The sequence below is a fragment of the Suilimivivens aceti genome (genome assembly GCF_025567405.1).
Classification (GTDB): Bacteria; Bacillota; Clostridia; order Lachnospirales; family Lachnospiraceae; genus Suilimivivens; species Suilimivivens aceti.
In genome coordinates, this window is sequence record NZ_JAOQKJ010000005.1 from 115,343 (window position 1) to 173,013 (window position 57,671).

A 57,671-nucleotide genomic window follows, 5' to 3' on the forward strand; every position below is an offset into this window, starting at 1 on the left:
GACAGCAGCACTAACCTGAGACAGCCTCCCCACTTTGGGACGATGGTCTGTCGGCCGCCTTTACAGTCCCTCCTGCTCTCTGCGTTTCAGCTCCGGCAGTACCGTGCAAAGCATGGTGATAAAGCAGGCGCACCCTCCGATCAGATTGGAGATCGGCTCGGCCCAGAATACACCATCCACTGACAGCCCGGCAACTTTAGGAAGAAGCAGTGTCAGCGGCACAACAATAAAGGCTTTCCGGAGCAGAGAAAAGAATACTGCCTTGCCCGATTTGCCAAGCGCCACGAACACATTCTGTCCGGTAAACTGCAATGCCATAAAGCAGAATCCAAAGAAATAAATATGAAGTGCCGGAACACCCTTTTCCACCAGCTCCGGGGAATCATTGAAAATACGGATAAAAAATTCCGGAAACAGTTTGAGGACTCCCCAGATCAGAAGCGTATAGCTTACACAGAGTCCCGTGACAAACCAGATCGCCTGCTTTACCTTATGATAGGCCTTTGCCCCGTAATTAAAGCTCATGACCGGGGATGCCCCGCTGGTAATGCCGTTCACCGGCAGTGTACAGATATCCCTGACAGAATTTAATACTGTCATAACACCGACATAAATATCGCCGCCATATGTCTGCAGCGTCGCATTGCAGGCCACCTGCACCAGACCATTGGTAAAGCTCATGATAAAGCCGGACACGCCAAGTGCCATGATCTGCAGCACCCGCTTCCCGGATAGCTTCAGCCGGTCAGCCTTCAGCCGGAGTACCGCTTTTTTACCTGTCAGAAACCGCAACACCCAGATGACCGAAGCAAGCTGTGACAGGATCGTTGCAATGGCGGCTCCCTGTACGCCCATTTTCAGTACAAAAATAAACAATGGATCCAGGACGATATTCAGCACTGCGCCGATCAGAACCGAAAACATACCGATATTGCCAAAGCCCTGACTGTTGATAAAGGGATTCATTCCTACAGAGATCATGACAAACAGGGTGCCGAGCAGATAGATCCTGATATAGCTGCCTGCGTAAACAAAGGTCGCATCACTTGCTCCGAACAGATACAGCACCGGCTTATAAAACAACAACCCTGCCACCATCAGCACAGCGCCTGTCAGTACAAGCATCAGGAAGGAATTTCCCATAAGGTATTCCGCTTCCTCTTCATTTCCCCGTCCCCGCTCCATGGCACAAAGAGGACCTCCGCCATTACCAAAAAGCAGCGTAAACGCAGAAACCAGCGTAATGATCGGGAAGCACAGTCCGACGCCTGTCAGCGCCAGTGTTCCCACCTCCGGGATCCTTCCAATATACATTCGGTCTACGATATTATAAAGGAGGTTAAGCAGCTGTGCCACGGTCATGGGTACTGCAACCTCCATTATGTTTCTATATATACTTCCCTGTGAAAAGTCTGTCTGGTGGGTCTTCATGTCAGTTACTCCTTTTTCACCCACATTATAAGTTCCCTTTTCCTGATTCGTCAATCTGCAAAAAGCGGAATTTTCTGTTACTCTTTGACCTGTTTCAAAGTCTCATCCCTGCGCCTTAAGCTCCCTATCCACAGATCGATCTGGCATTCTTTAACAGAGACATCTGCTGTCTGATTTTCCTAAATTTTTTTTTTAATTTAAGTTTCACTGAGTAGACTGAACTTTTCTTGCCATCCCATTTTCACAGTGCTACTATAAATACGTAAAGTTATACTTGAACAGGAGGTATTTACGATGAATACAGATTTACTAACACTCATGGAAACAAGAAGAAGTGTGCGCAGCTTCAAGCCTGACATGATTCCCTCTGATGTCATTGATCAGATCATTAAGGCCGGCACCTATGCAGCCACAGGTATGAACAGACAGTCACCCATTATCATAGCTGTTACAAATAAGGAAATGCGGGACAGACTTTCCAGAATGAATGCAAAGATCATGGGAAGTGACAAAGATCTCTTCTACGGTGCTCCCGTTGTCCTCATTGTTCTCGCTAAAAAGGAAGCACCGACCCACGTTTACGATGGCAGCCTTGTCATGGGCAATCTGATGCTGGCAGCACATGCACTTGATATCGGAAGCTGCTGGATCCACAGAGCCAAAGAAGAATTTGAATCTGCAGAAGGCCAGGAAATCCTGAAGGATCTCGGCATCGAAGGTGAATACGAAGGAATCGGCCACTGTGTCCTCGGTTATGTTGACGGAGAGTACCCCGCTACGCATCCTCGCAAGGACAACTGGGTCTATTACGTGAAATAATGATACTTTTCGACTCGATATAACTTGAAAAAAACAGTACTTACTCAAACAAATACGCATATTTCTTCATCTGGGAGAGAAGAATATCCCTTACCCGGTTCTTCTCTTCCGGAGAATATATGCTGATCTTATCAAGCAGATCATTCACATCTTTCGCACGAAAATTGAACTTCAAATGATTCCCATACAGTTTTTCTGCCAGATCAAGCTGCTCATCAAAATCTGAACTGATCGTCTTTGCCCGGACTTCCTTCATCTGCAGATCTACATCTTTTCCCAGTGGATAATCTAATGATGTATCTGCCAGCAGGCCTGCTCCATTGTCAAAAATTGGACTGTAGGCAAACTCCCCATCCCCGTTCATCATGATAGCAATATTATGAGTGTGACGATCCTCATTCAGGAAAAAAGCATCTATGGTAAACAGCTTATTCATATATGCACCAAAATCAGGAAGCTTTGTGACCCGTTCTACCTGTTCCACCAAAAAAGTCAGTCTTTTCTCTGGCTCCGGGATTTTGAAAACAGACTGATAAAGACTCTGTCCAAAAAAAGTTTTAAACAGCCTTTCCAGCGTAATCAACTGCCATCCTTCCCTCAGAAAATTATTACTCATCACCCCGGAATAAACTGATGCTTTATACTTGACCTGTTCAGGCTCATACAGGACAAACTCATCCTGACGCAGAGAAGATTTCATCAGGAGATGCGAGATCATATATTCTGCAAGCCCCTCATATCCGGTATAATCTGCTTTATACCATATTCCGTTGTTTTCCCATTTTAACTGATTTCCCTTGGAAGACTGTCTGTTATTCTGTCTTTCATCCTGCTCAAAAAGTTCTACCATCCCATTCCCCCATCTAACGTTCTATCTGGATCCAGAAATCATCCTCTGCCATTCTGCCCGCCGTCTTTTCTATGATCATAAGGGGGTCATAAAACGGCAGATCCAAATCCTGTAACACCAGTTTCATTTTGTCCCTGCTGGCAGGAAAACATCTGGATTCCAGAAATTCTTCATACATCCTGTAGTCCGGATCCTCTACTTTACCAAATGCCCTGAACATAAGCTTATCCGTGTAATTGACAATGCGCACCCTCTGTTCCATTTCATTGACATCGATCAGTGTACAGGGCTTCTGCCGGTACATATACCAAAGTCTGAGAGGATACTCTCTTTTCGGAACCTGAAGCTGTTTTGGATAATCCGTATAACGATCCAGCATCTGAAGCAGCAAAACTACAGGCCCTGTAATATTCTCCTTACTGGTTTCCCAGCGCTCTACTGTTGATTTTGCGCAACAGACCAGTTCCGCAAACTCCCTTTGTGTCAGCTTCAGGCGTTTACGCAAAGCCCTGATCTCTTCTGCAGTTGTGTACGCCGGTACTGCAAAAAGCCTTTCTTTCATATGTCCCTCCAAAGAGAAAAACCATTAAAATGAGTGTTCTTTCTTTTATTTTACCCTTATTTTAATGGTTTTAATCATTTCCGTCAATATTTATTCTTCCATCCACAAGCTCCAGTGCGCCGCATCGGCCCTATCCATGACCTGTGGCATATTCATATGTAATACCTTTTCGATAATGTACTGACACAGGAAGATCTTGCTGATCCAGGAATTGTCACTTGTCTCCGAAAGCTTGAAGCCGCCGTCCTCAAACAGGCAGATGCCGGGTACCAGTACCGTCTGTATATGCTCCTTCAGCGCCCTGATCAGCCTGCCATGCTTTCCATCCTCTGATACTGCCTCTGGTTTTCCGAAAAAGACAGGATAAATGATCCCTTCAATGACCGGTACGATCGCCATGGTTCCTTCTCCATCGAAAAGAGCTGGAAACCGTTTCTTTTTCCTGTCAAAATAAGCAAGCATATGCTCCTCACAGTTATCGGCTGCACTGTCAGCCTGCTCCTGATACTCCTCCATGGGAAGCTGTTCAAACATGCTGCCAAGTGCCAGATAGGAAGCAAAACACTTCATGGCAATATAACTGTTTCTCCTTGCCTGTCCAAGGCTCACATCCAGTGAATCATAAGTCGTGATCTCACTGCCGCCCTCGCACCTGGAAGAATCCACATCCATGATACCGTCCGAGATCAGCCCGTCACGCTTCTGCATGGACTGGAAGCACTCCACCAGTGTCTCTTTCCTGGACAGAAGCCATACCGTGTTACCGGTTCTATACGCATACACCGCTGCTGCCAAGATCCAGTTGCAGAGCTGCTCCTGTGTCATATAGGAAAGGCAGTCCGTCAGATAGGGAATCTCATAGCTGGATTGTCCCTTTGGTGTAAATACATAGTGAGAACCCATGTCATGGGTAAAAGAGATACTGCACTGATCCTTATAGGAATAGGATTCCGCAAAGAAATCCAGTGCATTCCTCACTGTCCAGGGATGATACCGGCACTCAAAGAAAAGATGATCAATCAGCAGATCAAAGGTATTCATCATCAGGAAAGTTCCTTCGTTGACGATCCAGCGGCTCCTTTCTCCTTCCTTCATCAGCATGGAACTGATATAAAAGGACTTTACCGACTGACAGAACAGCTTCAAAACCATAGCCGTCTTTGGAGATCACACCACAGCGCTCTTCCCCGCACATCTGGCTTAAAAACTGCTTGCCCTTCATATTGCCAATGCCAAAGAAGCCTTGGATCTCCTGCTCCCCATCCCTGTTGTCCACACAGAATCTTGCCACGATGGCGGGAAGCGCTTTTGACTTTACCTCCGGTTCCTCTCCTCTTTCCACATCAGAAAGCTCTGTCACCCGGTTCATCAAGGAAAATGAAAGTCTCCCTGTCTGGAACGTGTCAGTCGCAAGCCCGAAGCCTCTGCTGACCTCCTCTTCAGTAAAGGCATGCTCCTGAAGCTCTGATCCATTCTCATCTTTGGCGAAGCTGTCCTTTTCCGAAGAAATGCTTTTCTCATAAAAAGGCAGCATAGATAACGTATTTCCTTCTTTGTATCCGATAAAAATATCCTGATCCGGGATTCTGTCACTCTGGAGGCAAAATCCGCCGCCAAGTCCAGCAAGTCCCATGGCAAATCCCGCATTTGCCCCGATCGGGCTGTGGATCGCCTGAAATAAATCTGTACTCATTTCCTTTCCTTCTGTGCCGGATCAGATATTTTAAATCCTGCCGGCATTTTTAACTTCCTGCTTTCATTTCACCTACCATTCTATCATATTCTTCCTCACTGATCCTGTATTTTTTACGGATCAGCAAATAGGCCGCCAGCAGCATCAGTACCGGTATCAGTACCAGTGCAGAGATTCCCTGATTCAGTGCTCTCACCAGTTTTTTTCTGTGGTGTCCACAGCTGTCTGGCATCTCCAGATCCATCCCGGCCCGAAGTGATCCCGGCAGATCTGCGTAGGCACCCCAGTCGGAAATGACAACACCGTCAAAGCCCCATTCCTCTCTCAGAATCTCTATCAGAAATCTCCTGTTTTCACAAGCGTACGTTCTATTCAGGCAGGAGATGAGGACAGCCTCATGCAGACCATCTCCGACTATTTTAACCATGGATTTATTATTGGACGAATGTCCCTGAATGAAGCAAGACAGTGGAAATACTGGGCGGTTTCCGTCGTTGCCATTGCGATCCACTATGCAATCCTTGGCGGGCAGGAGGCGCTTTCCTATCTACAGGAAAAAGCGCTGGAGCTAGTACGTGCCGTCCATGCTGCCAGAAGCAAAAACGCACTTCCTCCCAAGTACACAGAGTGCGGTTGGTTCCTTCATATTTACCTTGAAAAAAATATACTCTCGTGTTATATTGAACATAGAAAAAGGGAAAGCCAGAGAAGCGGCTTACTCCGAATATTATAGCATCAACCTTTTATAAAAGGTCGGCCGTCATTATTCGCAGTAATGGCGGCTATTTTCGTTTTCCCTTGAAAATCATGTAACACAATCCCACAAGGGTGCAAATGAATATTCCAATCTGAATTAAATCAGAGTATGTAACATACATCGGCAACGCCCTCCTTTCTTTCGTCTGGAAGGTTAGCCCCTCCGAAAAAAGAGGGTAAGCCGCCCGGCTCTCTGGTTTCCCATATATCTATATTATCATCTAACAGCATATCTTTCAATTAAATTCTGATCAGATCATCTTTTCTTGAAAGATTTTCGGGAAAGACTGTATTTTCGGACAGACGGATATTTATATGATGAAACCAGAAATTTGCTGACACAGGAGTTTGCTGATATATCGATCGTAAATAATATTGTAGAACAGATCGCATCCGGCGAAAATACCCTTAACACAATCGCAGCTAAAATCGGTGAAAAAGAACCAACCGTATTGTATTCATTAGATAAGCTGATCAATGTCGGGCTTGTTGAAAAGAAAAAATGTATCACAGACGAAAAGAATAAGAAAAAAACGCAGTATGTTTTGAAAGACTATATGTTCAAGTTCTGGTATGAGTTTATCCCCAAAGCTACCAGTGTTATCGAAATGGGACAGGGTGCACTTTACTATCAGAAGGCTGTTAAACCGGTTTTACATTCTTTTATGGACACTGTATTCGAGGAAATGTGCAGATATTATACTTTAAAGCAGGGAATCACAGGTGAATATGGCTGCTTTCTCACTTCAGTGGGTTCCTGGTGGGGCACAGAAAATATCACAGACGAAAATGATAACATAAGAACACAATCCGCAGATATTGATGTTGTTTCCATATCAGAGTTAGATAAAAAGGCTGTTATTGGGGAGTGCAAATTTAAAAGTGAAAAGATAGATAAGGGGATTTATGAAACTCTGATCCGAAGAGGAAAGCTGATAGCAGCAAAATACAAAGTTTCAAAATATATTTTCTTTTCCTTATCCGGATACACTGACTGGTTTAAGGATTTGAAAGATGAAGATGTTTTACTGCTTACACTGGAATCTCTTTATGAATGAGATCTATAAAACTTCCTGGGTATCAACCATTGCTTCATTGAGACTGTTTCTTGTCTACAGGATTCCATCCTCATTCTCCTCCCCATATTCCATTTCCCACTTCTCTTCATTCTTATCTGCCGTCTGCTTAAGTGCCCTGCCAAGTCCTGTCAGGGCTGAGAAAGGGGCAAACTGGGCCGCTCTGTTCATTCTCGACATCCTCTCATGCTTCTTACTCGCAGGATGCGGCAGATCTATGATATCCTCATACGAATCTTTCATGGTTTTCTGATTTCTCCTTCTTCTGCTCCGGTTCACTGTCCGCTGTCCCGGCACGGTGTCCCCCGATCTGCCCGTTCCGCTCTCTGGCAGTCGCACCATCCAGGAAGTTCATGCCTTTCAATACAGCATTTTTCCCATACTTCTTTTTAATTGAAAGAAGTGCCTCCTGTACCTTACGCTCCTTCTCCAGCTCTTCCTTCTCATGCTCTCTCTCCTGATCCTTTTCCCGATAATCAGTAAAAAGATCAAGCTGTTCATAGCTTTCTTCTTCCCGGATCTCTTCCTCACTGACCACATGATTGGTCGTCACGCTCATCCTTCTGACCAGAAGCTCCGGGTTCACGATCCGGTCATACAGCGTAAGCGTAGCTTCTATGATCATCCTGGCTGACGCGGTCTGCCGTTTCAGGTTAATGGAACCGTGAGCCGGCTTCGGAACCTGTCGTCCATAGCGGTCTGTCGTCACAGGTCCCTTATATTTCCGGCGGATCTCCGGATTACTTAAGGATTCTATGTCATACCCTATATCCAGTACAATCTGGTCTGTCACCAATTTCTTATCTACCAGGTCAAGAGCCGCTCCGTCTGCCATCTCATGAATGACCAGTCTCGCCTTTTCAAAGGAATACGGGCACTGCAATACCTGTCCGGAGCAGAAGCTGTTATTCTCCGGTTTATAGGCCTTCACGTCTGCTATGGTACAGGGTTCGTATCCCCAGGCATGGTCGATCAGAAGCTCTGCGTTCACACCGAAAAGCTCATACAGAAGATCTTCATTATGAAAATCCTCCGGCTTCCCGACAGAGCATCTGGCCACATCACCCATGGTGTACATTCCATTCTCTGCCAGCTTCCTGGCATAGCCCCTTCCTACACGCCAGAAATCGGTGATCGGCTTATGTCCCCAAAGCTGCTGCCGGTAGCTCCTCTCTGTCAGCTCTGCGATCCGCACACCATCTGCGTCCGGTGCCACATGCTTGGCCACAATATCCATGGCGATCTTGCACAGATACATATTGGAGCCGATCCCTGCTGTAGCCGTGATACCGGTGTTTCCAAGTACATCCCGGATCATGGTCATGGCAAGCTCATGGGCTGTCATACCGTATGTTGGCAGATATCCGGTCACATCAATAAATACCTCATCAATGGAATACACATGGATATCCTCCGGTGCCACATATTTCAGATAAATATTATAGATAGCCGTGCTGTGCTTCATATACCGTGCCATCTGCGGCGGTGCCACGATATAATCTATGGCAAGCTCCGGATGTGCTTTCAGCTCATCTGCAAAGTGTGATTTGCCGGTAAAACGGCCTCCCGGTGCTTCCATGCGCCGCTTTCTGTTAGCCTCCTTCACCTTCTGGACCACTTCAAACAGTCTCGCCCGCCCCGGGATCCCATAGGCCTTCAAGGAAGGAGACACGGCAAGACAGATGGTTTTCTCTGTACGGCCTGCATCCGCTACGACCAGATTGGTATTCAGAGGATCCAGTTCCCGTTCCACACATTCTACTGATGCGAAAAAGGACTTCAGATCGATCGCAATATAGCTTTTCTCTTCCATACGATCCCATGCCGCTCCCTTCTTCAGCTTTTCCGCAATTATCGAACTTATGTTCTTATTATATCACATCATTTCCTTTTTATCCATACCCAAAAAAGATAACTCTGATCCATTTAAACATAAATATGATAATTCCTGTCAGCCTACAGGGTTTCGATCTCTGATGTAACTGCTGCAATTCCCTGGATCCCCGATCTCCAGATCCTTCAGCAGAACCGTATTCCCCTTTTTCACAAAGATCAGCGGAAGCGCTGCAAAAATAGCACAGGTTACCGCATACAGGTACAGATAACGATATCCGTTAAATTCCATGACTGCACCGGAAAGAACCGGCGTAATGATCTGTGCTGACATACTGGCAGTATAATAATATCCGGTGTAACGCCCCGTGGTTTTCTCACTTGCCACCTCCATGATCATAGGATAAATGGTCGTAGCAACGGTTCCCATTCCAATACCGGCTATAGAAACCCATACATAGATCATGGGGCTGTAGCCCTGTGTCAGAAAAACACAGAATCCACCAAGACACATAAGACCGATACCGATATAGGTTGTTACCTTTCTTCATGCCATAGGATGACCCCCTTTTTTTCAGTGTAAGATCCGGTAAAAATGCATGAAATCACATCATGGTAAAAGATACGTCATTTTTATGTAAATTGCATAAAACTAATAATTATTACTATTATTAAATTCTACATTTCTGTATATATCTTTATTGGATGAGAAAGTATATAATATAACTATCAAAAATGAAATCAAAGTAAAGAAATGGAGGATATGCTATATGTCAGGATTATATACGATTACATTAAATGGTGTCAGTGAAGAGGTTTACAATAAGGCTGCCGATTATATTCAGGCTCATGCACTCCGTCTGAATTACAGACCGGAGGTTTCCACGATCGACTGCGAATTCCCGGATGATCTGGATCCCGCTAAGGCTCCTGAATTAAGCGAAGCTGTTATCCGGAAGGTACACCAGCAGCTTTAAGCAAAGCAGCCGTTGATTTGAAGAAATCATGACTTTCCCCGATCCCGATGACTCCCGGAAATAAATCTGGAAGTCATCGGGATTTGATTTTTCAGGAAATTCACAGCGAGTCTTTATGAAAACTTTATAGATTTGCCAGTGTAGCTATATATTTATAAATTGAATATAATAAAACGATAAACTGACCATAACATATTGCTGTCCAATTGCTTTTGTGATATGATATATACACAATTCAAGTTAAGCATATTTTATCTGTTGTTGTCAGGCCAGCTCAGGCTGGCATCTAAATCCAAAATCTATGCTTATTTTCAAAAGAAAACATATAAGCGGGAGATTTCAGGAGATTTTAAATAGAAAGATTATCTGTCATCATCTGGATTTCCTGGCAGAAGGAAAGGACTACCGGTCAGAGCAGAAGGAATACCTGCCTGCAATTGCCATAGTAAATACCTCCGTTACAGACTCATTTCGATCTTATCTATGATATCCATATCCAGCCATCCTTTATCTGCCATATTCTTCAGGATCTCACAGGCTCTTTCGTGGGACATGCCCTTTTTATAAGGACGGCTCTCTGTCAGTGCCTGGTAAATATCAATACACGCCATCATCCGTTCCTGTACATTCAATTCAGAAGCATCCTTGCCAAAGGGATAACCCGTTCCGTCCAGCCGCTCGTGGTGAAATGCTGCAAAGTCCCGTATTTCCTCAAAATCATCAATTTCTGACAGAATATTGTATGTATAAGCAGCATGATGCTTCATCACAGCGAACTCGGCATCGGTCAGCCGATCCGGCTTCTCCAGAATCTCATTACCTACTGCAACCTTTCCTATATCATGCAGTGCTCCGGCAAGATACATCTTCTGCACCGTTTCTTCATCAAAGCCCATATAGCGGCTCAGCTTCTCTGCCCTCTCTGCCACACCGATCGAATGTGTACTGGTAAAGGGAGATTTATAATCTACGATCTTTGCAAAAAACTCTGCCAGCTTCTTGATCTGGGAAAAGTCAAGCTCCTGCTTCTGCCTTGGTACCTTATTCCACAGGGAGGCTTCAAAATTTCCTCCAAGGGACAGAAAATACTCTTCTGAAAATATCTTTTCAAGTGCCTCTGCACATTCTTCATCTACCATAGTACCTCTTATCCTTTTGAGAACGTCCTTCGCCCATTCCCATGTCTCTGTGGTAAACGCCTTGCGGCAGCATGCCTGATCCAACAGATCACACAGATGTATGATCCGCGAAAAAAGCGGTACCTCCTCAGATTTCTTTCCAAACGGTCCGCTCCCATCTGCATTTTCATGGTGATATAATATTACATTTTTCACATCTGTATGAAAAGGAAATCCCTGTATATTTTCCTCTCCAATCGAACAGTGAACACCTATCCGGGGCATCTCCTTCATATCAGTAAGATTACTGTGCAGCTCCTCTTGGATATACTGTGTCAAGGCATTATCATGCAGCAGGGCATACACCGCCAGATCCTGTAGATCTTTTCCACATATTCCAAGCTGTTCTGCCACGCAGACACTCATATAGGCCACACGCTTCGCATGTCTGCTGGTCACATGTACCAGCTCTGTTTCCACACAGTCCAGTGCATATGAACATGCTGCAACCAGTCCTAAAACATCCAATTCCATAAAATTCTGATCCTCATTCCTATTTTACTTATATTATCCCGGGTCCCAAATCTGATCACTGTGCAATAAACGAAGGATTCTCCCTTATTAATTCAATAAATGCCTGTGCCACGTCTGGATCAAACTGTGTTCCCTTGCCGCGTTCCAGCTCCCCGGTCGCATACTCTATACTCATAGCTTCCTTATAGGCTCTTCGGGAGACCATGGCATCAAAGCTGTCACAAACCGTAAGAATCCTTCCAAGGATGGGGATCTCATTTCCACGGATCCCATTCGGATATCCTTTTCCATCATACCGTTCATGATGGGACAAAACCGCAGGAATGACATAATCCATATGAGGAAGAACGCGGATCATCTCAACAGACTTTTCTACATGTGTTTTTATTATGCTATACTCCTCATCTGTGAGCTTACCCTGCTTTTTCAGGATACTGTCCTGAATACCGATCTTGCCAATATCATGGAGCAGTCCTGCTACCTTTACAGTCTGGATATCCTCCTTCGGAAGCCCGAGCTTTGCCGCCAGCTTTTCTGCATATCTGGAAACATTTTCAGAATGCTCGAAGGTAAAGGAATCCTTGGCATCTATTGCCGCCATCAGGGCAAAGATCGTCGGTGATACCTGACTATATCCCTTTTCGCTTCCTTCACTCTCCTGATCCTTTTCCTTCAGATCCTTTTCATAAACCTCAATACAGTTTTTTCCATTTCCCTTGGCATAAAACGATGCCCGCTTCGCCTGCTGGGCCAGCTCATCTGCATCTTCCGCCATGGATTTATCCCAGGCAATACCTATGCTGAACGTGATCAGCTGAATGACCTTCGGCTTATCCTCCGTTGTCTCCAGCATGATCTTCTGGATCTGCTTTGCGAATGAGATCAGCTTGTCCTTATTGTCTTCAGCTGTGATGATCAGGAACTCATTGGCACCCATACGGAATACCTTCATGCTGTCATCCGCAGCCTCCTGCAGCTGTTTTGCACACCAGCACAAAACCTGATCTCCTATGCTTTCTCCATACAGCTCATTATATAGCTTGAAGTTGTCCATATCCATATAGATCATACCGACAGGACGTGCCGTGATATCCAGCTTTCCCAAATTCTCACGACAGAAATTTCTATTATACAGGCCTGTCAGTCCATCGTGGATCGATACCTGATACAGCCTCTCATACGCATTGATACTCTTCAGCACGCTGGATACACTGTTTCCGATCTGCCTGATGCAGTCTATTTCGTCATAAATAAGTCTGTTCTTCCTGCAAAGCTCTACATATAGGAACCCATAAATCTTAGCGTCATATTTAAAGACCGCAAACGCCGGATCCTTATACACCCTGCCGCTGTCAAGGAACTGTTCCAGCTGTGCTTCCACCTCTTTCGCCAGGGGCACCATTCCATTTTCTGTGTATTCTGCAAAGACTCCGTCCCTTTCCTCCAGAATGTGTACACAGCAGTCCTTCACCGCTGCATTGACAGTCTCCCGGATCATCAGGTACAGCTTGTCTTTATTCATAATGGATGTGACACTATCCTGAAATTCCAGAAGGCTGTCAACAATATATTTCCTTTTCCTGATCAGTATATGCTCTGCCCAGCTCCTTGCCAGCGCTGAAATCAGGATGCACCATATCCCCTCTGCCACGATAAATATGATAACCATCTGCTCATCAGGACTGCCCTTGTCAAACAGGCCATCAGCAATACGCCCAAACCATACCACCGGGATAAATGCTACAACTGTCGCTCCAAAATAAGCCGCTCCCGTAATGAAACGGGATGAAATCGAAAAGAAATATTGCGTGAAAATAACATGTAAAATGCAAATCGCCATTCCCGCCCCGCCAAGGGCATCCAGCGGCAGATTTTTTCCAAGTGGTGTAATACAGGCAATATTTCCTGCAAAAACAAACAGCATCCCAAGTAACAGCGGACCCAGCTTTCTCCTGTACTCATACTGTGTTCCGATTTTTCTGTGGGCAAGAACAGTTACATAGATTAAAAGAATCCACTCTGCGACGATCCATAACCAGATTCCCGGTCTTGCATGGTAAATATAGGAGATGTTCCCACCAGGCAGCTGCTATATTTCCGGTACCGGAAGGAGACACTCTGTATATGCATTTAAAAGCAATGTCACTATGGATGCCAGCATGCAGATGTTCAGAAGCTTCTGTTTCCCCTGGATCTCAAGCACACAGAACAAAAATCCATACATTCCTACAGGAATAATGAGTAAACCAAGTATTGAGAAATGAAACCAGAATTGCATCCCGGGACTGATCTGCAGGCGCATCAAGACAGAACCACCTGTCCAGCACGAAAGTGCCACCAGGATGATTCTCAGATAATGCACGACTCTTTCTTCCCTTGAAATACTGACAAAACAGGACAATAAGAATAAATAGCACGCGAGGGTTCCCACTGAAATAGCTATATAAAAATTACCACCCATAAACAGGCTCAACAACCTTCCCATAATTGCCTTTCCTGCCTTTATATATTTTCTAACTTCCACTATATACAGACTTATTCTAATCCAAATCAAGAATAATGTAAAGTGTGATATGCCCACGTGTTATATTGGATATAGAAAAAGGGAAAGCCAAAGAAGCGGCTTCCCTGTATAATGATTTACCTATGAAATTTGGATTAATGATTATATCTCCTCCGGGGATGAAAGTGAATACATCACAGAAATCTTTTTCTATTTGCAGTGACCTCATCCCCGGATACTAACCTTTATTTTTCAGTCTTTTCAAACTTTGCGACCTTAAATTTGCGGATCATTTCACGCAGATTTTCAGCTTCATTGCTCATCTCATGGCTGGCAGCCGCACATTCCTCTGATGTTGCTGAATTCGTCTGTACAACGTCATTGATCTGTTCAATTCCCTCATTGATCTGCTGGATCTCTGCCGTCTGTGTCTCTAAGGTTTCTGCGATATTAGTAACCTCTTCTGTGATCATCTTGGAGTTTTCTGCTACTCCTTCCAGCTGTGTTGCAGTCTCTCCTGCGATCACCATACCCTTTTCCACAGCTTTCACAGAGGTTTCAATCAATGCTGCAGATTCCTTTGCTGCCTGGGCACTCTGATCAGCTAACTGATTTACCTGATTTGCCACAACTGCAAATCCTTTTCCGGCCTCTCCGGCTCTTGCTGCTTCAATAGAAGCATTCAATGCAAGAAGATTGGTCTGAGATGCGATCTGATTGATCGTCGCAATAATTTTGTCAATCTCTCTGGATGCTTCGTTGATCTCATTCATGGAAGCAACCATTTCATGCATCTTGCCATTGCTTTCTGCGATGGCATTTCCAAGCTCATCCACTCTTCCACTGATTTCCTTCGCAGATTGCGAATTCTTTTCTACCTCTTCAGAAACACCAGCAACTGTTGCTGTCAGCTCTTCTACGACTGCCGCCTGGTTTGTAGCTCCGTCTGCAAGATCATTAGAGCTTGATGCCACCTGCTCTGCCGAGCTTGAAACTTCATTCGAAACATTCTGAATATCCTTGATCGTTTCTGCCATGCTTTCCTCAAACATCATAAAGGAATTCAGAATCCCGACAAAATCACCCTTCCACTCTACTTCTGGCTGAACATCAAAATTTCCTTCTGCAAACAGCTTCATTGCACGGTCAATATCATCTACATAGCTTCCCAGAATACTAGTTGATTTGCGCATGCTGTTTGCCAGACTTCCTATCTCATCTTCCGAATGATACTCAAGCGTACTGTGCAGATTTCCCTCCGTCAATTCCTTTGCAACATCTTCGACTGCACGTAATGGCTCCAGAATGGTATCAAGTACCTTTTTGCTTGTTTTCTTCGTCAGCACTAACGCAAAGACTAAACAGACGATAATACATACAATTCCTGCGCCGGTAAAGATAAAAGTAGTTCTGACAGCCCGGTTGCTTACTTTATCTGTCAGGTCATCCAATTTTATAGCAATTTGTACAAGCTTATTTAATGCCGGAGTACAATCATTAAGAATTAAGTCGATTGCTTTTTCCCTGTCACCATTTTTAATTTCTTCTATGATAGAATAACCCAGGGTTCCCCAGTCAGAAAGAGCAGATGCGTATTCTTCATAATCCGCATCAGGAACAACTCCTGTTTTCTTTAGGGTTTTCAGCTCATCATCAACCTCTGCAAGCAGCTTTTCAACTGTCTGTTCATAACCGTCATAAGCAGATGTATCATCATTTAATGCCATTTCCCTGATATTTCTCGCTGCCGCATTCACATTTATCCTACAGATTTTTACCGCCTGATCCGCAGCTGTGACATTTTCTATGTAATTTTCCATATTGGCAAACAACACACCTATGACCACTATGGAAAACAGCCCCGAGATCAACATCATACTGATGACCTTTCTGTAACCGTAATTTATCCTTTCCTGCAGATGCATATTTTCCAATTTCTTTTTCACCATATTTTTTAGTGCCAACATAGATTATTATTTCCTTTCTCTTTATTTTCGACTAATATATAGCAGAATACCTCTTCAAAGTCAATAGGTTTTTGGCATCTACTTTTATTTTATCTTTCACATTCCTTTTCCACAGAAAATGGGCAGCAGGCTGGGTCTGTGCCGGCCTGCTGCCCGTTAAAATCATTAATTTTATTTCAAAGATTTACAATTTACATTATTCGCAAAGCTTTGAGAATGCATCTGCCACGAACTGAACCTTGGTTCCAACCACTACCTGAACTGAGGTCTTACCTGGCTTGATGACTCCCGCAACACCTGCGGCCTTGATTTTCTTATCATTGACTGCGGTAATATCCTTTACCTCCAGTCTCAATCTTGTAACACAGTTGTCAATGCTTGTGATATTATCCTTTCCGCCACAGCCCTCAAGAATGGCCTTTGCAATGGCTGTATAATCATCACTTGCAAGCTCTATGCTCTTTTCCTTCTCTAAATCATCATCATCTTCTCTGCCAGGGGTCTTAAGATCCCACTTCTTAATGGCAAAGTAGAATACAAAGTAGAATACAGCAAATGCTGCGATTCCGAGCGGGATAATAAGCCATGTTCTCTGAGCTGCGGGAAGTGAGGATGAGAATAACAGATCCATCGCGCCTGCAGAGAAGCTAAAGCCTGCACGGAAGCCAAGTGCAACGGTGATCATGGTGAAGATACCGTAAAGTAATGCATAAATTACATAAAGTCCAGGAGCAAGGAACATGAAACCAAATTCAAACGGCTCTGTAACACCGCAAATGAATGCACAAAGTGCTGCGGAAGCAACAAGTCCGATCGCTGCTTTTTTCTTTGTGGTCTTCGCACATCTGACCATTGCAAGTGCCGCACCGGGGATACCGAACATCATGCAAGGGAAGAAGCCAGACATATACATTCCAAGACTCCAGGATACATCTGCGGAGGTTTCACCAGCCCAGAAGTGCTGAAGATCTCCAAGTCCAATGGTATCAAACCAGAATACGTTATTCAATGCATGGTGTAATCCGGTAGGAATTAACAGACGGTTCAGGAATGCATAAATACCTGCACCAACTACATCCATACCTACGATTGCTTCTCCAAGTGCAACCAGTCCGCCAAACAGTAACGGCCATACGAACAGCAGTACTGCGGATACCAGAATAGAAACTACACCGGCGATAATTGCTACGCAGCGTTTTCCGCTGAAGAAAGATAACCAGTCCGGAAGCTTGGTGTTCTTGAACTTGTTATAGCACATAGAACCGATGATTCCGGAAAGGATTCCGATAAACGGATTCGCGATCTTGTTAAATGCCAGCTGCGACAGACGGCATGATGGTTGTTACAACTCCGGTTGAAAGAAGTGTGGTGATCATCAACCAGGAAGCAAGTGCTGCGATTCCGCCGGTACCATCATTTTTCTCTGACATACCGACACCGACACCTATCGCAAACAGAATGGCCATGTTATCAATCAAAGCACCACCGGCTTTTACTAAAAACAGACCGATTAAGTTAGCTGCACCTTGGATTTCTCCACCCTGCATAGTTGCCGGACACAGCCAGTAGCCAATACCCATGAGAATACCACAGATGGGCAGTACTGCTACGGGAAGCATTAACGCTTTTCCCAGTTTTTGAAGAAATTTCATACTTTCTTCCTCCTTTGCTTGTTCTTATAAAATTAAAATTGGATTATTCCAATCCATTTTACAGTATGATCCGGGTGCCTACCCGATTTTGAGTACTGCCTCTCCCGGCAGAGCTCCGCCTTCCTTCAGCAGGCTTATTCTTGAATAATCATCTGTATTGCATACTACAACCGGAGATATGATATTAAGTCCGGCCTCTCTGATCTTATCAAGATCTGCCTCCATTAAGAGATCTCCCTGCTTCACCTGATCTCCTGCTGCTACATGCACACGGAAGGGTTCTCCCTTTAATGTAACAGTCTCCAGTCCGACATGTAGAAGAAGCTCCGTTCCCTGCGCAGTCGTCATCGTAATCGCATGCAGGGTATCAAACACCATCGTCACCTCTCCATCCGCCGGAGCGAAAAACCTTCCCTCTGACGGGATCACTGCAAATCCATCACCCAGTATCTTCTCTGAAAAAGTAGGATCAGGAACCTCGGTGAGTGGTGTCACCGTTCCTTCACAGGGTGAACAGATCACATTTTCCTTTGTCCTTCCTTTAAAAAAACCTAACATGGCTGTTCCTTTCCATCGATATAAATACCTACAATATTTAATTCTTTATCAAGAAGCACGAAATCTGCTTTTTTACCTGCCTGAATACTTCCTGTCTGGTCAAAAATACCGATTTCCCTGGCTGGATTCTCTGTTGCACATATCACTGCATCCTCCAGCGGAATACCTGCATTCTTTACAACAAATCTCATACAATCCATCAGGTTCGTGGCTGAACCTGCTATCGTACCGTCATGAAGCGTTGCCAGATTTCCTTTTACCACTACCGGCTGTCCGCCCAGCGTGTATTCACCATCCTCTAATCCGGTTGCCCTCATGCTGTCACTGATCAAGATCACCCGTTCTGCACCAAACATGGCAAAGGTTGCACGGATTACAGACGGATGGACATGTACGCCGTCACAGATTAATTCCACATGACACGCTTCTGAATCTCTGACTGCGCCGATCACCCCCGGATTCCGGTGATTCAGCGGCGGCATTGCATTGTACAGATGCGTTGCATGGGATGCCCCATGCCGGATAGCTTCACATGCCGTATCGTAATCCGATACCGTATGCGCTATGGATATAACCACCTCTGATTTCGTCCGGTCAATGAATTCCATGGCTCCTGGCTCTTCGGGAGCAATATCCACAAGCCGGATCAACCCGCCAGCAGCATCCTGAAGCTGTCTGAAATACTCATAATCACAGGGAATAATATTTTCTGCTGCCTGTGCACCCTTTTTCGAAGCACTGATAAACGGTCCTTCCATATTGATCCCGACCAGGTGTGCTCCTCCCTTATAGGAATATGCACCGGCATTCTTCATTACCGCAAGGAGCTCATCCTTCGGTATCGTCATGGTTGCCGGACAAACCGATGTTACTCCGACGCTGGCCTCGTATTCTGTTATGATATCCAGGGCTTCCTGCGTTCCATCACACATATCCGCGCCCTTGCAGCCATGAAAATGAATATCTACGAGTCCCGGGATCATATATAGCCCGGCAGCATCCACCACCTGTCCATCACCATTCGTTTCCTCAAGGACTGTGGAAAACCTGTCTCCGGTAATGGCAACATCACCCTGTACAAACCGGTGATCCGGTGTAAAAATATCTGCATTCTTTATAATCATCGTTCCACACCTCTATCTGTTCTGTTTTCTCACAGCGTCTCTTAGACGAACGATACAGGGATCTTACTAAGGGCAGCTTCATCAGCTACCAGCGTGACATCATTATGCAGCTGAAGAACGGATGCCGGAACCTTCGGCGTAATCGGTCCAAAGAAGGAATCCCTTATAATATCTGCCTTGCCCTCACCATTAGCCATGATAAGAATTTTTTTCGAGCGCATGATCGTCTGGATCCCCATAGTGTAAGCCTGCCTCGGAACGTCCTCTGCCGATGCGAAAAATCTCTTATTCGCTTCAATAGTCGACTGTGTCAGGTTCACACAGTGAACCTGCTTATCAAATACATCTGATGGCTCATTAAAACCGATATGTCCGTTATGTCCGATGCCAAGAAGCTGTAAGTCCACACTTCCCATGGATCGGATCAATTCCTCATATCTCCCGCATTCCTTTTCAGAATCCGGCTCCATACCGTCTGGCAGATGTGTGTTCTCCGCCGGAATATTCACATGATCGAACAGATTCTGATGCATAAAGTAATAATAGCTCTGATCATTCTCGCGGCTGATTCCCTTATATTCATCCAGATTCACCGTTCTTACTGCGGAAAAATCCAGATCCCCATTCCGGTACCATTCGATCAGCTGCTTGTAAAGACCGATCGGAGTAGATCCTGTTGCCAGTCCAAGCACACAATCGGGCTTCATAATGATCTGTGCAGAAACGATGCCTGCTGCCCTTCTGCTCATTTCCTCATAATCTTTTGCCCTGTATATTCTCATTTCATTTACTCCATTTCACATATTTTACTACGAACCGGAAGCACCATCGACGGTGCAACACTCAGCTCGTCAATCCCCATCTGTACAAATCGCTCTGTAAGTGCTGTATCTGCTCCAAGCTCTCCGCAGATGCCGACCCACTTACCATGCTTATGGGCTCCGTCAATCGTCTTCTGTATCATCCGGAGAACCGCCTCATGATGCGGATTATAGAACCGGTCCAGCTTACTGTTCTGCCGGTCGATCGCTAGTGTATACTGGGTCAGATCATTGGTTCCGATACTGAAGAAATCCACAAGCTCCGCAAGCTCTTCACTCATCATGACTGCTGCTGGTGTCTCCACCATGACCCCCTGCTCCGGAATGGTGTACGGAACCTTTTCTTCATCCAGCTCCCTTGCCACCTCCTTAACAATTTCTCCAATACTCTTGACCTCTTCTACCGAAATGATCATCGGATACATGATCGCGAGATTTCCATATTTAGCAGCCCGCAGAAGAGCTCTCAGCTGTGTTTTAAAAATATCCGGCTGCTCCAGACAGATCCGGATCGCACGATATCCCATGGCTGGGTTATCTTCCTGTCCCAGTCCAAGATAATCCACGTTCTTATCTGCCCCGATATCCAATGTCCTTATGACAACCTTCTTTCCGGCCATCATCTGCAATACCTGGCGATAAGCGTTGAACTGCTCATTCTCATCCGGAAGCCCGGATCTTCCAAGATACAGGAACTCACTCCGGAATAACCCGATACCCTCAGCATCATTCTCAAGCACATAAGCCACATCCGAAACGCTTCCGATATTTGCAAAGACATGGATTTTCTTTCCGCTTTTCGTAACGGATTCCCTGCCCTTATAATTCTCTAAAAGACGCTTCTGCTCCTGTTCCTCCAGCTGCTGTACCTCTGCCAGATGGATTTCATTCTCATCCGGATCAAGGAAAAAGGCACCCTTTTTACCATCCACAACAGCTATGGTTCCATTATGAAGCTTCTCCAGCTCAAGCGGCACACCGATCAGCGCCGGGATATTCATCATACGGGCAAGAATCGCAGTGTGCGAATTAGTAGAGCCGTGAACGGTGACAAAAGCAAGGATCTTATTTTTATCCATCTGTACCGTTTCACTCGGCGTCAGATCATCCGCAACAATAATGGACGGTTCCAGCTTACTCCAGTCCATCTGTTCCTCTCCGGCAAGGTTACGGACCAGCCGGTTCGAAATATCCCTGACATCCGCCGAGCGTGCCTGCATATACTCATCATCCATGTTGGCAAACATTTCGGCAAAATTATCACCGGTAACTGCTACTGCATACTCCGCATTCACTTCCTCATTCTGGATCAGATTGTGTATGGCATCCTGATAATCATCATCCTCAAGCATCATCTGATGAACCTCGAAGATTGCCGCATTGACCTCTCCGACCTCCTGCATGGCCTTCTCATACAGCTCCCCAAGCTGTCCTATCGCCTGCTCCTTGGCCTTCTCAAGACGCTCCAGCTCTTTTTCCACATGATCTACATGTATTCTTTTGACGAGGTGATCTCTTTTCTTCAGAACATGGACAGGACCGATTGCGATTCCCTTATATACGGATTTTCCAATATATTTTTCCATTTTTCACCCTCTCATGTGATTTACAGGATTCTGTTTTACAGATTCTCCTGGAAAAACCTCTCCATTGCCTCATAAGCAATATCCTCATCCGGTCCCTCAATCGAAACCTCAACCGGATCACCATGCTTAACGCCCATCCCCATAACAGCCATAAGCTTGGTTGCAGCGGCACTCTTTCCATTACAGGTCAGCATCACTGTACTTTGGAACTGTTTGGCTTCCTTAGCCAGAAGACCTGCCGGTCTTGCATGAATACCAATTTCATCCGTGATCACGTAAGTAAACTGTTTCATCCGTTTCTCATCTCCTGTTCCCATTTGTTTTGACGAATTGACAACCGATAGATTCTGCAGACCTTTTCAGTATGTAAATTTGCACAATTATCTTACCCGTCACATTTGTTATATATACACATTAACCTATATTTTCTTTTTTGTCTAGTCATTTATTCTAAAATTGCACAATTATCGTAAATATCAACATTATTTTATTTTTTTGACATTTTTTGAAAAACAAGTAACTGTATTTTCTTTTTTTACTCCTGCAACAGCCAATCAGCTATATCGTAAATCTCGACTCCTTCATAGGTATATTTCGGATGCCTGGTTCGTGCAATAATCATTTTGGGGTAAGCATCTCGAATCTGAAGCAGAGGAGAGCATTCTCTCTCAAATGTTTCCTGCCCGGAAATGTTGTCGCTGACCTGAATATAAAACTTCTCGCTGCCTCTTTGAGCAACAAAGTCGATTTCCTTTTGATAGAGCTTACCGACATAAACATCATATCCACGGCGAAGAAGCTCGATGCAAACGATGTTTTCATATACTCTGCCATAATCCATATTTCTGCTTCCCAGTATTGCATATCGAATGCCGCTGTCACACAAATAGAACTTTTCAGAGCTTTCAAGGTATTTCTTACCTCGGATGTCGTATCTCTTAATATCATAAAATACAAAAGCATTGCACAAATACTTAATGTACTTGCCAACAGTTACATGATTGGTTGGAGTCTCATTTGCTGTCAGTAACTGACTGACCTTATTCGGAGAAGTCAGGTTGCTGATATTATCCATAAGGAACTCGCTCAGACGCTGTAAAACCAAAGTGTCCGGGAACATATATTTCTGTACCAAATCCCTTGTAACAATCGTTTCGTAGACCTCTTTGATATAGTTTGTTCTGTCTTTTTCGGTTCTATAAGCATAGGAACCTGCTAAACCGCCCTTGATAGCGTACTCATCAAAGAGCTTATCTTTGTCACTAATATCATCATAATACTGGCAATATTCCTGGAAGCTGAAAGGAAACACATGAATTTCAATATAGCGTCCGGTAAACAGAGTTGCCAGATCTGCACTCAACAGGAAAGCATTAGAGCCTGTTACATAGATGTCGTATTTTCCCTTAGAGTACAGGCTGTTGATTGCCAGCTCAAACTTGGGACACATCTGAACCTCGTCTACAAACAGGTAGTTCGTTTTGCCTTCCTGATAATGTTCTTCCACATAGGCGTGTAAGGCATGGTATTCCTTGATTTCTTCATACGTCAAATCCATGAAGTCAATGAAGATAATATTGATGTTTTCAAAATTGCTTTTTAGATACGCAATATATGCCTGCATCAGTTTGGACTTACCAGATCGACGAATACCTGTGATGATCTTGATGTCAGGAGTGCCATTCAGTTCAATAATTCTATCGAGATATTTTGCTCTCGTGATTGTTTTCATATAGTCACCCGCTTTCAAAAATTGAAGTTTTTTCATTTTTCGAAACCGCTTCGCTGTACTTATTATACTGTCTGCTAATAGTATATGCAAGATGTCACTTTCAAAAACACAATTTTTTTTATTTTTTGAAAGCGGAAACTATGTAAAGGCAACCCGAAGGCTGCCCCAGGCAAGCACAATCAGGGTAAGAATCGCCGGAAGCATATTCGTGGATTTCGGCTTTTCCTCTGGAATAGGTTCCGTTTTTGGTTACAGCGGTAATGAACTGCTTTCCGCTTTTCGTAGGCGAACCGGCATCATCAACCAAAGTCAGATTGCCGTCCTGGGTAAGCGGCAGCATCGGTTCCTCCGGCTCTTTTTCGGGAACTTTTTCATCGACCGCAGGTTCTTCGGTCGCTGCGCTTTCATCTACATAGGAGAATGCCGTTGTAGAAAACACGCCAAAACACATTGCACACGCTTCTTTTTGAGTTAAACTGCGTTAAGGATTAACCACTTTGTACTTAGAATATTTTCCCCCACATAACAATTTCAAACGACCTTCTCCTTGAAGTTTTTTTATAACTGTATATGCCTGTGAAGGAGTTACTTTCAACAATTCAATTACATCTTGCTTTGTGATAATTCCGTTCTGAGTATTTGCCAGCTTCATTACTAATTCGGGATATATAATACTGTCTATGTCTGTCTGTCGAACATACTGTATTTCTTTTTTATTCTCACGATAAATCTTTTTTCCCAGAATGCAAGTACGATTTTTTCCTTTTCCAGATGCTTCAATCAATCCAGATTCAATCATAAACTCAATTGCCGATCTGATCTTATTTTCTCCAAGATTTGTCAACTCAACAATCCGTTCAACAGTACATCTTCTTTCATTATTAAGAACCGACAAAATCATTAACACATATATTGATAACGGTTTCTCCTGTCTGTTTTGCTCATCCGCAACAAATTTTGCAAACGGTAAATCTGCTTTTGCTCTTTGAATAAATAATTTAACAGATCTACTGGTGGACTCAGAATAGTCTGGCCAAGGTCTTCCAAAAATGATAGATCCTTCATAAATTCTATCAATTCCTCTTCCCGTTTTCTCAGCTAAGCCAATTCGTTTCATTGCATCTGCAAGTGCCGGATTACGTCCATGTGGTTCTACTGTAAGAAGATTTTTTAAATTAACCCCATCTATAAATCCGCCAGGATTACTAATAGTCATTCCTTCATCATCTATCAAAACCCTTACTGAGCCAAGCATAGTATAATCCCTATGGCAAAATGCATTTGCCAAACCTTCTCGAAAAGCAGCCCAGTCAAACTCCGGGATTGGAATTCTAAATAAGCCATACTCGGTCTCTCTTTCCGGATTCCATGCTTTGACATATGTCTCATAGCTCTCGAACAATTCAAGAAGAGGTTTATTACTATCCTCATTTACACGGACAGCTGTTCCCTCTAAAACCTGAAATGCAGCTTTCGCTGTTGGTAGCAACTCTGCAATGCGTTCCTCCTTACCAATTAATAGCATACCTGTAACTGTTGGAACATAGTTACCAGCAACATTTGTAACAAGACGCAATGCAATATCCAATTCCTCATCCAGTAAAGAAAGTAAAGTTTTTTCGCCTCCAGATCTATTCTGGATGATTCGCCGAAGTCTTACTCTCTGATTTGGGTCCAAGTCATCTAAAGTAGCTCCTGCTAAAGGCTGAGCGGAATAATCAAGCATCCCAAGCTCTGCAAGACGAGATGGGATCTCATATGAATACATTGGTATTACTTCCGGGCTTCCATCCAGCTTATTCCGCCTTCTCAATATTTTCCCTGATGCAGTAGATACAACCCCTCGACTTCTTGGCACTTCAATTTTCAAAACATCCTTATCTTCTTCAGTAATTATCTCTGCCCTCACAGCTATAGGTGGAACAGTGCTATTGGCAATCAGCGCAGTTACTCCTATAGGGTCTCTATGTTTTTTATGAACACCGGTAATTGTTCCATCATCTTCAACGCCAAGGAATAAACATCCCCCGGCCGTATTTGTCATTCCAACAATTTCTTCAATAAGATCGTGATCCGGGTAACATTTTAAATCACTCTTGAACTCGATATCTAAACTTTCCTCTTTAGGAATTGTACGCATCTCAACCCCTCCTATCATTTAACTCAAATATAGTGTAACTCGTTTTAACTCATTTGTCGAGTTAAATATTTCATCTAATTCATTTCTACGAATTAAGTTGAATTAGGTATGCTAAATACAATCTTACATATTCGAAAACTCATTGAGCAGATACAGATGTTCCACAAGGAAGAGATTTCTGTTCAGGAAATCTCACAGATCACAGGGACGGATCGTAAGACTGTAAAAAAATACCTTGAAGGAGATCCAAACGAATCATGCCGTAGCAATGTACACGGATCGCTAGAAAGATATACCGATTTTATAATCAAAAGCATACAAAGTGGTCTGACACAGTCTACGATTGCCAGAAAACTGGCAGATTTGGGATATGCTGGAACTTCTACAAATGCCAGACAGTATATATGTACCCATCCGCTTAGTACCCTGTATTACTACAACGCACTGGATTTGACTATATGGCTCACTGGTGATTACCATAATCGAACTTACACCGATTGGTGTGCCCCAGCTTTGCTGGGCACGCTCCTATAAAGCAAAAAATGCTCCCGATTACAAAATCAGGAGCATTTCCACTCATAGATTTATTTGGTTTGTTTCTTTTCCTTGCGCTTTTTTACAGCTACCGCTCCTACCGCTGCCACCGCTGCGATTCCTGCAAAGGCTATCAGCCAGATAATCGCTGCCCTGCTCTCCGTATCAGAGTTATCCTTTACGCTATCCTCGGAAGCTGTCTCTGCACTCTCAGCCCCATCGCTTCCCTCTGCACCTGTGGTATCTGCCGTAACTGCTTCCTCCATCGAAGCCTCATCTAACACGATGGTATAATCCGAAGCATGGGTGAAGCTAAGATCAGCAAAGCCTTCCGCATCTACCTCTCCTGCACTGATGAATTCCAGTTCCCCTGTGCTTTCATTGTAGTAGAAGAGGTTTGCCATAAGCCCCTGGTTAGCTGCCCCTACATTGATGCGCAGGACTGCCTCAAAGCCAAACCTTCCTTCATAGGCAAGCGTTACATTCATCGAAGCCCTCTCGCCTGTCAGCGCATTGATGAGGTCTACCGGAATCGCATCCGACGCCTCTTCGCCATACGTTACCCTAAAGTCAACGTCTCCAACCTTATCTGAGACGCTCTTTCCATTTACGGACCAGGAAATGCCACCTCCCAGGTCGAATTCTATCGTTACGTTCTTTCCTCGTATCTCATCGAATACATCGCCCGGCACTACGCTTGCACCGTTCATATCAACAGTGACCCTCTCGCCCTCTGCGCGTACCGCTGTCTCTGCCTTGATAACGTCCCAGCCTTCCTTGCCGTCCTCTCCGCGGATAAAAGGCATTGCCTGCTCACCCTGCTCTGCAGCTGTATTGCCCTGCGGTCTTATCGGGTTTGCCGGCTGCGCCGGAGCTTGAGCCGGTACTGGCATAGGAGCGGGTGCAGGCGTCGGAGCCGGTGCCTGGTTTGCTGACTGCGCTGCCGTAGAATCCTTCCTGCCTGAGTTGCTTCCTGTGCTGGAAGAGCCGCCAGATACAAGCTTTTCAATCGCCTTTTCCGCATAGTAGCCACAGTCGCTGCACGCATAGGACATGATGCCCTCCTGCGTGGTCGTTGCCGGTCTGAGCTGTCTACTTACAAGATTCGTATGGTTCGCCGTATCCTTCGGCGTTGCAACACCGTCATCTAATTTCTTACCGCATACCAGACACCAGGTCTCACCCGTAGTTCCCTCTGCGATACAGGTTGCCTTGACAGCTCCCTTTACTTCCTTCTTTGCATGCTCGCAGCTTGCACGGGTAATCTGAATCGTAACGGTTTCCGCTTTATAGCTGCCCTTATCTGCCCCGTCATAGACTGCCGTTGCAGAAGTTACATTACCACCAGTGCCGTCATCTTCTACCAGTGCTTTTGCCGCATCCGCATCATCCCATTTCCAGCCCTGTGGCAGCTTCACACTGCCGACCGTCTCACAGGAATGTGCCACGTTCATTTTACTGCCCGGCATAAACGGTGCAGCCTGTGCCTGATTAACCGTTACTGTCACACTGCCTGTCACTGCCTCATAGGAAGCAGTATCCTCCGGTGTAAAGAGATACTCGAAGGTCTTATTTCCAAGATAGGTAAGCTTCGTCGAAGGCGCCTTCCACTTGAAGGTTCCGGCTACCGATGCAGCTGCTCCAGTGCCAGTGCCAGTGCTTCCCATGCCATTGCCATAAATCGCCGCACCTGTAGGCGTCTGATTGTACAGGTAATCGCCATGCGTATACGCATTTGCTGTGGCGGGCTGTGTACTGATATACGGCATTGCTTTCTTTACTGTCAGCGTTACCGTTTTTTCTATTGTCTCATAATTTTTCGTATCCGTCGGCGTGAAGATAACCGGATACGCATTGGTTCCAGGCTTTGGTACAAGGCTTGCCTCCTTAAAGCGCCAGATGCCATCAAGCATTGCGCCATCTGCGCCTCTTACCTCGCCCGGCTTCTGCGCATGGCTCTGACACCAGTCAGCCGCAATACTCGTAGGGCTGTAGTAATACGCTTCGGGAATCGGCACGCTCACAACCTTCGGCACTGCTTTTTTGACGCTGACCGTTATCATTCCCTTGCACTTCGCATACGCATCATCCGTCGGTGTAAAGGTCCATGCCGCATTGTAATTCCCTGCATCCGGTTTTTTATCCGGTTCATCAAAGGAAAGCTTTCCGGGTACTGTCTTTCCGCTCACCTTATCCGCAAAGGTTGCACTGTTAAACTGCAGGCTGGAAAGCGCCTCTCCGTAGGTTAAGGCAGCCTTCTTAAGGCTTATGCCGCCCTTTAGTTGTACCGGTAGCTGGTCTATCAGTTTTATTACGACCAGGATTCCCTGATTGGTATTTATATTATAGTTCGCAGTCGATACTGGCACAGTTATCGTTGCCGCGTCACCTACTGCACCACCTGTCTTTACTGTGTAAGAGAGCCTGCCATCCTGAGAAACGCTCACTCCTTCAAGGATGCTTTTACTATCCGACGTCTTGACTACGTCATAGGTTACTCCACCGCAATCCTTTGGCAGAAGCGCTGCCAGGTCGATGCTGTCCGAGCCGCCCCTGAGGAACAGAAAATCTCTGTAAATGTTTGGTGGATTCCAAGAAGCCTGTGCGATATTGACTTTTATGGTCAATGGCTTTGCCTCTGTATAATTTATAGCTGTAGGATATAAAAGCTTAATCGTCGCGCTTCCTGCGCCCTTAATCGTTACCTCTCCTTCCCTTGAAACCGAAAGAAGCCTTGTCGCAATGTCTGCTTTATCTATATCATTACCATTTGCATCCTTTGCATCTATGACGGTATATTCAGGAAGGTTGTAGTGGATATTATTTGTTTCTACTGCCAGAGAGAACGGAGCAGCTCCATAGCTAACACTCCAGTTATCCTGATAGCCTGCAAGCTTCACAAACTTGCCCTGTGCCTTGTCAGTGTAAAGGAAACCATTTTTTCTCGTAACAGCAGCAGAGTCATCGTGGTTGATGTCCTCATAATAGCCCTCTACCTTTATGCTGTACCTTCCACTGGTTGAAGCTTCCTTAATCCCAAACGCCCACTTGCCAGCAGCACCATCCGGCTTTGTTGCCTCCGCATCTGTCCAGAAATCTAATTCCTTCCAAAATTCTGCCTCCGTATCGCCAGCCGCCAATGTTCCACTTACGATTTTAAATTTAAGCTTTTCCATTCCCGGGAAAATTTCTCCGTAGGTTCTGTGCATATTTTCAACCTTAATCGTAATCGGGCGCGCTGCAATCGTCGGCATAACCTCCACAACTGCCGCTTCATAGGTATCGCCATAGCTTGTATCCGGTGTAAAGGTTACAAGACATTTCCCGGTATCATTCATCTGCCATATATGCGTATCGCCTGTCTGAACAGTCCACGTACCGGTAATGGTATCATCACCATACCTGGCAACGCCGTCCTTCGTTATCTTTAAATCTGCAGTCTCATTACCGTAAACGCCGCTTACTTCCGGAAGTGTCGTAACCTTCGGCATCGCCTTTGTAGTGGTAAATTCAATAGCAGGCTCCGTTAATGCCGTTATATTGCCTGCCTTGTCAATGGCTGCTATCCAGACCGCAGTTTTCTTACTTGGATACAATGGAAAATAAACGTCCGGCTTTCCCAAATTACCTATTTCAATTTTATTATCACCTTTTGTTCCTGTCGTTTTGAAGATTGCAGGTGTCAAACTCGCAACAAAGTTTTGGTTAGCATTACTATACTTAAGTCCCTCCGTACGAACTTCCCATTGTCCACAATAAAGATTTTCGTCCGCTTTAAAATTCCACCCATTGCGGGGCGCCCATTTTCCATCGTTTTCGACAGCGAACTGTGGGTACTTTGGCTCACCTTTCATATAACTTTCAATATCTCTTTTGCAGTCGTCGTAGGTGTAGTCAGTAACCCCGTCAAATACTCCTTCGGATACAAAGAACCACATCAGCGTTGCATCTTCGCTTAAATTAACCTTGAGTATCGCCTCTGTATCCTTCATAGTACCGTCTTCTTTTTTCGGGTCAGCTATTTTTACTACAGGAGCCTGTGCATCCACCACAATGCCATCGGTACAGATATAATCACTCTGATTTCCCGCACCATCCACTGCATAGGCATAGACCACGTAATTTCCTTCGCTGCTCAGGCTGCCCGAAATGGTTGCGCCGTCTGATGATGGAAGAATAGTGCCTGTTCCTGCGGCTACTTCCGAAAACTTACCGCCTGCTGCCAGCGCATCCAGTTCATCCTTTGTCTTTACTGATGCCAACGCCGTATCTGAAACCTTCTCAACATAATAGTAATACCTGGAAATGCCGCTGACCTCAGCCACATCGGCTTTCTTATCATTTGCCTATATCTTAATATCCAGTGTTGCATCATTATAAAGATAGCCAAAGCTGATGGTGTTCAAAAGCGACCGGAACCAGTTTTCCTTAATCTGGATACCATAACCATCCGCCACGCCATCCTTATCCGCCCAGGTCGGCGCGCTCTTATCAATGCAGATGGTTACCTCCACAGGCTCGGAAAGACAGCCCTTTGCCGTATCCTTTCCATAGAGCGTTACCGTATTTTTACCCTCCTGCGTGAAGGTATAGCCCGGATTTTCGCCTGCAACCGCCGCCTTAAGACTTTCATAAATCTCCACGCTGCCGTTTAGACAGGAATCTGAAGCAGCTGCTTTACTGCTTCTGTATAAAATCCAAGATGCGTCATTTTTGTCATCAATCGCAAAGCTTACAGGCACATCCGCCCTGTACCATTTATCAGTGCCAGAAACTAACGTCTGCGCCAGCGTAAAGGCATACGGAATCTCAAAGCGTATCGCCGCATTTCCCGTATAATTGCCCTTGCCGGTAAGGTTAAGTTTTGCCGGCTTTGCACCTGTAGCAGGTCCGGTCGCATCTTCCTCCGTTACCGTAAAGTCTGTATCCTTTACCAGAACATAGCTGCCGCCATCCGCACCTGTAACGCCGCTGTCTGTCAGGAGCTTTTTAAGATCCGCAGCTTCCCAGTCAAGGTCATCAAAAGAATACGGCTTTCCGGTGTAGTAAGCACAGCCACTAAGCGGAGTAGGAGGAATTGATAACTTACTTAAATCTCTCGGCGTAATCTTCGCTGTCAGCGGTATCTCAACAGACGGACAACTATTATTTTCCGCCATGACCATAATCGTAAAAGGATAGCTGCCTGCATTGGTAACCGTATACTCATTCGCATTATCATACCCTTTCCCATCTGCCAATTTGCAGGATATTTTCAGCGGAAATTTATCCACATACTCACTGTCAAACCCATCCTTTGCAAGCGTCTTACCCGTGCAGGGTGCAATATAGCCGCCTGTTACCGGAATATGGGCATTCTCATCATACTTATCTGCTTTAAGTGTTACGTTTATCGCATCACTGTCAGCCAATGCCGTATGTGCCGTTCCATCATACTCTGCCGCAGTTGCCGTAGCGCCTGCTGCCTGCATCTCACCCAGTCCGATTGCAAACTTAAATGCAACCGTACCATAGTAAGCGCCGCATCCGGTAATTATCGCTGTAGGCGCGTCAGTTGACTCTTTATTTTCATTACATTTAATGTTGTTTTTATAGACTACCGTATAATTTGCATTTTTAATGTCTGCATTGGCAGAGTTTGTGGAGTCCTGTGCCAGCTCTTTTCCAGATTTGTATTCTGGTCCGGTAAGCTTTACAGCTCCTTTTGCAGTCATCAGTGTAATGCCCGTCATTACCTGCGGATAGCCATCGTAGGTACGACCTTCCAGACCTTCGATATGAAGGTAGCCTTTTTTATAGGCTTCCGCAAGGTCAGTCCTTCCGCAGATGCTGCAATAGCCATAGTCATCCTTCGTATGTGCCTTAAGGGTTACTTTAGAAGACGGCATCGTGAAGGAAAGGTCTGTCGTATCTATCGTTACTGCATTGCCGCCATAAGGCTCATAAGAGCAGACTTCGCCCGTGACCTTAATCTTCTGACCTGTCGTACCTCCATTGCTGTACAGTCCGTAGGTTACACCGTCCCTCTTTGTGACATTCGTGTCATTTTCTCCACCTGTGGGCAGAGCGATACCACCAAGCTCTATCGGAAACCATATCTTAAATGCGCCAGCTCCCTTCGTTATTTTGCTGGAAAAATCAGCAGAGTCATGATTACAGTAGATGCTGGCATCCAGATTACTTTCATCTCCCGTAAACGCATCAGGTATTTGTGCTCCCTTCTCTATAACTATCTCAGCCTTGCCAGAAGGAACCGTTACATTCTCTAGTCCAGCTACACCCTCGCCCAGCCGCAGTACAGCGGTATCACCAGGAAAGCTTATGTTTCCGACCACGTTTATATTTTCTATGGTAACATCCTGTCTCCCTGTCATAAACAGGTAGTTTCCCTTACCCGTCAAGGTATGTGGCTCATCACCCTCTGAACGCAGCGTTATCTCAGCCGGCAAATATACTTTATCGAGCATCTTGTTTATACTCTTACCTGCTATCGTATCCTTCAGCAGCAGGATTTCCAGCTTCTTCCATAACTTGTATTCTTCATTCTTTTGATGCTCTTTCGATTCTTCCAGATAGAACATTGCTGCATCCCATGTCAGGAAATACATCGTTTTTGTCTCACCGCTATTTTTTTCTATCTGAAACTTTACAACGGCCTGAGATGTATCCTCCGGCATGTCAGCGCGAAGCACTTTTACACTGCCCTGACTTCTATCCGTTCTGCTTATATCGGTCTTAATACCGGCTGAATAAAAAGCATAGCCTTCTTCCAGCGTATCCGCAATAGCATAACCCTGCGTTTTATCAAGCAGAGAATCATCATTTTTACCAAAATTGCTCAGAGCAATCTCTCCATACTCACCACCTGAAAGCATTACTTTTGCACGTTTTATCTGGCTAAACTCTCTGTGGTCTATATGCAGAGCCTTTATCTTTGCAGTATCTCCGGATACGCTAAGGGTGGCACCTCCACATACCAGAACCTCTTCTCCCTCATACGTACCTCCGGTAATTGTACAGGAAATATCAGTATTGTGCATCTCACTAGCTTTTCCAATATAAATACTGTTGCTGTAATAACCATCTTTTAGCTTTGCAGCCGCACCACCCAAAAACCTCAAGACACCCTTATAATTACCATTCTCTACCGTAAGCTTTGCTTTGTTCTGAATAGAAACTGGGGCGATCAGTGTTCCATTCTGTCCCGTGCCTGCGTCTTTAAAGACTGCCTCCACACCTTCGCCAGTGATATAAAGACCCTTTCCTGTAACGGTACAGCCATTAAGATCCATACAAAAGCTGACCTTTTTTGTACCCCCATCTATTTTCCACTCGCTTTCTGGCTCAGAAATATTTTTCAGGATTTTCAACGTAATTTCAAGGTCTGCATCCGCATCAGCAGTATTTACTGTAGCTTTAACTGCATCGAATGCTTTCGTAAGTGTTGCATAACGTGTTGTATTCCCACCTACCGTAACTTCCGCAACACCTTCTTCTACCGTAAAGACAGCCTTTTTGGAGGTCTCCGTATATTCACCGCAGGTCGCTACACAGTAGTATTGATAGGTGCCTGCCAAAAGTCCTGTAGGAATCCTGTAGGTCGCAGTTTTTGCATCCTGCCCCGTTTGTTCTACTTTGGTTGTTGTTCCATTTATTGTTTTATCAGCATACCACTGGTAGGAGATACTGCCACTGCTATCACTGCCAGATACCGCTTTTACGGTTAGCACAGGTGCCTCGGCAGCGGTATAGTTTTCCATCACAGTTTCCGCTCCGCTTGAAATCGTAGGATGCGTCGTGAAATAGAGCGGACTTTTAACAGCCGTTACCTTTTTCCCTTCGTCTGTCCATCTGGCTGTTAGGTCTGCATAGGTACCATCATCATACTTTAAGGTATAGCCGACCTTCAGAAAGTCCTGCAGGGTTTTCTTAGGATTATTAACCCAAATCGCATTGCCTGAGGCTTGGGCAGGTGTAAAGGTTCCCTCTGCAATCTGGCTGTTGTCGGGTAATCTAAGACGTCCATTAAAGGTTCCACCCTCAATGTTTACAGCTAACTTTTTATATTCGTTATCCATTATAATACGGTTGCCAGCATTCGCTGTTAAAGTAGCGCCTTTTTTAACTGTAATTTTAATGCTACTATTACTGTAAACACCGATGCAGCGAGAATCCTTGTTATTGTTTTCAATAACTGCGCCGCCGCCAATGATACAGTCGGAGCAGCTGTCCATAAACATAATAGCGCCATATCTAGACTTAACGTTTCCGGTCACCTTCGTATTGGTAATTGTACAGGCGTTACTGTCACAAATAGTAATGACGCCTTCCTGACTACCATTACTTCCACTAATATTTGCTTTGTCAATGGTACAGGTCGCACCTTCCCACATCGCAACTGTGGAACCGGTTCCAGCATTTTTGATTGTGACATGCTCAATTTTCAGCACTCTATCTACAGTTATCAGTCCATCTCCTTTTAATCTATTTTGCCCATATTGATAGTTGCCTGTAATCGTTCCCTCCTTCGAGCCGGATGAGGTAATTGTTATATTTGCTCTTTTAAAATATAAACGTGCACCGTCAGCCAGTGTTAATGTATGGCCATCCAAATCCAGCTCTATCTCTTTTGCCAACCTTGTATCAATGGTAAGCGTACTTGTTATAGATGCATCATTATTCAACAGTTTAATGGAAACTTTTTGCAGTCCTGCGCTTTTCTTATCGTTAATCCATGTTGCAAGGTCCTGAGCGGTATAGGGGGCTTTCTTCGTTCCATCAGCATTCATTTCTGTTATCTGGACTGTATCACTCCCAGCCAGCAGCGCAATCCCATATTCGCCTACGAGCACATAGATGGTCGGAAGCTCCACGTCTTTACCTAATACGAGCTGGTTGCCGTCTCCATCCTCATCCGGCAGTACCGGCGTATAGGCATAGCAGAAGCCGTTTGACGCTTCACTGCTGTCAAATTCTTCTGCGTCGCTCTCTTCCACATTCAGCTCCCACTTGATGTTTTTCAGACGGATTTTCTCCGTCGTTGTCTCGGTATCAGAGGAAGCTGCTGCGTCAGCGCTGCCTGTCGTCTTTACACTGTCTGCATTATCGGATGTAGATGCTGTGTCGGTTTTCTTTGCATTGTCTGCACCGTCGGATGTGGCTGCTGTGTCAGAGGCATCGTCCTTCTCTGCCGCGTATACTATGAGTTTATGCGGCAGAAGGGCATCCGCCATCTGTCCAATAAGCGCACCAAAAGCAGAGGGTAGGTCGGCACGTGCCTGTGTATCCTCTGTATCAGAGCTGCTAGAGCCATTTGGGTTGTTTGATTTGTCAGAATTTCCAGAATCCTTTGATGTATCCGAATCCTTTGTATCTGCATTTCCATTGTCAGAAGTACCAGACTTATCGGAAGCATCCGCATTGCCGGAATCGCCATCCTTTTCATCTGAGGATTCTGTATCCTTCTTATCATCAGAGGACGCAGTATCTCCATTACTGTCATCCTTCTGCGCATCGTCCTTCTCTGTATCTCCCGTCTCGGAAGCGTCCGCATTGCCGGAATCGCCATCCTTTTCATCTGAGGATTCTGTATCCTTCTTATCATCAGAGGACGCAGTATCTCCATTACTGTCATCCTTCTGCGCATCGTCCTTCTCTGTATCTCCCGTCTCGGAAGCATCTTCTTCATCGTCGGCTTCCTTTTCATCCGCATGCGTGGTCTTTTCTACCGTAACGGTCAGGCTGGTCGGAAACTTGATGTCGCTCTCAAGCGCACCGATGGGCAGGGTCTGCTCTGTGATGTCCTTTGAAAGCTCCTCAAAGGAAACAATAGTCGTTTTACCTGTCTCACTTTCATCGGTTTTTGCAGAAACCGAGAGTGCGGACAGGTCTACAGTATTGGCAACCATCGCAACGGTCAAGCCCATCACAAGTATGCGCTTACGCAGCTCCCTCCGCCTGATTTTTTCATGGGTCTGCTGCCAATCCTTCTCTGGCATGGTGTTTTTCTTTTTCATGTAAACTCCTCTCTTTTACCCTTTTTCCCTGAAGCAGCCGGGATACTGCCTCCCGCAGCTGATATTCCGTCACAGGCTTTACCAAAAAGGTGTCCGCCTGCATCCTGCGGCTTTGGGGTTCAAACTCTGCCTGATCGCTGATCCACAGGAGAGGGACATCCCTGCTGTACCCTCGTATGCTCATGCAGAAATTCATCCCCCTGGCTCCGTCCTCCATGACCACCACAGCATCATAAGGCCCATCCCGCTGCATGGCATAGGTACAAAATACGCCATTATCAAAGCGGTCTACTTTGCCCAGCTTCATCAGCAAAGCGGTTTCTTTTTCTTTCTGGCTATAACTGCATAGCGCAATTCGCATTTTCGCACCTCCATTTCATGATGGGTTTTATCGCCTCATATAGCTCCTGATCGGAGCAGTCTGCCGGAAGAAATACAGGGATACGCAGGTGATACGCGATCAGGGCAAAGTTTTCATCATCACTCCACCAGACAAGCGGTACTTCTGGTGCCAGCCGCTTCGCCTGTATGGCCGCCTCCAGTCCCTTTGCTCCGGTCATGGCGATGACAACCGCATGGTAGCGGCTCCGCCGCAGTGCCTGAGCAAGCTGGTTCTCATTCCACAATTCGTCAATCGCAAGCTGCCCATCCCCATCAAAAAGGGAGCGCAGCCTGCTTTCAAACCATTCCACATTTCTCAGCTCCGTACAAAGTGCGATTTTCATGCTGAGCCTCCTTTCCTGAAAAAAAATAAAAAAAGAATCCTGCTCACAGGATTCTCCGCCTGCGGCGGGTCGCTTCTGCGACATACTTCCTAACCGCCGCAGTGCGATCCTCGCGGAGCGTTTTATGTGATAGGAATTTCCTATCACATAAAAAAACCAGACCTTCTCATCGGAAAGTCTGGTACTATAATTAGGATAGCATCTTGTCAAGGGAAATGCAACCGACTTTGTTTAAGACGCAGGTTTCCTGTTTAAGACGCAAGTTTTTTCCTGCGGTTTTATGTTATACTAATATTGGATTATTGTGCAAAGGAGATGGCACGATGCAGATTGCGATTGTGGATGACAGAGCAGAGGACAGAGAAGAACTGTCTGCCTGCCTGGAAAATTATATGAAAAAGCATCAGCTGGACTATACGCTGACAGAATTTGAGGACGGAGAGAATTTTCTGAAAGCTGCCGCCCAGGTCAATTTTCAGCTTGTCTTTATGGACATCTATATGGAGAACATGGATGGAATGGAAGCCGCCAGAAGGCTGCGCCAGAAAAACAGGCTCTGTAAGATCGTTTTTCTGACCATTACAGAAGATTATGCCCGGATGGGGTACAGCCTGTCCGCCAGCTATTATCTGCTGAAGCCGCTTTCGCTCCATCAGGCAGATTTTGAAGAAGCGATGGAGCTGTGCCAGCTAAAACCGCCCTATGAAGTGATGACACTTTCGGTTATGGCTGACCGTCAAAAGCTGGAACTTCCCACAGAGAAAATTCTATACATAGATTATCAAAACCGTATGACACGGATTCATACGGCGGAACGCGTGATACCGGTAAGCGGAGGTTTTCAGGAGGTCACTGCCGCATTGCAGAAGGACAAGCGTTTTTTGCCCTGCTACCGGGGCGTTTTAATCAACATGGATTATATCAGCCATGTTGACAGCCAAACCTTCCGTTTGATAAACGGGGAGGCACTTCCGATTGCTCTCCGCAATGGAAAACAGCTGCGGGAAACCTACCGTCAGTATGTTTTCTCTGGAATGGGGCGTATCGTATGAGAATGAAACAAATACGCAGGCGTATTCTGGGGGGCTGTCTGGCCTGCCTCCTCTGCTTGACCGGCAGTATCCCCGCATTTGCCGCTGGAACTGCAACCCCAGCCAACGCCAATGAAAGAAGGGAGAATCCGCCGGGTTTAGAAAACAAAGCTTCAGGGGCACTGGATAGCGGAACCCCGGAAACACCGGAAGCATCGGAAGAAATACCCCTCGTCCTTGTCACGGAAATACAAAATGAAGGCGAACTGCTCTCCCTGCCGGCTTTTACCCTGCCCCTTAGAACCACACCGTCTGATGATGACCTGGAGGAAATTTATCAGCTGGCCCTTCAGTATCAGACCGTTTGCGCCACTGTAACAGCCGGTGAAGAAATCCGGCAGGAAACATTTTCTGTCGCATGGGATTTTTCAGCCATTGACCAGACCACTCCGGGAGAATATGCCGCAGCAGGCCGGATTGAACTGCCGGAGGGGTATGCCTTTGGTGAAGCTGTATTGCAGGAGCTGCAGATTCCCGTCCGGGTAGAAGAAATGACGCCTGCTGTCATTACCTCCATAGAGCAATGGTATCCTTATACAAATGCATTTGCGCTCCCACAGGGCAGCGAAGTTGAAGCGCTGGAAGAATTATTCGCCGCCTCCCCGTATTATCTGGAATGCTATGCGGAGAACGGAACCAGCTACACCGCTGTGGTGGAATGGGATTTTTCGTGTATTGATCTGAATACTGTGGGACTGTACCATGCAACAGGAAGGCTGATCGCACCGAAAAATACCGTATTTGCGGATCGTGTCGATTTCCCTGAAATTACAATTCCTGTTTCTGTTCAGGCTCCGGATAGACCAGACATTAACTGTTTTCTGGCCGCCAGAGGAAATCTTCATTTTCCCTGGGTTGCACCTCCGGGAAATCTGGATAAGATCAGCGTATGGCTGTCCGAAAACAACGGTTCATGGAACCGTCTGGAAAATGGCATTTACGTGGGGCGGGAAATGCTCTCGATTGCCACCCGTCTGCTGGCACCGGGCAGCAGCTACCGCCTTCAGGTTGATTATGGCGGTGGACAGACTGGTATCCTGTCCTTGACCTACGCAGATGAAATTGTCCTTGAAGGGTATCATGAAGGCGACCGGGATGGAGGGGATGCAGGCGGAAATCCACCCGATACCATCATTCAGCCGCCTCCTGAAGATACCGACGATCAGGATGATGGTTTTGCAGACAGGCCCTCCACGAAGCCTTCAAAACCACCCGCAACAAATGGCGGTGGAACGGATTCCGATGAACCGACTATACCGGAAATCGAAGCGCCCGTTATATCAGGTCAGCCAGAGGAAGATACCACTTTGACGCAGCCCCCTGAAGTGCAGACGATTGTCGGCGCTTCAGAGCTTACCGCTCCCAATCCTGCCTTGAAGCTTTCAGAAAACAGGAAAGATTCAGTGCAAAGCGTTATAACCGTTCCCCAGGAAGTCGCAGATTCCCAAAACTCTGCTTTTTCAGAGTTCTTCGATGAAACCACTGACCGGATTTCCGGCACACGCTTTTTGATGATGCTGCAAACAGGGGAGCAAAGAGCCGTCTTTTCCAAACAGGGAATCACCATCAGCATACCCAAAGACGCCTTGCCGGAGGGTATCCAAAACAAAGATCAGATTGAAGTCATCATCCAAAAGGATACGGATGGCGGTTTTTCTTTTTCGTTTTCCATCAACGGAACTGTGCTCAACTCCCTGCCGGATGTTTCTGTCATGCTGCCCTGTCCAAATGACCCGGCAGCCGGCACATTGTTCCTTTGTGATGAAAGCGGCGTGGAAATCCCCATGACCGGTTACGACGATACGGCGAAAGCCGCTTCCTTTCAGATCAGCCATACAGGGACTTACACCATTGTGGGAAAGGAAGATACCGCTTCCCTGGCACATGCTGCCGACACAGAGCACAGCTGGTCGCCCATATTCTTTTTCATTCCGGTCTGTCTGGTTCTTCTGTCTGCCGGTAAATTTTTCCTAAGGAGGAGGCGAAAATAAGATGGTATCTTCTGTGGTAAAAAAATATGCTGCCTTATGTATGGTCTGCCTGTGCTCATCCCTGTTTTTTCTTGGCCTGTATCAGTTCAATAATAAATATGGTCAGGACACAATCCAGGCGGCAAATGGGATTCTGGCGCTTTCTGAGGAAGAACTTCAAAAGTCACCGGTGCGCTTTCTGGTATCCGGCTGGGCATTTTATCCTGACGCGCTTTTGACCCCGGAAGAAATACGGGATGAAAGCCATTATATGCGCTACCTTTCCATCGGAGAGCAGACCAATTTTTCCAGTCCTGCAAGCCCTTCTCCCTATGGCTGCGGGACTTACCAGATGACATTCTTTCTGCCGGAACGGAAGGAAGTGTATGCACTGGAAATCCCGGAAGTGTTTTCTGCTTACAACCTTTATCTGGATCAAGACCTGATCCTGCAAATGGGGGAACCTGCACATGGGACACCATTGGTTCAAAACCGCATGGTCACTTTTCATGGCGGAAAACCGGTCACACTCACCATAGCGGTCAGCAACTATGACCACTTTTACGGAGGGATTGTTTATCCGCCTGCTTTCGGAACGATGCTGGCGGTAAATACAACCAGAGGAATCCGGTTTGCATTCTGCCTTTTTGGCTGTACGGTTACCTTTGTCTGTGCGCTGCTGTCCTTTTATTTCAGCCGCCGGATGAAACAGAAAAATACATTCCTGTTCGGACTGATCTGCCTTGCCATGTGCGGCCTGTCATCCTATCCTGTGCTTCATATGCTGGCTGCTGTTCCCATATTCCCCTGGTACACGATTGAACTGTTCTGTATCTATCTGGTTACCTGGCTGATTGTGGTTCTGCAAAACCGGATATGCAGGCCGGGCTTCCTGCCTGCGGCCATCAGTAATGGAGTGGGCGCTGCCTTCCTGGTATATGCGTTTTTGTATGGCATGATGGCTTCCCATCTCTCCCTTGGAGCGATTCGCTTTTTCTCTGCATCGGTCTTTTGTTATAAGGCGGCATCTGCGCTCTATCTATTTATCATCGCTGTGCTTGCCATTCACAGAGGAGAAAAACGGAGCAGGCCGATCTTCTATGCTGCGGCAGCCGCAACCTGCGCCTTTATATGGGATCGCCTTCTGCCGGTTTATGAGCCGGTTATCGGCGGTTGGTTTGTGGAATGGGGCAGCTTTTTCATAGCAGCCGCCATCGGTTATTCCCTCTGGCGCGATGTGGTAGAGGGGTATGGAAACAGCCTGATTTTTCAGGAAGAACGCAAGCAGGTCGTCCGTCAGCTTTCTATGCAGACCGAATACAGCCGTCAGGTTTCTGAAGCAGCGGCAGAAAACAGAAGGCTGATTCACGACATCAAACACCATCTGCACACCATAGACCGCATGGCCTCTGAACGTGGGCAGACGGAGATCTGCTCCTTCCTGTTACAGGTAGAGGAACAGGTTGCGGTGTCATCGGGTCACTCCTATGTTGCGTTCTGCAAAAATCCCGTCGTAAATGCGCTGATTGAATACTACTACGGCATGGCGCAGATACAAGGGACAGAATTTCAGGTGCGGCTCGATCTTCCCGATCAGATGCCGCTTACCGATGTGGAACTGTGTACGGTGCTGGGCAATCTTTTGGACAATGCCGTTGAGGCATGTAGCCGCCAAAATCAGGGAGTGCGCCGCATTTTAGTTGCCGGCGAAACCAGAGGCAATATGTACTTTTTGAAGATTGAAAACACTTACGACGGGCTAGCCTTTCAGGAGGGAAAAACATTCCTCTCCCGAAAGGGCGCATCCGCTGATCATGGAATCGGGCTTTCCTCTGTCCGAAAAATCATTGAAGGCCATGGCGATGATCTCGATCTTGTTCCCGGTGAGGAATCCTTTCTTGTTGGAGTTACAATACAGATGTAAAAACTGTATTTTGAGGCGCATTCAGATAACATAGGCAAGACCTGATGGATGGACTTTGAAATAGATTTTTGCAACCTTTCGCACTTTTCTATTCCAATATTAGTATATCCAAAGCAGAATAAAATATGAAATACCACATCAGGCAGTCCCTGTTCATCAATAACCTTCTGCATTTGATCACGCAGGTGGCTGTCTCCGATAGGAGAACCAAGGAAAAAGCCAGACACTGCTTTTCAGTATCTGGCTTTTTATTGTAGATTTTTAATAACCTATTCACCTATGGAAGCAAACAGGTTACTGATAAATTCAAATGCCTGAATTGCTTTTTCAAAGCTCTGCCGATTGGATGTGTAGAGCAGATCTTCATGAAGAGTTTCATATCTTCTACGAATTTCATCGTTGAAATACTGTTTCCAGTTTTCAAAGGCATATGCCCCCAACGGATCATAATCTTCAGAAATATTACGTTTCTGAAGATAGAAGCTGTCCGTTTCTTTTGTGAGCTTTAGAAGCTGCTTCAGCCGTTCGGTATTATTCAGGAAATCCTGAATGTCACTGCGATCCAAAAGTACCGTAACATCATATATGTGACGCACTTTTCTTGGAAGAGTTCCGCAGATTGCATGCCTTTCTCTTCGAGATATTCCTGAATATAAGTTTTCATGCTTCTCTTTGAAAAAGGATCCGGTCTTACACTAGAACCAATCTCCAGTTTTACCCGGCAGGTTTCCTTGCTTTCATTTTCAGGCCAAACAAATGCACTTTTGTTTCGGTCATTACGTTCATCTTCAATTTTCTCCATCAAAAAACCGGCTGAGATAGTATCTTCAACTCGTTTCAAAGCCTTGCTGTATTTCTTATTAGTCATATCTTCTACAGGTATGAATGTCAGATCAATATCTTCGGAAAAACGATTGATAGATCCTGGATAACATTTGCTGAGAGAAGTTCCTCCCTTAAACACACAAACTTCGGCGTATTCGCTGTTTTGAAGGTTTTGCATCATTTGAACAATATAGTAATCCCTGCGAACCGCATCAGCAGGAACTCCTATATAATCTGCTACAATGGCAATCAGTTCTTCAAATTCTTCTTTATGCTCGTGCAGGTTCATAAAATTCCTCCATTTCTGGAATTGCATACGATGAGAGGGCTGATAAAAACTGGTGCAATGTGTTTTCAACACCAAGATAATTCAGAAAGCGCTCCAGAAATGCAATCGTAGATTTCTTATACTTCCGATTTTTCAGGACAAACACCGCCGCAGTATCAGAGTATTCCGTCGCAAATTCTCTCATATATGCTGCTAATGCAGATTTTCTGATATCTTCAATGGACTTATAGTTCTGAAGAATCTCCATAGTTTCAATTACCGGAATCGTCTCCTGCGTCAAATCAATCCCACTGTTTGTCACACAAATATTTTGGATATTTTTCTTTTGTTCTGTAACAGCAGAAGAAAGAACCTCAACCCGTTTGCTTATCTGTGTTGTTAAGCCCTTTTGATTGTAAAGTCTGTAGCCAATTACAATTCCCCGGCCATTGTTCGTATAGTGACCAATAATCTCTTTTTCACTGATTGGAATTGTTCCAAAGCGAGATTTCTTTGGTCTGTAATAAAGACCCTTGGTAAGATGTACAAGGGAACCTTGTTTGCTCATTCTTTCCAATGTTTTATAGTAGGTCATTTCAGGAACAGTGCCGAACGATTTTTGATATAAAATACTTGCTTCCAAAAGCTTGTTCTCAGGCTCCTGTTCGATCACAGTTTCAATATACTTTGCATAGCTATTCATACGACACCTCCTCAATCTCATTATATGTCAACTTTCCGATATGTCAAGTAGAATTCAATTTTACTTGATCGTTAGCAACTGTAATAATATCTTACCCTGTTGATAGCTAATTTATACAGCATCATGATCCCGCCACTAATGCAGAATCGAATCTCTGACCTGTTTTTAATTCAATCTCTTCGCCAGGCTCGTCAGCAAAGCCGTCATCTCCGGATTTCTCAGAACCTTCATCAAAAGTTCCGCATCCACCCCTTCCGGAACAGCCACCGTGTTTGCTGTCTGATCAGCATCTGCACCCTTCATCTGAGGATTAAGATTTTCCCTGTTATAAAACGCATCCTCCATTCTCTGTGCATTCCTTCGCCTGTCTTCGTCAATGATATGGCCATATACCCCCGTCACCATGTCCGGAATCGCCCTGGACCGCTTTGATGTCTCCACCACTAAGCTTCAGCTTGTATGTGACACTTGTATGTCGGAGACTATGAAAAACCACATCCGGCAGTCCCTGTTCATCAATAACCTTCTGCATCTGATCACGCAGATAGCTGTCTCCAATTGGAAGACCAACTCAATCATACCTTGAGGTTTTTTTATTCAATTGGTATTATTTCTGAATTACAGGAATGCTCCTTATTTATTAAACTTATTGATTGCTTCACTTGATACGAAGCTGCACACATTATTCGACTTGTGCTCGTCAACAGATTTAAGTATAGGAAAGTGAATTTTGCATTACAAGCAAGCCGGGATTACATTTCGGTTTTTTCCGCTACTTTGCGTGGCATTTATTGATTTCAAGCCAATTTAACGATATGAGGCTCTATCGGTGCTTTTCGTAAAATCGTAGCCAAGCAACTGCTTTGCTGTTTCACTTTCTAAAAACACCACATCCATTGCGGCGGTTAATATAAACACAAGCATAGATTTGTAAGTTTCTTTTCACAGTATAACACATACCTATCTCTATGCGTATGTTATACGCGAATGATCACAGGTACCTTACGATAACCAATCTTTTCAGCTGCAAATTTTCTTCTGTGGCCCGATATAATCTCATAAGTCCCATCCTGCCTCGGTCTGACTATCAGAGGATTTAATATTCCATACTTCTTAATACTCTCCTGCAATTCAATCATCTGACTGTCCGCCTGAACCTTGAATGGATGGTTTACAAATCCCCGAAGTCTTTCCAGCTCAATCTCTACAACTCTTTCATCCTGATCCAGCAATTCCTTCTTTTCTTCCATAGGCAACTTCCTTTCCCTGAACGCACTCGCGATGCTCGCTCGTTGTCACGGCATTCGTCAAAGTCTCAAGCAAGCTTGGACCTTGACTCATTGCTCACGCAAAAAAGCCCGTCCAGAATAGATTGTATTTATCTAATCTGAGCGGACTCTTCCGACAGGCCTGATATCACAGGCAAGAATATAGTGTTTTGTCTCACTGTTTTTCCTAATTTTACACTCCAAAACTCATCCTACACTGTAGTTAATCCCTTTGGGTGACAGACCTAAAAATATGAATCGGTGACAAGCATCTATCCCCGCTGACAAAATCAGTCTTTTCTGCCTTGTTTCGCTGACAAATTTGTCACTGAAATTGCAATTCTGCATGAAAAAAGCGGCAATGAAACTATCTTCATTACCGCTAAAAATGAGCGTCTCCTATAGGAATCGAACCTACAATAGAGTCTTAGGAGTTCATCCTGGTACAGAAAACAGCTTGCATTCTATGTCAATCAAAGTCATTCAAAGCCTTGATTTTACTGCTTTTTCTGTCAATTTCTGAAAAGATAAGAAAGCCTATTTTCATCTGAGAGATTATAGTTTGGGTGGATAAATGGTGGATTTTCCACCATTAGGGTAAAGCCAACCTGTTCCTTCCAATTATAAATGATGACTACCATTACCTGACATTTTACAGTAATGATTATTTGGTTTTCTTATTAGATCTATGTCTATTATACCGTGCTTGCGGTCAACTGTCGATAACAAATTGACCGCAAATGTATTATTTTTTCTTACGTTTACACTTTGTATCACAAAACTTCTACACTTCAAATACTCGGAAGTGTTTCTGAACAGATTCATATTTCCCTGTTTCGTAATTTAGTATTTTCCATACCGGATTTAATTGCTCGTCCGTTAACGGAGTAACCTGATTGTCTTTATCCAGCCATGCAAAAATTATCTGTTCTGATTCTATCCAGGTTAAGTTTTTATCCTTCTTTATCTCATCAATATTCTCCTAAATATTTTTCTAGTCATTGCAATATAAAATTGCTTATACAGTCTCTCCCTTAAGAGTCCTGGTATTCTGGATAATATACAGAGCGACCGATATGACCATCATTATAGCGCACAAACCAATCAACAGATCTGATACCATCGGTGTAATGTGGAACCATATAATATGCACCGCTGCAGTTCCATATAATAAAAAGGTTACTATCTTTCCATGCCAGTCTGCACCATGTACTTTTCCTGTCTTTCGTATCACAAGACATCCACTGACTACCATATACAGCTCCTTACCTGCCATTATTACGATTAAAAGAAGCATATGCGGAAAACGAGTAAACAGACAGATTAACATCGCTGCCTGTGTCAACTTATCAGCCACCGGATCAAGTATTTTTCCTAAATTACTAATCCTATGGAATCTTCTTGCGATATATCCATCAGCAAGATCCGTAAGACCAGACAGCAATAAGATTTCACCAGCTAACAGAGGATTTTTCTTTACACAATAACTCCATATAATTACCGGAATCAGACAAAGCCGAAAAAAAGAAAGAAGATTAGGAACCGTAATAATTCTATTCAAATTTTCTTCCTGATTCACTTCACTCTGCATGTACGGTCACATCACTTTCCTTTTTTTTAGACATAAACCAATAAAATATAACACAAAATGCTAAAGCAAACACAACACCAAAAACATTTTGAATCACTCTAAGACTAACCGCTCCTTGTAGTCCATAAGTCTCTGCAGCAATGGCTAAAGCACCAAATGTGTTAAATACTGCCTGCCAGCCATATTGTGCTGAAAATCCTACACCGATTCCACCAAGAATTCCTATATATGCATAGATTGACGAAGGAAGCAGAAAATATAATACTGTAAAACATATAACACCTGCAATATTTCCGACAATCCTTTTACGGACTCTGTAGTGCATATCTTCCATAAACGGCAAAATCGTGGACATGGCCGCAATACCAGCCCACATTGCACGTGGCATATTACAAAGTTCTGCAATGCAAAGGACGATCGGTACGCATAAAATCTGACATATCTGCCATTTTGTTCTGGAAGAAGTGATATCAAATTCTTGTATCAGATCTTTCAGATTTCTTTTATAAGTTCTGTTTTTATGATTTCGATAAAATACGAAGCAGGTAAGTGCTGCACCTAAAGCCATTCCGACTAATCGCATCTGATAGCTTTTTCCCGTAACATCATAACCATATAGCAGCAGATACCCAAGAACCAATGTAGATTGATTAAACATGAATGGATTATGGCATCCGAACAGAATCAACACAGCCAGTGCCGCAATATTTAACAGCATTCCCAATACCGGTGAAAACTGATTTGCTAAATGCGGACATACAGTCATAATTACAAAGAACAAAGCCAAAAGCATCGTAGATTGTCCGGTGTGGATCCCCAGATCCGCATTCCGAAATACCATAAGGCATAATAAAACTACTACACCCACAATACTATTCTCATTTCCAAATAAGATACTGAAAATAGTAACAAATAAAAAACAAAATGCCATTGTAACAGCTATCTTTACCAAATATACCAGTATATGATATGATTTTTCTTTCACTGTTTCACTCTTTTTCAACAGATTTTTAGAACCTGCCTGATTTAACTGCAATTCCTGATAAAATGTCATGTAATTCCTCCTCTATCTGTTTTTCTTAAACTTATATGGCCTCATCTTTCTGTATTGGAAGCTCTACAACAAATCTGCATCCACCATATTCACGGTTTTCTGCTTTGATTGTTCCTCCGGCACTATCTACAATCCGTTTTACAAGTGCAAGACCTAGGCCATTTCCTTCTGCTTTATGAGATCCATCTACTTGATAGAACTTGTCAAATATTCTGGATTTTACATCATCCTCTATTCCTGGTCCTTCATCTTCCAGAATGAACTTAACAGAATCCTGTTCTTGTTTCAGAAACATCGTAATTGTCCCCTTTGAAGGGCTGAACTTAATCGCATTATCCAAAAGATTTATCCAGATATGCATAAAAAGTCCTTCATTCCCAGTATATTTAACTTCCTCCAATTCTACCTGAAAACCAATTTCTTTTTCTGTCCATTTTGTTTCCAATGAAAGAAATGCCTGGCGGATCTGTTCATCCAGACGATATTCTGTTTTTTTCATTGGTATATTCTGATTCTCTAACTTGGATAACAGCAAAATATTACCAACCAATCCGGAAAGTCTTTGGGTGTTAAATAAGATTTTTTCTACATATTCCTCTTGATCCGGAGACAGTTCTTCTCCCTGAAGCAGCATTGTATATCCTTCAATGGCATTAATCGGGGTCTTAAACTCATGAGAAACATTAGATACAAAATCCATCTGCAGCACCTCTGTTGCACGAAGTTCTTTTGTCATAACGTTAAAACTTTGATAAGATTCTCCAACTTCTGCTATACGGCTGTTCGTTTCCAAATGCTGTTCAAAATCTCCCCGAGAAACTTCCTTCATTGCTTTACTAAGCCTAGTAATTGGTTCCAGTAACTTTGCATTAATAAAGGAAGTGATCAGCCCTGCAATCAATGTATTGAAAATCAAAAGCCAGCCAAGCACAGGTATGCTGCCCGGCAGATTAAAAAAATGATTCAAAAAAGCAAATAATAAAGCAGATATGACTGTTGAAAATACAAGTGCCAGCCAGATTGCACCAGTCAGACAGGATCGGATCCGCAATCCTTTTTCTTTCTTTTGTTCCATTATTTTTTCACCACCTTGTATCCAATTCCACGCATTGTTACGATTTCAAAATCAGGGTTATCTTTAAAACGCTCTCTGATTCTTCCTATATGTACCTCTATCGTATGTGGGTCTGCCTCCGTCTCGTATCCCCATACTTCATCCATCAACTGTTGTTTTGTAAATGTTCTGCCTGGCGAAGCTGCAAGCTTATATAAAAGCAGGAATTCTTTTTTAGGCAAAACAAGACTTTCCTTATCAGTTGTAACCGTCATTGCATCATAATCAAACTCTGTTGAACCGATCACAATTTTGTGTTCATTCAGTATCTGTGCACGGCGAAGCAGTGCTCCAACTCTTAAAACCATTTCATTCACATTTACCGGTTTTACCATATAATCGTCACTTCCCGAAAGAAATCCCTGACGCATATCATCAAAGGAACCTTTCGCAGTGATCATAAGCACTGGTATCTGATATCCTGCTGAACGAAGTTCTGACACCAGTTCATAGCCATCCATAACCGGCATCATAATATCAGAAATGATCAGATCAATATATTCCTTATCCAATACTTCTAATGCCTGTGCTCCATCCGATGCACTTTTGACCTGATATCCATTCTTCTCAAGCACTTTTTGGAATAGCTGGCTTAATTCTTTATCATCTTCTACAATCAATATTTGAAACACGTTTTCCTTCCTCCTTATTAAAACAGATACCTTGCCCATCCAAGCAGATGCTGTACCAAAAATATTTTTCTCTGACGTTTCTTTGTTAATTCGATTGGCTCTACATGATATGGATCACGATAGGTTCCATCTTCCAATACCTGGCGGGACACTCTTTCATATTCCATCATGCCCTCTTCCAACTGTTTATTAATATCTTTACTGCGAATTACAAGCATCAGTTCCGTATCCAGATATGCACTTCTCATGTCCATATTAAAGGAACCGATTACAGACAGATCATCGTCAATCAGAATACTTTTTCCGTGGTATGAATAACCGCCTTCATATTCCCAGATATTAATTCCTGTACTTAAGATTCTATTTCTGTTTTTCGCATAATCGGCAGCCCCAAATGGATTCCCATTATTCGCAACTGAATTTGTCATGATAGAAAAATCTGAAACGTTCTCTGCAATCTCCTCCCATGTATTATACATCATATCATTACAGATAATATATGGCGTGTGGATCTTCACACGATTTTTTGCATTTTTCATCAATTCTCCCAACTGATACCACACTACTGGTTCTTTGGAACCTGTGTGAATAGGATTTGACACTAATGCAATCTTTTCTGTCTCAAAAGTTTCGTCCGTGTAATCGGTATCGCAGATTCTTTCCTTATTCTCTTCAAAATATTTCTGATAGCCGTTCTGCAGCTCTAAAACTGCGTTCTTTACAGATTTTCTATTTGCCAGTTTTTTATTGTCATGAAAATAACCACTGTCTTCTTGTTCCCATATCGTTTCAAAATACTCTAACAACTGGTTAACTGAATTTTCTTTCTCAGGTTCATCGCAAACCACTAACACGTCTCTGTCATAGTTCTTATGTCCCGGAAAATCACCCAAGAAATAATTGTATGTATTTCTTCCCCCAAGAATATATCTCTTTCCATCTGCAATCAAATATTTATCATGCATTCTACCCATCATCTTCCATGGTTTCAACGGATTGGCCTTATTATACAGTTTAATTTCAACATTCTCATGGGAAGATAATCCATAGAAATACGGATTTCCTTCCATATCAATCCAGCTCTCCATTCCATCTACTAACAGACGAATATGTACACCTCTGTCTGCCGCATCATGCAGTGCTCCTAAAATCAATTTCCCACTTTCATCGGATTGAAATGCAAAAGTAGAAAGAATAATTTCCTTTTTTGCATTCTTGATCAAACGCACTCTTTGTAAAAGCGCTTCTGGATTCTTTTCTATGATTACTGCCCGTTCTGTATTTTCACTGCATTCGTTCCATGACCCATTTTTTGTTTCTTTTTTGGTTGTATCGGACACTTCCGGCTGCTTTTTATATGCAACGCAGATTCCAAGCAATTCATAAAAAGCCACACATAAAAAAATTGCCAGTATAACAAGAAGGATTTTACATATTTTATACTTTTTCATTGTACATCACCTGATTCCTTTTTATTTCATACTTATACAATACAAAGTCAATCTCAATTTAACCTCAACAAGGTTTGTTTTTTTCATCCATGCAAAATCTTCTTTGTACAACAGACTGTTAGATATAGCAAAAACGGCCTTTCAAAAACAGTTAACTTCTAAATCAACTGTTTTTTGAAAGGTCGTTTCATCAGATTCTTATAGCAATCCAGCAAATAATCTCATAAATAATTGTCCCAGTCGCAAATATGCACTTCGTCCGGTTTGATATTGGTCTGTCACATCACGACATTCTCCCATCGTTCTTATCAGATCATTTTTTATTTCCACAACTGCCTGACAATCTGCCATAAAACAGCCGTTTTCAAAATGGTGATATAAACTTCGATAATCCAGATTAATTGTTCCACAAGTTGCCATACAGTCATCTGCCACACTCATTTTTGCATGACAGAAACCAGGAGTCCACTCATAAACACGAACACCATGTTTAACTAATCCATGATAAAAAGAACGAGTTATATTATAAATGAATTTTTTATCAGGGATACCAGGTGTGATAATTCTTACGTCTACCCCTCGCTTAGCAGCCAGACATAACGCATGTGTCATTTCGTCTGTTATAATTAGATATGGTGTCATAAACCAACAGTAATTTTCGGCCTTATTTATCATACTGATATAAACTTCTTCTCCGACCTGCTCATTATCCATAGGACTGTCTGCATAAGGCTGAACAAAACCTGTTTGCTGTGCTTTATAATCGTAATGAATAATGTATTTGCTAAAATCAGTATCATTCGTAGCTTTTTCATTAACAGCATTCCACATTTCTAAAAATGTCACCGTAAGCGACTGAACAGCATCTCCTTCTAAACGAATACCTGTATCTTTCCACTGTCCATACGGGTGTGTGTAATTAAAATATTCGTTTGCTAGATTATATCCACCTGTAAATCCGACTTTTCCATCAATAACTGTTATTTTTCTATGATCACGATTGTTCAAAAACAGATTTAAACCTGGCACAAACGGATTGAATACACGGCAATGAATTCCTATTGCCTCCATCTTTTTTACAAAATCTGTGTTAATAAAACCTATAGACCCCATATCATCATAGAATACCCTGACTTCCACACCGGCTTTTACTCTCTCTTCCAGAACATCTTGAATCTTATGCCAAGCTTCAGCATCTTCTATCGCATGATATTCCATGAAGATAAACTTTTGTGCTTTCGCAAGTTCTTCAAGCTGTGCCTCTAATCCCTTCACTGCTTCATCAAAATACTTGATATCCGTATTCTGATAGATTGGATACCACGAATTTCTTTGTATGTAACTTGCAATATTTCCTGCTTTCGGAATCTTTTCTTTTATTCTGCTTAAACACTCCTGATTGTCTGGAAGCATTGGTAACAATTTGCTATCAATTTCTGTATATCGCTCACGCATTTTATGCGTGCCACCATTCAAGCCAATCAATAAATACAGGCCTACACCCATAATTGGGAAAATCAGAATTAAAATGACCCAAGGCATTTTCATAGAAGATGTCTTATCTGACGCATACAATCTCAAAACTAAGATTCCACTTAAAATTCTGGTAAATAAATTTATGATTTCTGCATATTCATTCAAGCGTGTTACGATAGTAATAATAAAAATCACTTCCAGAAGAATGCAGATTATGGAAAAACACAGCCGTTTTACCCCATTTTTTGTTTTTGCTTTGCCCTCTAAAGTATCTTGTTTCATATATATTCCACCTTCCTACTTGCTCAGTTTTCTCCCTAAATTTCGTGGAACATACCAATTTTATCTTTTATTCTCTGCATTTCGTTATCTGCTTCAATGATAGCTCTTGCAGAATGAAGTAATTCTTCACTTATCTCATTATAGCCAGGCATTTCTTCAATTCCTTTTTTATAGCGAAGTTGATGTTCCAATGTTGCCCAGAAATCCATACCATTGGTTCGAATCTGTAATTCTACACGCATAGGTGTTTTACCCTTAGCAAAAAATACTGGTATTTCAACAATCATATGATAGCTTCGATAACCATTCGATTTTGGATTTTTTATATAATCTTTTATTTCAATAACTTTAATATCATCCTGTTGGGTAATCAAATCTGATATCATATAAATATCGTCAATAAACGCACAAACTATTCGAACGCCTGCTACATCATTGAGATATGTCTGTATATTTTCTGTTGTAAATTCATATCCCATCTTCTGCAGTTTATCGTAAATACTATTGGGCTTCTTAATTCTTGTTTTTATAAAAGAAATAGGATTTCGATTGTTCTCAGCTGAAAATTCATCATCCAAAACCTCAAGTTTAGTTTGTATCTCCCGAATAGCACAACGATACATCATCATTAAATTATAAAATTTTGTAGCATTATTTAAAAACTGTAGTGATTCCGGACTGTCCATCCTGAGTTTTTTTACTTCATCTTTTGTCATGGAACTTTCCTTTCTACCTCATCCCTGATTTCAAAACATTATTTATTTTGATAGTTGATTCGTTCTCCTTGAATTACTGGATAACAAATCATTTTATCACTATCCAGATTTTCTACATGCATATCTACTGCACTGATCTGATGGTTTTCATAAGTATTGTAATAATAAATACCTTTTGTAACATTACAACACGACGTATACAATGTGATTTCATATTTTCCATCCGCTACTTCGCAACATCCTCGTTGCTGATCCACAGATCCGAGAATGTGGAAGAATTGGCTAACGCTTTCTTCCTCTGATTCACCTGAAATTGCATTTACCTTTGTAAAAGCTACACGTACAAAGCGTGAGGAAGATGAGAGATCTCCCGGAAGACCTAATCCTCCCATACCTCTACTATATGCATCAAGAGCCAAATTCTCGCAGAAAGTATTTCTGGGCTGTTTAGGAGATAAATACATATAATTATTTAGTTGAAACATCTGCTGTGGAAATGGCGGATTATTCGTAAGCACTCCTACTGGATTGTCATAAATATGTAAACCATCTGACATAGATTCTACCGTAATTGACTCATTCTCATCAGAAATGATCCAGTGTAATTGTGCTAATGGGAATTGCTCGCTGAAAGGAGTATTAACAATATTAATTCGTTCAAGAAGCTCGCGAACTTCAACTAAAGAAGAACACTGACTTAAAATCCACGGAATAAATTCAAACTGTGCAATATTTTCCACATCTGGCTTAATCGCGGCATAAACAGCATTTCCGACAAAATTCAGTCCTGCCATTGCCACTCCTTTTTCATTCATAGCATCATAATACAAAGGATAATCCTCTGCAACATGAGCCATTCCAATAATTGCATAATGATTTTTCATATCGCCAACATGGCGAAAATTAAACGCATAATTACGTGGTGTAATTACTATCTGATCACCATAAGAGAATTCATAATCGAGGGTTCGTCCAAAGTAAAAATCTTTTGTTTTATAAGTTGCTGCTGTACACATGATCGTTTATCCTCCTAAATAGATTGAAATATGTCAATGAGTTTTTTTCTTGAACAATAGTATAGCACAATCTTTATTTTGTTCCAACTTCATACATGATCATAACATGTAAACTTTAAACTATTTTCCTAGATTATTTCTCCATCAGTTTTTCAAACCATGTATCTACTGCAAAAATAAACTTATCTACATCCTTCCGTTCTGCCAGCATTTCCTGCAAAGATTTATGATGCACATATTTCTCCACATACACCCAGCAGGCAATGCTGCTGACCTCTGTGATGATATCAGCGAATATCTTTTGCATACTCTGCTCTAATCCTGCTACCTCTTCTTTGGAAACGATATCATACAGATCTGGCTTCTGAAATTCACTGTCCCTGCAGTGCTCATGGATCTCATCCATCTCTGACTTTACTTTATTGCGCACGTCTTCCGGAAGTTTCATATACTCCCAAATAAATGAGACCACATCCGCTGAGGTATCTTTTTTCATTGGCGGTAACTGTATGTAATCATTCTTTTTGTCCATGTTCCCATTCTCCTACGAATTTTCTATCTACCATTGAAATAATGGCATCCTCCTCAATCATATATCTGATAATGACAGGGACCTTTGTATATTTCAGTTGCTGTGCTGCATACTTTCTTCTGTGACCTGAAATGATTTCATAAAATCCTTCCGGTCTCGGTCTTACAATCAGAGGATTAAGAATCCCATATTTCTTGATGGATTCCTGTAACTCTTTCATCTGACTGTCTGCCTGTACCTTGAATGGATGATTTTTAAAGTCCCTGAGCCGTTCAATCTCTATCTCAACGACTTTCTCATCTGGATCTCTTTGATCTTCTTTTCGTACTTCCATGTAATCCTCCTTTTCTCCTGGACAAAAAATGCCCAGACTAGACTTGTTACATCTAATCTGAGCATCTATCTTTCTCAGGTCTGAATCGTACAGACAAGAAAACCAAATTTACATCCATTGACAACCCTTTTTCTTCCCTACGCCATATGCCACACATCCGGGTGGAAAATCATAATTTTCAAATGGGTGGCAAAATCTTATTTTGGGTGGATGAAATCCTTCTGTTTTTTCAATTCCGGGTGGAAATTTCCACCCAAGATACAAAAAAAGCAGCAATGACTATTTCAATCATTACTGCTTCGAACTGATGTTCCCGGCGGGAATCGAACCCACAATTACAGCTTAGGAGGCTATTGTTATATCCATTTAACTACGAGAACAAATGCCGTATTTCCGGGCTTTTTCGACCCTTTGGCTCCGGCTGCCATCATTTATAACTCCAACACTTTCGTGATGAATTATCTCTTTCTTATCTCTTCTGATTTTTCAGATTTCGCTTCCTTAAGTGACCCTCAAACGCTACCCTTTTTCTTCAAAAGGGTTCCGCCATGGTTCTACCTTAGGAGGCGCTTGTTATATCCATTTAACTATGGGAACATTTTCATACCTTTTTAGTTTAGCATATTTATGAACCGCTCGCAACAGTAATTTCGCCACTACACACATTCTCTACACATTTTCATTTGGGAAATTAATATAGCCCTGCATCCAGATCATACCCTTGAACCGCCGTCCTACTGCTGGTTCTCCATAGAGATCTTCCTGATTGATGCACATCTCAAAAATAAGATCATTACAATTCAGGGTCATCTGATAGATTTCTTCTCCGGTCAGCTTATTTTTAACCAGATTGCAGTCCACGATCTCTGCCAGGATAGAATACTGGTCACATTCCACGCCATAGGGCATGAAATAGGTATCAACCAGACTGAATACATCTTCCTGCTGAATTCTCCTGGAAATGGTCGTATAAGTGTCCATATCCTCCAGAGTCAGACTTTCAATCGCTTCTTCGTCACCTTTTCTGGCAGCATTAATAAGCTGGCTTCTGTTGATCGATGTATTTCTGTTTTTGATCAGATCCTTTTCTGTTTTCATCAGGGGCATCATGATCACCCCATGCGTGGAAAGCGCAGAAAGTGTCAGTGTCGTTCCTTGGACAGGCAGCATCCCGGCATTCTGGACTTTGATATAAGTAACCATATTCTGCAAATAGAAGATCAAAGAAACGCCGATCTTTACATCATCGCAGACTCCGGCATAGCTTTCCTGCGCAGCATGCCGCTCTACAGTCACATCTTCCTCTGAACTGATCATGTTCCCTTTAAAGTAGGGGAAATAGTAGTCAAATGTGAACCTGTCATCTTCATCGAATTCTCCACAGACTGCTATTCCCATCCTCTCGGCAAAATCCATGCCAAAAACAGCAAGAAGCGTCTTTTCTCCGTTGGAAGTATATGCTCTGTCTGTTCCGTTCACCACAATATCTGTCAGGATCTTCTGCAGTTCTTTCCTGTCTTTTATTTTGCTGAAGCCAATCGCTCTCAGATATTTATGCAAGAATTTCACCTCCCATTTTCTTTAATCAGTCTTTAATTTATCTGATTTCCTTCATACCACCCATGTAAGGCTGAAGAACTTCAGGAATCTTCACGCTTCCATCTGCCTGAAGATTATTCTCCAGAAATGCGATCAGCATTCTCGGAGGAGCAACCACTGTATTATTTAATGTATGTGCAAAATACTTTCCGTTTTCGCCATTTACTCTGATCTTCAGTCTTCTTGCCTGTGCATCACCAAGATTAGAACAGCTTCCTACTTCAAAATACTTCTGCTGTCTGGGTGACCATGCTTCTACGTCATAGGACTTCACCTTCAGATCTGCCAGATCTCCGGAACAGCACTCAATAGTTCTTACCGGAATATCCATGGAACGGAACAGATCTACAGTATTCTGCCACAGCTTATCAAACCACATTGCAGAATCCTCCGGCTTGCAGACAACAATCATTTCCTGCTTCTCAAACTGATGGATCCTGTAAACGCCTCTTTCTTCAATACCATGTGCTCCCTTTTCTTTTCTGAAGCAGGGTGAATAACTGGTAAGTGTCTTGGGAAGCTCTGCCTCGGGAACGATAGTATCGATAAACTTACCGATCATGGAATGTTCACTGGTTCCGATCAGATAAAGATCCTCACCTTCGATCTTATACATCATGGCATCCATTTCTGCAAAGCTCATGACACCGGTTACTACATTGCTTCTGATCATGAAGGGAGGTACACAATAAGTAAATCCTCTGCCAATCATAAAATCTCTTGCATAAGAAATTACTGCCGAATGTAATCTTGCGATATCACCCATCAGATAATAGAATCCGTTTCCGGCTACCTTTCTCGCACTGTCAAGATCAATA

At 43.7% G+C, this 57,671-nt stretch carries 47 protein-coding genes, 1 tRNA gene and 4 pseudogenes (2 of these 52 running past the window's edge); 8 read left to right on the forward strand and 44 right to left on the reverse strand.

Going from position 1 to position 57,671, the window contains the following annotated elements; translation table 11 throughout:
- A protein-coding gene (locus OCV77_RS07155) for an AraC family transcriptional regulator (RefSeq protein WP_262574295.1) crosses the window boundary here: on the forward strand, positions 1 to 14 show its final stretch. It extends 736 nt beyond the left edge of the window; 14 of the gene's 750 nt are visible here — the last part of the coding sequence; the start codon falls outside the window, past its left edge; its stop codon occupies positions 12 to 14.
- 46 nt (positions 15 to 60) lie between these two features.
- Here OCV77_RS07155 and OCV77_RS07160 read toward each other — a convergent pair whose 3' ends face one another.
- Positions 61 to 1,431 carry an MATE family efflux transporter gene (locus tag OCV77_RS07160; protein WP_262574297.1) on the reverse strand — a complete coding sequence of 457 codons (1,371 nt, stop codon included), beginning with the start codon at positions 1,429 to 1,431 and terminating at the stop codon, positions 61 to 63.
- Positions 1,432 to 1,725: 294 nt separating this feature from the next.
- Between OCV77_RS07160 and OCV77_RS07165 the strand changes: the two genes are divergently transcribed.
- Entirely contained in the window at positions 1,726 to 2,250 is a 525-nt protein-coding gene (locus OCV77_RS07165) for a nitroreductase (RefSeq protein ID WP_262574299.1), read from the forward strand.
- Between the two features lie 40 nt (positions 2,251 to 2,290).
- Here OCV77_RS07165 and OCV77_RS07170 read toward each other — a convergent pair whose 3' ends face one another.
- The 5 genes from OCV77_RS07170 to OCV77_RS07190 form a co-directional block, all read right to left on the reverse strand.
- Positions 2,291 to 3,100, reverse strand: coding sequence for a hypothetical protein (locus OCV77_RS07170; protein WP_262574300.1), 810 nt, complete (start codon positions 3,098 to 3,100; stop codon positions 2,291 to 2,293).
- Between the two features lie 13 nt (positions 3,101 to 3,113).
- The gene (locus OCV77_RS07175; RefSeq protein ID WP_262574301.1) at positions 3,114 to 3,662 is read right to left on the reverse strand and encodes a helix-turn-helix domain-containing protein; all 549 of its coding nucleotides are present in this window, start codon (positions 3,660 to 3,662) and stop codon (positions 3,114 to 3,116) included.
- A 90-nt stretch (positions 3,663 to 3,752) separates the two neighbouring features.
- Positions 3,753 to 4,757 (reverse strand): glycoside hydrolase family 52 protein, encoded by a 1,005-nt coding sequence (locus tag OCV77_RS07180; protein WP_262574304.1) that lies wholly within the window; start codon positions 4,755 to 4,757, stop codon positions 3,753 to 3,755.
- Positions 4,690 to 5,355 carry a glycoside hydrolase family 52 protein gene (locus tag OCV77_RS07185; RefSeq protein WP_262574306.1) on the reverse strand — a complete coding sequence of 222 codons (666 nt, stop codon included), beginning with the start codon at positions 5,353 to 5,355 and terminating at the stop codon, positions 4,690 to 4,692. The genes OCV77_RS07180 and OCV77_RS07185 overlap by 68 nt, the downstream gene beginning before the upstream one ends.
- Positions 5,356 to 5,404: 49 nt before the next feature.
- Positions 5,405 to 5,782 (reverse strand): glycoside hydrolase family 3 N-terminal domain-containing protein, encoded by a 378-nt coding sequence (locus tag OCV77_RS07190; protein ID WP_262574307.1) that lies wholly within the window; start codon positions 5,780 to 5,782, stop codon positions 5,405 to 5,407.
- Between OCV77_RS07190 and OCV77_RS07195 the strand changes: the two genes are divergently transcribed.
- Positions 5,753 to 6,088 carry a hypothetical protein gene (locus OCV77_RS07195; protein WP_262574308.1) on the forward strand — a complete coding sequence of 112 codons (336 nt, stop codon included), beginning with the start codon at positions 5,753 to 5,755 and terminating at the stop codon, positions 6,086 to 6,088. The two genes, OCV77_RS07190 and OCV77_RS07195, sit on opposite strands and share 30 nt — an antisense overlap.
- A 289-nt stretch (positions 6,089 to 6,377) precedes the next feature.
- Entirely contained in the window at positions 6,378 to 7,169 is a 792-nt protein-coding gene (locus tag OCV77_RS07200; RefSeq protein ID WP_262574309.1) for an ATP-binding protein, read from the forward strand.
- Between the two features lie 54 nt (positions 7,170 to 7,223).
- Here the strand turns inward: OCV77_RS07200 and OCV77_RS07205 are convergent, their stop codons facing one another.
- The 3 genes from OCV77_RS07205 to OCV77_RS07215 form a co-directional block, all read right to left on the reverse strand.
- Positions 7,224 to 7,430, reverse strand: coding sequence for a hypothetical protein (locus OCV77_RS07205; RefSeq protein ID WP_262574311.1), 207 nt, complete (start codon positions 7,428 to 7,430; stop codon positions 7,224 to 7,226).
- Positions 7,414 to 9,000: a Y-family DNA polymerase gene (locus OCV77_RS07210; RefSeq protein WP_262574313.1), complete on the reverse strand. Its 1,587-nt coding sequence runs from the start codon at positions 8,998 to 9,000 to the stop codon at positions 7,414 to 7,416. The genes OCV77_RS07205 and OCV77_RS07210 overlap by 17 nt, the downstream gene beginning before the upstream one ends.
- 138 nt (positions 9,001 to 9,138) lie before the next feature.
- Positions 9,139 to 9,549 carry an MFS transporter gene (locus OCV77_RS07215; protein ID WP_331488815.1) on the reverse strand — a complete coding sequence of 137 codons (411 nt, stop codon included), beginning with the start codon at positions 9,547 to 9,549 and terminating at the stop codon, positions 9,139 to 9,141.
- A 241-nt stretch (positions 9,550 to 9,790) separates the two neighbouring features.
- Here OCV77_RS07215 and OCV77_RS07220 point away from each other — a divergent pair, with 241 nt between their 5' ends.
- Entirely contained in the window at positions 9,791 to 9,997 is a 207-nt protein-coding gene (locus OCV77_RS07220) for a hypothetical protein (protein WP_118798827.1), read from the forward strand.
- 458 nt (positions 9,998 to 10,455) lie between these two features.
- Here OCV77_RS07220 and OCV77_RS07225 read toward each other — a convergent pair whose 3' ends face one another.
- The 17 genes and pseudogenes from OCV77_RS07225 to OCV77_RS07305 form a co-directional block, all read right to left on the reverse strand.
- Complete coding sequence (locus OCV77_RS07225) at positions 10,456 to 11,649, reverse strand: HD-GYP domain-containing protein (protein ID WP_262574316.1); 1,194 nt, start codon at positions 11,647 to 11,649, stop codon at positions 10,456 to 10,458.
- A gap of 55 nt (positions 11,650 to 11,704) precedes the next feature.
- Positions 11,705 to 13,573 (reverse strand): bifunctional diguanylate cyclase/phosphohydrolase, encoded by a 1,869-nt coding sequence (locus OCV77_RS07230; RefSeq protein WP_262574317.1) that lies wholly within the window; start codon positions 13,571 to 13,573, stop codon positions 11,705 to 11,707.
- A gap of 165 nt (positions 13,574 to 13,738) precedes the next feature.
- Positions 13,739 to 14,134, reverse strand: a complete 396-nt coding sequence (locus tag OCV77_RS07235; RefSeq protein WP_262574319.1) for a hypothetical protein — start codon at positions 14,132 to 14,134, stop codon at positions 13,739 to 13,741.
- A 263-nt stretch (positions 14,135 to 14,397) separates the two neighbouring features.
- Positions 14,398 to 16,119, reverse strand: a complete 1,722-nt coding sequence (locus OCV77_RS07240; protein WP_262574321.1) for a methyl-accepting chemotaxis protein — start codon at positions 16,117 to 16,119, stop codon at positions 14,398 to 14,400.
- A 196-nt stretch (positions 16,120 to 16,315) separates the two neighbouring features.
- Positions 16,316 to 17,771: pseudogene (locus OCV77_RS07245) on the reverse strand (PTS transporter subunit EIIC).
- A gap of 78 nt (positions 17,772 to 17,849) precedes the next feature.
- Positions 17,850 to 18,329, reverse strand: coding sequence for a PTS sugar transporter subunit IIA (locus OCV77_RS07250; protein WP_262574323.1), 480 nt, complete (start codon positions 18,327 to 18,329; stop codon positions 17,850 to 17,852).
- On the reverse strand, positions 18,323 to 19,453 hold the full coding sequence (gene nagA / locus OCV77_RS07255; protein ID WP_262574325.1) for an N-acetylglucosamine-6-phosphate deacetylase: 1,131 nt from the start codon (positions 19,451 to 19,453) through the stop codon (positions 18,323 to 18,325). The genes OCV77_RS07250 and nagA overlap by 7 nt, the downstream gene beginning before the upstream one ends.
- 41 nt (positions 19,454 to 19,494) lie before the next feature.
- A complete protein-coding gene (gene nagB, locus OCV77_RS07260) occupies positions 19,495 to 20,235 on the reverse strand; it encodes a glucosamine-6-phosphate deaminase (RefSeq protein WP_262574327.1) in 741 nt (246 codons plus the stop codon).
- A gap of 5 nt (positions 20,236 to 20,240) precedes the next feature.
- A complete protein-coding gene (ptsP, locus tag OCV77_RS07265; protein ID WP_262574329.1) occupies positions 20,241 to 21,860 on the reverse strand; it encodes a phosphoenolpyruvate--protein phosphotransferase in 1,620 nt (539 codons plus the stop codon).
- Positions 21,861 to 21,895: 35 nt separating this feature from the next.
- Entirely contained in the window at positions 21,896 to 22,153 is a 258-nt protein-coding gene (locus OCV77_RS07270) for an HPr family phosphocarrier protein (RefSeq protein WP_262574331.1), read from the reverse strand.
- 242 nt (positions 22,154 to 22,395) lie between these two features.
- The gene (locus OCV77_RS07275; RefSeq protein ID WP_262574332.1) at positions 22,396 to 23,628 is read right to left on the reverse strand and encodes an ATP-binding protein; all 1,233 of its coding nucleotides are present in this window, start codon (positions 23,626 to 23,628) and stop codon (positions 22,396 to 22,398) included.
- A gap of 82 nt (positions 23,629 to 23,710) precedes the next feature.
- The gene (locus OCV77_RS07280) at positions 23,711 to 24,043 is read right to left on the reverse strand and encodes a DUF4366 domain-containing protein (RefSeq protein ID WP_262574333.1); all 333 of its coding nucleotides are present in this window, start codon (positions 24,041 to 24,043) and stop codon (positions 23,711 to 23,713) included.
- A gap of 30 nt (positions 24,044 to 24,073) precedes the next feature.
- Positions 24,074 to 25,732 carry an RNA-binding domain-containing protein gene (locus OCV77_RS07285; protein ID WP_262574335.1) on the reverse strand — a complete coding sequence of 553 codons (1,659 nt, stop codon included), beginning with the start codon at positions 25,730 to 25,732 and terminating at the stop codon, positions 24,074 to 24,076.
- Positions 25,733 to 26,316: 584 nt separating this feature from the next.
- Positions 26,317 to 30,591 carry a hypothetical protein gene (locus OCV77_RS07290; RefSeq protein WP_262574337.1) on the reverse strand — a complete coding sequence of 1,425 codons (4,275 nt, stop codon included), beginning with the start codon at positions 30,589 to 30,591 and terminating at the stop codon, positions 26,317 to 26,319.
- A gap of 21 nt (positions 30,592 to 30,612) precedes the next feature.
- Complete coding sequence (locus OCV77_RS07295; RefSeq protein ID WP_262574338.1) at positions 30,613 to 36,282, reverse strand: hypothetical protein; 5,670 nt, start codon at positions 36,280 to 36,282, stop codon at positions 30,613 to 30,615.
- Positions 36,233 to 36,643: a DNA-binding transcriptional response regulator gene (locus OCV77_RS07300; RefSeq protein ID WP_262574339.1), complete on the reverse strand. Its 411-nt coding sequence runs from the start codon at positions 36,641 to 36,643 to the stop codon at positions 36,233 to 36,235. Before OCV77_RS07300 ends, OCV77_RS07295 begins: the two co-directional genes overlap by 50 nt.
- Positions 36,618 to 37,007 carry a hypothetical protein gene (locus tag OCV77_RS07305; protein ID WP_262574340.1) on the reverse strand — a complete coding sequence of 130 codons (390 nt, stop codon included), beginning with the start codon at positions 37,005 to 37,007 and terminating at the stop codon, positions 36,618 to 36,620. Before OCV77_RS07305 ends, OCV77_RS07300 begins: the two co-directional genes overlap by 26 nt.
- 323 nt (positions 37,008 to 37,330) lie before the next feature.
- On the opposite strand from OCV77_RS07305, the gene OCV77_RS07310 reads away from it, so the two are divergent.
- Genes OCV77_RS07310 through OCV77_RS07320 form a run of 3 tightly spaced genes read left to right on the forward strand, consistent with a single transcriptional unit; the run spans position 37,331 to position 41,992 of the window.
- Positions 37,331 to 38,059, forward strand: coding sequence for a LytR/AlgR family response regulator transcription factor (locus tag OCV77_RS07310; RefSeq protein WP_262574341.1), 729 nt, complete (start codon positions 37,331 to 37,333; stop codon positions 38,057 to 38,059).
- Positions 38,056 to 40,089 (forward strand): hypothetical protein, encoded by a 2,034-nt coding sequence (locus OCV77_RS07315; protein WP_262574342.1) that lies wholly within the window; start codon positions 38,056 to 38,058, stop codon positions 40,087 to 40,089. Before OCV77_RS07310 ends, OCV77_RS07315 begins: the two co-directional genes overlap by 4 nt.
- Position 40,090: 1 nt before the next feature.
- On the forward strand, positions 40,091 to 41,992 hold the full coding sequence (locus tag OCV77_RS07320; RefSeq protein ID WP_262574343.1) for a sensor histidine kinase: 1,902 nt from the start codon (positions 40,091 to 40,093) through the stop codon (positions 41,990 to 41,992).
- Positions 41,993 to 42,261: 269 nt separating this feature from the next.
- Here the strand turns inward: OCV77_RS07320 and OCV77_RS07325 are convergent, their stop codons facing one another.
- The 18 genes and pseudogenes from OCV77_RS07325 to serS form a co-directional block, all read right to left on the reverse strand.
- Positions 42,262 to 42,558, reverse strand: coding sequence for a hypothetical protein (locus OCV77_RS07325; protein ID WP_262574344.1), 297 nt, complete (start codon positions 42,556 to 42,558; stop codon positions 42,262 to 42,264).
- A complete protein-coding gene (locus OCV77_RS07330) occupies positions 42,528 to 43,106 on the reverse strand; it encodes a nucleotidyl transferase AbiEii/AbiGii toxin family protein (protein ID WP_262574345.1) in 579 nt (192 codons plus the stop codon). The genes OCV77_RS07325 and OCV77_RS07330 overlap by 31 nt, the downstream gene beginning before the upstream one ends.
- Positions 43,087 to 43,788, reverse strand: a complete 702-nt coding sequence (locus tag OCV77_RS07335) for a DUF6088 family protein (protein ID WP_262574346.1) — start codon at positions 43,786 to 43,788, stop codon at positions 43,087 to 43,089. The genes OCV77_RS07330 and OCV77_RS07335 overlap by 20 nt, the downstream gene beginning before the upstream one ends.
- Before the next feature lie 165 nt (positions 43,789 to 43,953).
- A pseudogene (locus OCV77_RS07340) lies at positions 43,954 to 44,314 on the reverse strand (site-specific integrase); the annotation flags it as partial.
- Positions 44,315 to 44,768: 454 nt separating this feature from the next.
- Positions 44,769 to 45,038 (reverse strand): annotated as a pseudogene (locus OCV77_RS07345) (ParB N-terminal domain-containing protein); the annotation flags it as partial.
- A 1,036-nt stretch (positions 45,039 to 46,074) separates the two neighbouring features.
- Entirely contained in the window at positions 46,075 to 46,647 is a 573-nt protein-coding gene (locus tag OCV77_RS07350; protein ID WP_008115839.1) for a CDP-alcohol phosphatidyltransferase family protein, read from the reverse strand.
- Complete coding sequence (locus tag OCV77_RS07355) at positions 46,637 to 47,701, reverse strand: FUSC family protein (protein ID WP_117686676.1); 1,065 nt, start codon at positions 47,699 to 47,701, stop codon at positions 46,637 to 46,639. Before OCV77_RS07355 ends, OCV77_RS07350 begins: the two co-directional genes overlap by 11 nt.
- Before the next feature lie 31 nt (positions 47,702 to 47,732).
- Complete coding sequence (locus tag OCV77_RS07360; protein WP_015559634.1) at positions 47,733 to 48,776, reverse strand: HAMP domain-containing sensor histidine kinase; 1,044 nt, start codon at positions 48,774 to 48,776, stop codon at positions 47,733 to 47,735.
- On the reverse strand, positions 48,776 to 49,486 hold the full coding sequence (locus OCV77_RS07365; protein ID WP_003693048.1) for a response regulator transcription factor: 711 nt from the start codon (positions 49,484 to 49,486) through the stop codon (positions 48,776 to 48,778). The genes OCV77_RS07360 and OCV77_RS07365 overlap by 1 nt, the downstream gene beginning before the upstream one ends.
- A complete protein-coding gene (locus OCV77_RS07370; protein ID WP_262574350.1) occupies positions 49,465 to 50,898 on the reverse strand; it encodes a phospholipase D family protein in 1,434 nt (477 codons plus the stop codon). The genes OCV77_RS07365 and OCV77_RS07370 overlap by 22 nt, the downstream gene beginning before the upstream one ends.
- 198 nt (positions 50,899 to 51,096) lie before the next feature.
- Entirely contained in the window at positions 51,097 to 52,656 is a 1,560-nt protein-coding gene (gene cls / locus OCV77_RS07375; protein ID WP_262574351.1) for a cardiolipin synthase, read from the reverse strand.
- Positions 52,657 to 52,691: 35 nt separating this feature from the next.
- The gene (locus OCV77_RS07380; protein WP_118771655.1) at positions 52,692 to 53,372 is read right to left on the reverse strand and encodes a GTP pyrophosphokinase; all 681 of its coding nucleotides are present in this window, start codon (positions 53,370 to 53,372) and stop codon (positions 52,692 to 52,694) included.
- Positions 53,373 to 53,410: 38 nt separating this feature from the next.
- The gene (gene bsh, locus OCV77_RS07385; RefSeq protein WP_262574352.1) at positions 53,411 to 54,388 is read right to left on the reverse strand and encodes a choloylglycine hydrolase; all 978 of its coding nucleotides are present in this window, start codon (positions 54,386 to 54,388) and stop codon (positions 53,411 to 53,413) included.
- A 133-nt stretch (positions 54,389 to 54,521) separates the two neighbouring features.
- Complete coding sequence (locus tag OCV77_RS07390) at positions 54,522 to 54,920, reverse strand: hypothetical protein (protein ID WP_262574354.1); 399 nt, start codon at positions 54,918 to 54,920, stop codon at positions 54,522 to 54,524.
- Between the two features lie 25 nt (positions 54,921 to 54,945).
- Positions 54,946 to 55,254 (reverse strand): annotated as a pseudogene (locus OCV77_RS07395) (ParB N-terminal domain-containing protein); the annotation flags it as partial.
- Between the two features lie 308 nt (positions 55,255 to 55,562).
- Positions 55,563 to 55,634 (reverse strand) — tRNA-Arg (locus tag OCV77_RS07400).
- Between the two features lie 289 nt (positions 55,635 to 55,923).
- Positions 55,924 to 56,823, reverse strand: coding sequence for a DUF3881 family protein (locus OCV77_RS07405; RefSeq protein WP_317246628.1), 900 nt, complete (start codon positions 56,821 to 56,823; stop codon positions 55,924 to 55,926).
- Between the two features lie 28 nt (positions 56,824 to 56,851).
- A protein-coding gene (gene serS, locus OCV77_RS07410) for a serine--tRNA ligase (protein WP_262574358.1) crosses the window boundary here: on the reverse strand, positions 56,852 to 57,671 show its 3' portion. It continues 458 nt past the right edge of the window; the window shows 820 of its 1,278 coding nt (coding positions 459-1,278); the start codon falls outside the window, past its right edge — the gene reads right to left on this strand; its stop codon occupies positions 56,852 to 56,854.

Excerpts from the sequence above, each read along its gene's own strand:
- OCV77_RS07175 (WP_262574301.1), bottom strand. The coding sequence starts at position 3,662 with ATGAAAGAAAGGCTTTTTGCAGTACCGGCGTACACAACTGCAGAAGAG.
- OCV77_RS07280 (WP_262574333.1), bottom strand. The coding sequence starts at position 24,043 with ATGTGTTTTGGCGTGTTTTCTACAACGGCATTCTCCTATGTAGATGAA.
- OCV77_RS07285 (WP_262574335.1), bottom strand. The coding sequence starts at position 25,732 with ATGCGTACAATTCCTAAAGAGGAAAGTTTAGATATCGAGTTCAAGAGT.
- OCV77_RS07355 (WP_117686676.1), bottom strand. The coding sequence starts at position 47,701 with ATGACATTTTATCAGGAATTGCAGTTAAATCAGGCAGGTTCTAAAAAT.
- OCV77_RS07320 (WP_262574343.1), top strand. The coding sequence starts at position 40,091 with ATGGTATCTTCTGTGGTAAAAAAATATGCTGCCTTATGTATGGTCTGC.
- OCV77_RS07240 (WP_262574321.1), bottom strand. The coding sequence starts at position 16,119 with ATGTTGGCACTAAAAAATATGGTGAAAAAGAAATTGGAAAATATGCAT.
- OCV77_RS07225 (WP_262574316.1), bottom strand. The coding sequence starts at position 11,649 with ATGGAATTGGATGTTTTAGGACTGGTTGCAGCATGTTCATATGCACTG.
- OCV77_RS07350 (WP_008115839.1), bottom strand. The coding sequence starts at position 46,647 with ATGCAGAGTGAAGTGAATCAGGAAGAAAATTTGAATAGAATTATTACG.
- ptsP (WP_262574329.1), bottom strand. The coding sequence starts at position 21,860 with ATGGAAAAATATATTGGAAAATCCGTATATAAGGGAATCGCAATCGGT.
- OCV77_RS07305 (WP_262574340.1), bottom strand. The coding sequence starts at position 37,007 with ATGAAAATCGCACTTTGTACGGAGCTGAGAAATGTGGAATGGTTTGAA.
- OCV77_RS07250 (WP_262574323.1), bottom strand. The coding sequence starts at position 18,329 with ATGTTAGGTTTTTTTAAAGGAAGGACAAAGGAAAATGTGATCTGTTCA.
- OCV77_RS07160 (WP_262574297.1), bottom strand. The coding sequence starts at position 1,431 with ATGAAGACCCACCAGACAGACTTTTCACAGGGAAGTATATATAGAAAC.
- OCV77_RS07275 (WP_262574332.1), bottom strand. The coding sequence starts at position 23,628 with ATGAAAAAACTTCAATTTTTGAAAGCGGGTGACTATATGAAAACAATC.
- OCV77_RS07205 (WP_262574311.1), bottom strand. The coding sequence starts at position 7,430 with ATGAAAGATTCGTATGAGGATATCATAGATCTGCCGCATCCTGCGAGT.
- OCV77_RS07365 (WP_003693048.1), bottom strand. The coding sequence starts at position 49,486 with ATGGGCAAGGTATCTGTTTTAATAAGGAGGAAGGAAAACGTGTTTCAA.
- OCV77_RS07220 (WP_118798827.1), top strand. The coding sequence starts at position 9,791 with ATGTCAGGATTATATACGATTACATTAAATGGTGTCAGTGAAGAGGTT.
- OCV77_RS07370 (WP_262574350.1), bottom strand. The coding sequence starts at position 50,898 with ATGAAAAAGTATAAAATATGTAAAATCCTTCTTGTTATACTGGCAATT.
- OCV77_RS07185 (WP_262574306.1), bottom strand. The coding sequence starts at position 5,355 with ATGAGTACAGATTTATTTCAGGCGATCCACAGCCCGATCGGGGCAAAT.
- OCV77_RS07180 (WP_262574304.1), bottom strand. The coding sequence starts at position 4,757 with ATGAAGGAAGGAGAAAGGAGCCGCTGGATCGTCAACGAAGGAACTTTC.
- cls (WP_262574351.1), bottom strand. The coding sequence starts at position 52,656 with ATGAAACAAGATACTTTAGAGGGCAAAGCAAAAACAAAAAATGGGGTA.
- OCV77_RS07330 (WP_262574345.1), bottom strand. The coding sequence starts at position 43,106 with ATGAACCTGCACGAGCATAAAGAAGAATTTGAAGAACTGATTGCCATT.
- OCV77_RS07235 (WP_262574319.1), bottom strand. The coding sequence starts at position 14,134 with ATGGGAAGGTTGTTGAGCCTGTTTATGGGTGGTAATTTTTATATAGCT.
- OCV77_RS07380 (WP_118771655.1), bottom strand. The coding sequence starts at position 53,372 with ATGACAAAAGATGAAGTAAAAAAACTCAGGATGGACAGTCCGGAATCA.
- bsh (WP_262574352.1), bottom strand. The coding sequence starts at position 54,388 with ATGTGTACAGCAGCAACTTATAAAACAAAAGATTTTTACTTTGGACGA.
- OCV77_RS07295 (WP_262574338.1), bottom strand. The coding sequence starts at position 36,282 with ATGAAAAAGAAAAACACCATGCCAGAGAAGGATTGGCAGCAGACCCAT.
- OCV77_RS07390 (WP_262574354.1), bottom strand. The coding sequence starts at position 54,920 with ATGGACAAAAAGAATGATTACATACAGTTACCGCCAATGAAAAAAGAT.
- OCV77_RS07360 (WP_015559634.1), bottom strand. The coding sequence starts at position 48,776 with ATGGAACAAAAGAAAGAAAAAGGATTGCGGATCCGATCCTGTCTGACT.
- OCV77_RS07300 (WP_262574339.1), bottom strand. The coding sequence starts at position 36,643 with ATGCGAATTGCGCTATGCAGTTATAGCCAGAAAGAAAAAGAAACCGCT.
- OCV77_RS07165 (WP_262574299.1), top strand. The coding sequence starts at position 1,726 with ATGAATACAGATTTACTAACACTCATGGAAACAAGAAGAAGTGTGCGC.
- OCV77_RS07315 (WP_262574342.1), top strand. The coding sequence starts at position 38,056 with ATGAGAATGAAACAAATACGCAGGCGTATTCTGGGGGGCTGTCTGGCC.
- OCV77_RS07190 (WP_262574307.1), bottom strand. The coding sequence starts at position 5,782 with ATGGTTAAAATAGTCGGAGATGGTCTGCATGAGGCTGTCCTCATCTCC.
- OCV77_RS07195 (WP_262574308.1), top strand. The coding sequence starts at position 5,753 with ATGCAGACCATCTCCGACTATTTTAACCATGGATTTATTATTGGACGA.
- OCV77_RS07270 (WP_262574331.1), bottom strand. The coding sequence starts at position 22,153 with ATGAAACAGTTTACTTACGTGATCACGGATGAAATTGGTATTCATGCA.
- OCV77_RS07230 (WP_262574317.1), bottom strand. The coding sequence starts at position 13,573 with ATGCTGTTTGTTTTTGCAGGAAATATTGCCTGTATTACACCACTTGGA.
- OCV77_RS07210 (WP_262574313.1), bottom strand. The coding sequence starts at position 9,000 with ATGGAAGAGAAAAGCTATATTGCGATCGATCTGAAGTCCTTTTTCGCA.
- nagA (WP_262574325.1), bottom strand. The coding sequence starts at position 19,453 with ATGATTATAAAGAATGCAGATATTTTTACACCGGATCACCGGTTTGTA.
- OCV77_RS07310 (WP_262574341.1), top strand. The coding sequence starts at position 37,331 with ATGCAGATTGCGATTGTGGATGACAGAGCAGAGGACAGAGAAGAACTG.
- OCV77_RS07335 (WP_262574346.1), bottom strand. The coding sequence starts at position 43,788 with ATGAATAGCTATGCAAAGTATATTGAAACTGTGATCGAACAGGAGCCT.
- nagB (WP_262574327.1), bottom strand. The coding sequence starts at position 20,235 with ATGAGAATATACAGGGCAAAAGATTATGAGGAAATGAGCAGAAGGGCA.
- OCV77_RS07170 (WP_262574300.1), bottom strand. The coding sequence starts at position 3,100 with ATGGTAGAACTTTTTGAGCAGGATGAAAGACAGAATAACAGACAGTCT.